Consider the following 57,671-nt stretch of genomic DNA (forward strand, 5'->3'; position numbering starts at 1 on the left):
AAGCACAATATCAGCTTGGTCGCTCAGCGCATTTCGCCACTCTTGCAACTGGCTTTCATATTGCGGCAAATTATCCGAATTCAACGTCGCAGAACCTAGCTGCAAGCTGCCAGAATTGCCGTGAGAAAAAATGTGAACCGAGTCTATCGCCCCCTTAATAGAGGCGTATTTTTCCATCTCGGAGGTGATTTGTTCGATGCCGTTTTTGGTGCTATCGAGTATTACTACCTGCTGTCCGGGCAGCACTCCCGCTATAATTGACTCGTAATCTTCCACGCCGGAGTCAATGAAGACTAAGGAGCGCAGTGGCCGTTTTTCCAAAGAAGATTGTGAGTTAACTTGAGCGAACGTAGAACTCATATTGGAGACTCCATTTAGGGCATTATTAGTAGATACACCCCGGAGCTATCTCATCAAACTTATTTGATAACTATGCGATATTGGCAATTGACTTTTGTATGGATCGAGGTAATCTTAACTGAAGATAACAGAGCCTAATTGCAGTGGGTTCGAGCGGCCGTCAGAAGTTGTGCGAACTTTGTCAATCTCTCTAAGAATAGAGGCATATTTTTGAAGTGCCGAGGTAATTTTATCGATGCAGTCAGATTCCCCAGCCAAAATTCTGGAAACACAATATCCACCTTCATTGATGCTGGAGTCCTTGAATATAAAGCTTTTGGATGGGGAATTTGCGTATTCCGAGGCGCGAGTCGTTTCCCTTAAAGAAGCCAACATATTGCGTCCTCCAAAAGTGAGTTGAGCGGTAGATACAGCCTTGGATTTAGAGCTTCTGAAACTGCCAGCGACCTTCTTTATTTCGCTCATTCTTATTTAACCTATCTATCAGTTTCCCCTATTTCTGCAGCACTGCCATCCGCAATCGCACGGAATTTATAATCTGCGTGTTTTCCCTTACTTCCGGCAAACGCGCAATTACCGATAGATCCGATATCCTACTGGTGATACCACTTTCAAAAAAGAATCCAAATCTAAATCCGTGCTTCAAACCTCGATAGCCATTAGTCATTCGGGTAGTGATGCACAGTAATGGTTTAATATTAAATCAACATAAATTTCAGAGGTAAAAGTATGGAATGTCCTAATTGTCAAAGCGATTTTTTTATTAAAAATGGAAAGACTTATTACGGGAAACAGCGATTTAAATGTAAAAATTGTAGTCGTCAGTCAGATTAAAAATTCTCAATATAAGCAGATTTCACTCCTATACTAAATCCTTAATTGAGCGGCTGATTTTAGAAAAAATTTCTAGAGCCGGAATTGCTAGAGCTACGGGGATATCCATTCGATGGCTCCAGAGTTATGTACATGACTTACGCAGCCCTAGCCGCCGCCCTTCAATCCGGTCAAGAGTTGTTGCCTGCTGCTGTGCCGATGTTGAGTGAAAGTGCGATCGATGGTGTCGAAGATGTGGAGGTCGAATGGGCGCTCTGGCAAACTGATTCTGGTGACAAAGGGAAAGCGGCAGCAATGGCGACAATACGGGCAACTCTAAGTCGATTCAACCAGCCTGGCAGGCAAGCGGAAATTTGGAGTTTAAATAAAACTGTCAAAATGGAGAAAATGAGAATGAGTAACACAGAAAGAGAAGAAGTCTTCAAAGACATAACAAGACAGGCTTCTCCCGAACAAACGATAGTGGCAAACGAACGTTCAGGTTACAGGATGCCACCCGAATATATAACACGAAAAACCTTAGTCCAGATTGACCTTGCCTGTACAGTTATTTGCTCAGAAGCACAAGAAGACCCACGCTCTTTCCTTAATCGCTTTCAAGGTGATTCGATTAATCTAGCCATGAATTTAACGTTTGCCACAGGTTTTAGTTTGTGGCTAAAGAGTAGCAGTCTCTTGTATTGCGTGACTAAAGAATTAGCAAAAGCGCTAATTGAGACGGATATCTTGGATAAAAAGAATATTCTCACAGATTTAATCTGGCCATTTCCACAGATTGTAGTTGCTATCCCAAGGTTTTTACTCTGCCCTCCCGGAACTACTGATGTTTATGTAGATTTCTTGCTAGTAAGTAGTTTTAAAAAGCCTGGAAAAGAAACTCAATGGATTAGCATTTGTTTTGTAGACACAATTGGCAATATCTAGGTAGCAGACACGCAGATAGATGCCGCAGGAGATGTAATCATCGATCATGGCAAACTAGACGAAAAAGACCGAGAATTCTGTGATAAAATTCGCTCTTTTGCTATCAATATTTTGCTACTTTTGGAAACTTCAGGAGGTTCTCTTTTTAGCGACGTAGTACCCTCGGAAACGGTAGACGACATTAAAAAGCCAAAAGGGTTCGGCAAAAAATCTTTAACGCCACCACCCAAATATCCAAGATAGATCGGGAAAAACTACCAGATAAAATCTGAGCAGTCGCCAGTGTCAGAGAGTCGAGGCACTCACGCTTCACCTCGCATTCACTGGCGGCGCGGGCATTGGCGGTGCATTGAACCGGGCGAGGGGAAAAAGTGGAAGGAGAGCAAAAGACTCTGGATCGAACCTGTCCCGATCAACGCTGGCATTGAGTAACTTGCGCTCCATCTTATTTTTATTGATCGCCCGAAGCCGGCTCGCGGAGTAGCCTTTTGGGCTACCCCTTTGGTTTCGTGGGGTAAAGCCGAACTACTCAATCGCCCAAGTCCTGCGCCGATCGCCTCTACACCGCCTCGATCGCTCAAAACATCCCATCAAGCATTTCGGTAACGTCTTGTTGGTCGCGCCCCCGGTTGTCACATAAATCATGAGAGTGTCAAGCTTTCTGTGCCTGCTGAGTTTCTGAACCTTCCGCACATTCCCATCCGTCGCATCCAGGGCTGCCGTGATAGCTGTCTGTGTATTCTACGGCCGCCATCCTGAACTGGACTACCACGTTAAGAAATCCCCCCGACCGATGCAGCAATGCAGTAAGTGCGGCAAACTTTCTGGTATCGGGTCGGTATACACCAAGCATGAAAATAGAGGGACACGGGCAGGCCAAGATATTCACGCAAGAGGAAATCGAACTCTTGTTCAACGAAGGTTTGCAGAGCGACCGCGATCGCGCTCTCTTTGGAATTTGCCTCTACACCGCCTGCCGCATTGCCGAAGCGTGCAGCTTGAAAGTCATCGATGTTTTCACCCCAGCGGGTGTCATCCGCTCCGAAATGATCATCCGTAAAGGCAACACCAAAGGCAAGCTCGGCACCCGCACTATCCCGATCATTCAAGAGTTGAGGCTGCTGTTAGAAACCTACAAACATCCCTCACACCCCTACCTGTTCCCCAGCCGCCACCTCAATCACCGCTGGAAACACACGAACCCGGAAGCCGCCTCTCACCTGTTCCAAGAAGCCTGCGAAAAAGTCGGCATCATCGGCGCTTCCACCCACAGCCTCAGAAGGTCGGCACTTACTCAAATGAGCAACGCGGGTATTCCATTGCGGATTATTCAAGAAATCAGCGGCCACCGCAACGCCAGAACAGTTGCAGCGCTACGAAAGAGGTAGGCAGAACAAGGCAGAGGAGCGATCTCTTCACTTTCCATGCTTTCTAACACTGGAAAACGCTCGTTACCCCGTTGGCAGCGGTCTGCTAGTTTATGACGATCGCCCCCAACCGCTGCAATCGCTCCATCTGCGCCTACCAGTGCAGTAATGCAGCAAGTTTGACCGACTCCACTGTCGGGTCAGATATACACCACATGGATCACCCCAACGGTCACATGAAGTATAGGTGGGTTGTGAGCTCGGTTTGCTTTCTCAAGCGATCGAGAAAGAGTTTGTGATTGAGAAAATTGGCGTTAATTGAGATCGAACCGATCGGTATTTGTGATATGACTGAAATAAAAGAAGTTTGCAAGCTAACTCCACGATGAGGTTATGAAGCAATGAATGTTAACAGCGCCGCTCAACTTCTGCAAACAGGCTTTCGCACAGCACTAGGAGCAAGCAGCGCGATCGCGGAACTGCTTCATAACCCGCAAAAATTAGTAGACATCCTCGCAAAACCGCCGCGATCGCCAGAACAACTACTCCTAGACCTTGCTGCCAGAGGCGAAAGCATAGAACAAGAAGCACATAAATTTGGTGAGACATTGTTATCGGGCGGCAGTAACCATTCAAAACCTCCACAATATATTGAACGAGCTAACGAGCAATGTTTTCTACAACCCTACGATATCAAAGGCACAAACCTTTATGGATTTGTGTTAGAAGGTTCTTTGCCTCAACTCCAGAATTTGTGCGACAAATACCTCAATAATTTAACCAGCGGACAAATCGAGTACCGCCCTGCCACACACTATATCCTACTAACCTTTGGAAGTATAGATTCCCTGGCTTCTAGAGAAAAGCCCGATCGCGACAGAGGTTACATCGACGAGCAGGAAGTTGTGATTTGGGTCTTGACTGCGGTCGGTCAACAACGTGGCTCCATCTTTCAAATAAACCGCTTTGCTTGGTTCGTACCCTACATATTCGTCAGCAATTCACCAGCTTTAGCTTCAGGTCGAGAGGTTTACGGCATCCCGAAAGAGATTGCAAGCTTCAACATTCCCTCAATCGATCGGTTACAAGACCCCTTCAGTTTGCACACTTATACGTGGAAAACTTTAACTGCTCAAACAGAAGCAAAATGGGAACAGCTAATTAAAGTATCGCAGAAAAATGGAGGCAGCGAAAGCCAGCCACCTAAAATATGGACTAGCTATTCAGAAGCAGTTGCAGAAATCGCCCAACTATTTTTCGGTAGCGACAGCATCATGAAAATTCCGGGCTTAAGCCTGCCACTTAACCTGCTTGAATACCTACTGCAATATCGGCTAAATGCAGAAATTCCTGTAGTCATGCTCAAGCAGTTTCGCGATGAAAAAGACGGCAAACAAGCTTGCTATCAAGCGATCGTAGAAATTCCAATGAAAGTGTCCAAATATCATGCAGGGCGACTCCTAAGTTTCGGTTCTACTCGTGGTTCTCAATATGAGGTCACAATCTACAATTTTGCCAGCCACCCCATTGTCACAGAATTGGGCTTGCAAAAAGGCAAGCCAGAGCCAGAACAACCAGTAAACATACAGCCGAATCTGGCTTTCTGGCTCAACTTTGATTTCACAGTCGAAAATGGTACTGCGGTTTGGAAAGCGCATTCTTAGATTAGGCTTTTTCTTTCTGAGTCAATTTGTATAGGGGCAGAAATTTTGATTCCTTTTTGTAATCTTAACTACTTGCCATCTCTCTTGTTGTAGGATACATTATTTACCAGGATTTACGACGGACTGAGGTCTCTGGGAGGCAAAGGCGCTTCAGGACTTAATATCTTAATACAATCAGGGACACGACGAAGCATGATAACGTTTTATCTTTTGCACGAACAGAAGAAATACCTTGAAGAGTTCATGAATAAAGTTTCTCGGTCTTTTGCATTGGTAACTCCTTGTTTTGAAGAACCGTTAGATGATTTTATGGCTACGGCCTATCTGATTTTTCGCGTTGCTGACAACATTGAAGATTGCCAACAGTCCTTGAGCTGGCAGCAGGCTCGTTTTGATGAATTTCAGCAACTGCTAAAGGAACCAGCTTTTGCCTCCAATATTTTATCTAGCTGGTCCTCCGAAAATTGGCCGGGACTCGGTGCCGACCAAAAGCAATTAATGAATCTGGAAAATGGACTAATGTTATGGCAAATTTATGCACTAATACCAAACGATGCTAAAGCAATTATTCATTGCTGGGCTTCTGCAATGGTTGAGGGAATGAAACAAGTGCTAGATCGCCAACAGGCTCCTATTATGCTAACGCGCAATGGGATCAGTCTCCCAGCCCAAGAAGACGATTACAATCGTTATTGCTATTTTGTAGCTGGCATAGTTGGTCATATGGGGACAGAGTTAGCTATCAACCATTACCAATTCAACTTAGATGTTGCAGCTTGCCTTCTAGCAGGTTGTGAAACCTGCGGCGAAGCATTGCAAAAAACAAACATTATCAAGGATTTTCCTGAAGATTTGGCTAATGGTATATGCTATTTACCTGATGTATGGATACAAGAAGTCGATGATTCACCACTCTTGCTGAAGGGAGCTCCCAAGAATTGGACGCAAAAAGTTCTTACAAATGTTATGGTTGAGCTAAATAAGTCTGTCGGTTATATAATGAATATTCCCTATGAAGCTGTGGGCTATCGCTTGGCTAGCTTAATGTGCCTACTTCCTGCTTACCAGACGCTATTGTTTGCAGCACAGCAACATGATAAATTATTCACTGCAGATCATTCCGTGAAAATCTCTCGTAGTTGCTTCTCGCAGTGTATTGAAGATGCTAAGTCGATGGTGCGTGATAATGATGCACTAATAAAATACAGTCAGGAATTGCAAAAATCTGTAGAATATGCGTTCAAATGAAAGACGACAGGATTTGAACAGATTTTGGATGCAGCTAAATTAAAATATTGATACACTACTTTTGCATGGAAAAATAAATTATGGCTGAAACTATGAAAAAAAAGAAAATCGCAATTTTAGGAGGGGGTATGGCTTCTCTTACAGCAGCTTTTGAACTGACAAGTCAACCTGATTGGAAGGAAAAATATGAGATTATACTCTATCAAATGGGGTGGCGTCTGGGTGGCAAAGGTGCGAGCGGACGCAATATGAATGCCCAAGCTCGAATTGAGGAACATGGCCTACATATCTTGATGGGAGTTTACGAAAATACCTTTCGAGTTATGCGTCAGTGCTATCAAGAATTAGGACGGAGTGAAGACATCCCACTTGCTACCTGGCAGAACGCTTTCAAGCCACACAATTTCATTGCATTTCCTGAATATATCAACAAACAGTGGGTACTTTGGCCCTACGACTTCCCAACAAATAATTTACTGCCCGGAGAAAGTGATAAATTGCCCTCTGTTTGGGAGTCTGTTTGCTTGCTAATCGAGTTTATGGTCGATCAATTTAAGAGTTCATCCTACTTATTTAGCACTCTGTCTGACGGCGAAAAATTATTGGATTTTACAGGGATTCCCGAGTCGATCAAATCTCTACTGAAAGAGATGAATATTCACTTAGAAATTTCTAATGTCCCTTATGAAATTGGTTTATTATATATTGCTCAAAAATTAGTTCAGGAATTGCCACAAGATCCTAAAACGCACCGAGCTATACAACACCATGCTCTGCTTTGGTGTCTGGGTCAATTCAGAAATTGGCTTTTCCGAATTGTTGAGGAAATAATAGAAGCGCACCACAAGTTTCGTCGCCTGTGGATACTTGTAGATTTAGCATACACCATCATCCAGGGTGTAATTGTGGACGGTATTATTTTTGATGGCTTTAATGCTATTGATGACTATGATGTCCGGGAGTGGTTGAGTAAACATGGGGCTTCTGAACTTAGCGTCAATTCGGCACCAGTGCAGGGTCTTTACGACCTTGTCTTTAGTTACGAGAACGGTAATGTCAATCAACCAAATTTAGCGGCTGGAGCTGCGCTTCGTTGCTTTCTACGCATGACTCTTACCTATAAGGGTGCGTTTTTTTGGAAAATGCAATCTGGTATGGGAGATACAATCTTCGCACCACTTTACGAGGTACTCAAGCAACGGGGTGTTAAGTTTAAGTTTTTCCATCGTGTCAAAAATCTGAAGCTTTCTGAGGACAAAAAGACTATTAAAACGATCCAAATTAGTCGCCAAGTTACGCTTAAAAACAATGTTTACGAACCGCTTGTTGATGTTAACAAACTGCCCTGTTGGCCGAGTTCTCCTCTCTACGATCAGCTTGTTGAAGGGGAAGAACTTAAATTTAGGAAAATTAATCTAGAATCGGCCTGGATGTCGTGGGACGATGTGGAGGATATCGAGCTCAATGTAGGAGAAAATTTTGATTCTGTGGTTCTGGGAATTTCTCTAGGAGCGCTAAAATATATCTGCCAAGAGCTAATCGAAGCTCGCAAAGAATGGCAGCAGATGGTAGAGAAGGTCAAGACTGTTCAAACCCAGGCACTTCAGCTCTGGCTAAAACCTAGCTTACCAGAATTGGGCTGGATGATGCCTAATCCTGTTATAGATGCTTATGCACATCCCTTTAACACTTGGGCTGATATGAGCCATCTCAATGTCTCTGAGGGTTGGTCTTCAGAACATTATCCAGGTAGTATTGCTTATTTTTGTGGCCCTTTGGAAGAGATCGAGGAAATTCCAGCCTTTGTAGATCGTTCGTTTCCTGACCAAGAAATGAATCGGGTCAAAGAAACGGCTCTTAAGTGGTTTCAGCAAAATATTGCGATTTTATGGCCTAAAATAACTCTACCCAAAAGTTCAGATCTTCTGAATTGGAACTTACTTGTTGACTCAAAAAATGGTAATGGTTTAGAACGATTTAATTCTCAGTTTTGGCGGGCAAATATTGAGCCTTCTGAGCGTTATGTAATGTCTCTCAAAGGAACTACAAAATATCGCCTCAAACCTGACGCATCCGGCTTTAATAATCTTTACTTAGCTGGTGACTGGACACTTAATGGGATTAATATTAGCAGTCTTGAAGCAACTGTTACTTCAGGTATGCAGGCATCTAGGGCAATTTCTGGATTTCCTCAAAAAATTGTGGGTGAATCAGATTTTTAAATTTTGAATGGTAAAATGAAGAATCAGAATTAGATATAGGTAATACCTTGCGGTAGAGTCATAATATTTTACTTTCCAAAAAATATGCTAAAACTTCCGGGATACACAAATTTTAAAAAAATTAATGAAGGCGTTAAAACAGTTGTTTATCGGGGGCTGAAGCTTCAGAACCAACAGCCTGTTATTGTTAAGCTACTAAGCTCTAAGTATCCACATCCTATTGATGTTGCTAATTTAAAGTATCAATATGAAATCGCGAAAAACTTGAACATCCCAGGAGTTGTTAAGTGCTTGGGGCTGGAAAGATACCAGAACAGCTTCGCCTTAATTATGGAAGATTTTGGCGCTCAATCTTTAAATTACATCCTTGCTTCTCTCAAGAACGATTTTATCGGTTTTCTCCGAATAGCAGTTCAGTTAGCGGAAACTTTAGGGCAACTCCACAAACAGCAAATCATTCATAAAGATATTAAGCCAAAAAATATTATTATCAATCCCGCAACTTGGTTGGTTAAAATTATAGATTTTAGTATTTCTTCTCGCCTGGGTAGAGAAAACCAAACGTAAGGATTCAGGTCAAAAAAAACTTCAGTGGCGGCATCTGGTAAAATAAACAAATGAAAAAGCCCGCAGCCACCAGACAGAAAGAAAAAGCCCAAATAGAGCAGTTGAGCCAAGCTGAACTGGTAGAAATGGTACTGGGGCTGCAAAAAATCATCATCAGAATTGCAAGAAAAACTAGCGATTGCTAGGGGCAAAAATCAAACCACCAGCCAGACTTCATCAAAGCCCCCATCAACGGATCTGATCCAGAAATCAGAGAAACCAACAGTCAAACCAGAAGCAGACCAAAAAAAGAAACCAGGTGGACAACCAGGTCCTGACGGGAAAAACCCGAAAAGGGTTTGGACGAGTAGACAGAACCGAAATTAGCTCACCCAACATCTGTCAAAATTGTGGTAGTCAAGAATTAAGTGAAGTAATTAACATCCACAGACAGCAAGTAGCAAGTCTTGTCGCAAAACCAATTGAAGTCGTCGAATATCAGACACAATCGTGTAAATGCCTAGAATGTGGTGCAGTAGTCACAGGAGAACCACCCCGCTTGAATAATTCCAGGACAAGACTTGAGCGTTAATCTCCAAGCACCCGGCGTTTGGCTGGGAAATTATGGGCATCTTTCCGACGGCAAGCTGACGCTCGTTGTTGTGGGAACTCGGCAGGAGAGAAGTGGGAGTAGGAACACTCCAAAAAACCAATCAACGAGTAGCAGCAGCAGTAAAGCCAGCGATTAATGCACTGTGGGAATGGGCACCTCTTCAATCAAATGTTCATGTAGATGAAACACCCTGGTGTGTCATGGGGGTTAAAGAATGGTTATGGACGGCGAGTATCGAAGGATTCTGTTTATTTCATGCCGCAGATACCAGGGGGCGGGTGGAATTAGAAACCATGCTGGGCAAAGAATTTGCGGGAGTCTTAAGCTCAGATGATTTCAGTGTTTATAATGGCGGGAACATCACAGCCCAACAGAAATGTCTAGCCCATTTACGACGGCATTTCAAGAAAGTGCTGGGACTTCCGGGCAACAATAATGCAGCAGTCGCTCAAATATTTCTGTCATTAATTGATGAAGCTTTTATCGCCCATGAGTCCTGGCGAAAGACGAAGGAGCAACTTACCTACGACTCCTGGGCTGAGGATTTCAAAATACGATTGAATAAAGCTCTTGCCACTTGGTTGAACCAAGTTGGTTATGCGGCAGGTTTGTTGCTCAAATCCTTACGAGATAAAGCAAAACAGTGGTGGTATTTTCTGGATGACCCCTCGGTGCCTCCTGATAATAATTTAGCAGAACGTTCTCTACGGCTAGCTGTAACTAAACGGAAAGTTTCTGGCGGCTCTCGTTCGATGAAGCGATTTGAGGAAACGGCTAATCTATTGAGTGTGATTCAAACCTGTCGTTTTCAAGCTCGTTCAGTAATGGCTTTTTTCCGTGAGGCTATTTCTGCCCATTCTTGTGACTTGGCTCGGCCTGAACTCATTCCCCTTTTTCAGACCTGAATCCTTACAACCAAACAATTAACAATCCTAATTATCTGGAAGGCACGCTAGCCTATATATCCCCAGAGCAAACGGGCCGGATGAATCGGTCGATTGACTATCGTACCGACTTTTACTCCTTGGGTGCAACCTTTTATGAAATGCTGACAGGTTCTCTACCTTTTGCAGTCACTGACCCAATGGAATTGGTTCACTGCCATTTAGCAAAGCAACCTGTTCCGCCGATTCAGTTAAATCCAGAAATTCCCCAAACGGTTTCTGACATCACGCTCAAATTATTAGCCAAAACTGCAGAAGAGCGATATCAAACTGCTGAGGGACTAAAAGCAGATCTAGAAAATTGCCTAACTCAGCTACAGGAATTCGGCACAATTTCACCATTCATTGTAGGGTCTAAAAATTTATCCGGTCAACTGCTGATCTCGCAGAAGCTCTACGGCAGGGAAAAAGAGGTAGCTGTATTAATGGAAGCGTTTGAACGAACCAGCCTCGGCACAGCCGAAATGATGCTGGTCAGCGGTTATTCGGGAATTGGCAAATCTTGCTTAGTGAATGAAGTTCACAAACCTGTTGCAGCCAAGCAGGGGTATTTTATTGCTGGTAAATTTGACCAGTTTAAGCGCAATATTCCTTACGCTTCGCTGATTCAAGCTTTCCAGTCACTCTTGCGGCAGCTATTAACAGAAGATTCTGAAAAAATAGCTGTTTGGAAAGAGAAGATTTTAACGGCAGTGAGTCAAAATGGTTCTCTAATTATTAATGTTATCCCCGAACTTGAACTGATTGTCGGTCATCAGCCAGAAGTACCACAACTGAGTTCCCATGAATCCCAAAACCGCTTTAATCGCGTTTTTCAACAGTTCTTCAAAGTCTTTTGTCAACCCGAACACCCCCTCGTTCTTTTCCTAGACGACTTGCAGTGGGCTGATTCAGCATCCCTCAAATTAATCCAACTGCTGATGAGAGATCGCGACAGCCAATATCTGTTAATGATAGGAGCTTATCGAGATAACGAAGTCAATCCAGCTCATCCCTTGATTCAGACACTAGAAAAGATTCGAGAAAGTAGGGCTGCCATCAATAATATTACTGTTAAACCTTTACAGCTAAACCATGTCAGGCAGCTAATTGCAGACACGCTCAACGAATCTCCCGAAGCTAGCCGTATAAAATATTTCTCAGAACTGCTTTTCAATAAAACCCAAGGCAATCCATTCTTCTTGACTCAACTGCTAAAAGTGCTGGATTCCGAACAACTGCTAACTTACGACACTTTTATCGGTATTTGGCAGTGGGATATCGAACTTATTCAAACCATTGGTATTGCGGATTGCAATATCGTTGAACTGATAGCAAAGAATATTCTAAAGCTACCAGCATCAACGCAAAAAGTCTTAAAATTGGCGGCTTGCATCGGCAGCACTTTTAATTTAAGCGTTTTGGCAATTGTGAATGAAGAGTCAGAATCAGTTACTGCTTCTGGTCTGTGGCCGGCACTTCAGTCTGGTTTAATTTTGCCTCTAAGTGGAAACTACAAAATCCCGCTAGTTTTTCAACAGGAGGAACTAGGGGAACTTATTCTCAACGATTCCAGGGTAGACTATAAGTTTTTGCACGATCGCGTGCAGCAAGCCACTTATTCTTTGATTCCCGAATCCGATCGAAAATCGACTCACCTGAGCATTGGCAAACTTTTGCTGCAAAATACCAGCCCTGAAGACAGAAAAGAAAATATCTTTGCTCTGGTCAATCAACTTAATTTTAGCACTGACTTAATAGTTGGGCAAGTAGAAAAAGATGAACTAGCTTTCCTAAATCTAATTGCCGGTCAGAAAGCAAAGGCAGCGACAGCTTACGAAGCTGCTGCCAGGTATCTAAATATTGGTTTGGAACTCCTTGCTGCTAATAGCTGGCAGAGTCAGTATGAATTGACTCTCAACCTCCATGTAGAAGCAGTAGAGACAGAATTTTTAAACACCAATTTTAAGCGCTCTGAACTACTAGCTGAAACTGTTCTACAAGAGGCCGAAACCCTACTTGATAAGGTGAAAGTATACGAGCTAAAAATTCAATCTTATGTTGCTCAAAACCAGCTCATAAAAGCTATTGATACGGGTTGGGAAATATTGTCCATGCTGGGGGTTTCTCCCAAATTGCTAGAAGATGGGAATACCTCAGTAAAATTGCCTGCGCTGACAGATTTGGAAAATGTTCCCGAAATGAACGCTCCTGATAAGCTGGCGGCGATGCGGCTACTGGTGACTATCTCAGCTCCCGCTTCTATTGCCAAGCCTGAGATGGTTTTGCAGATCGTATTGACTCAAATTAATCTCTGCATTGAAAACGGTCATTCAGCGCTAGCAGCTTACGCTTACAGCATTTATGGCTTGCTGCTATGTGCAGCACTTGGAGATTTAGAGGCAGGATATTATTCTGGTCAGATAGCTTTAAAGCTATTAGAGCAATTTAATGCTAAAGAACTCACAGCTAAAGTATACACTCTGTTTAACGTTACTATCAGACATTGGAAAGAACACGCTAGGGAAACAATAGATGCTTTGCAAGAAGGGGTGCAAAGCGGTCTGGATACTGGAGATGTAGAATATGCTGGCTATTGTGCTTTGAACTCTTGCGCTCATATATTTTTAATTGGCAACTACCTAGAATCTGTAGAGTCGCGCCAAGCTCATTATCTCGATTTACTGCTGAAACTCAAACAAGAATTTGGACTCTACTACATTAAGATATGGAGGCAGCTAGTTTTAAATCTTTCCCAACCTACTGCTGACAAATGTTGCTTAATTGGCGAGAGCTTTGATGAAGTAGAAATGCTGCCTATCTTAGAAACAGCAAATAACCAGATATCCCTTTTTGCTGCCTATCTTGCTAAAGCAATTCTATCCTACTTATTTAAAGAGTTTGCTGCTGCCATTGAAAATGCTTCAATCGCTGAAAAATATAAAGCATCAGCACCCGGACACATGACAGTTGCTGTTCACAATTTCTACTATTCGCTAGCTCTTCTGGCTCAGTATCCCGATGTACGAGCTCAGGCTGAATCTGGGAGGGAAAGCGAGCAACAAGAAGCTCTGGCTATTGTGGAGTTGAATCAAGAAAAAATGAAGGGCTGGGCTTACCATGCTCCGGCTAATTATCAGCATAAATACGATCTGGTTGAGGCAGAAATAGCACGGGTCAAAGGGCAAAATTGGGAAGCGATGGAGTATTACGATCTCGCCATCGCGGGAGCTAAAAAACAGGGGTACGTTCAGGAGGAAGCTTTAGCTTACGAACTGGCGGCTGAATTTTATTTAGGGGCTTCAAGAGAGGAGATCGGTCAGACTTACATGGCATCAGCATACTACGGCTACGCTCGGTGGGGAGCGAAGACTAAGGTTGCAGATTTGGAGTCAAGATATCCTCCGCTTCTTTCTCTGATATCTGCTGCTAAGAACGCCAGCTTTGAGAGAACTACCTCTACAGAAACTACAACATTTACTAATAATACAACAGGTAATTCTTTCCTTGATTTAGCAACAGTAATGAAGGCTTCGCAAGTTTTAGCGAGCGAAGTTGTTTTGAGTAAATTGCTAGAAAAATTGCTAAAAATTCTGATGGAGAACGCTGGCGCCCAAAGCGGTTTTTTAATTTTAGCAAAAAATGGCGACTTGTTAATAGAAGCGTCTGGTTCTGTTGAACGAGATCGGATCGTAGTACAGCAGTCGCTTCCAATCGCTTTCAGTCAGGATTTGCCATTGTCTCTAATAAATTATGTAGTCCGAACGAAAAGAGATGTTGTTTTAGATGATGCCGGGAGGGATGAACTATTCAAAAATGATGTTTACATTGTCAAAAACAATACTAAGTCTGTTTTATGTACGCCTATTATTAATCAAGGTACTTTAATTGCTGTGCTTTATTTAGAAAATAATCTGGCAGAGGGTGTTTTCACAGCAGAAAGGCAGGAAGTTTTAAAGCTTCTTTCTACTCAAGCTGCGATTTCTTTAGAAAACGCTTTTCTCTATAAAAAATTGTCGGCAGCTAATGAAAAATTGCAGGAGTACAGCCAGACTTTAGAGGCGAAAGTGCAAGATAGAACGCGGGAAGTTACAGAAAAAAACGCGCTCCTACAGCAAGAAATTAGCGAGCGAATCTCTACTGAATCAGCTTTGAGGCAGTCAGAAGTGCAGTTAAAAGAACAAGCAGTTCAGCTAGAAATTGCTCTGATAGAATTGCAGCAGACTCAGGCTCAAATGATTCAAAATGAAAAAATGTCAAGTTTGGGACAGCTAGTTGCTGGAATTGCTCATGAAATTAATAATCCGATTAATTTCATTTATGGCAATCTTACTCACGCAACTGAATATATGCAATATTTGCTGCAAATAATCAATATTTACCAGCGGACATACCCGATTCTTACTCCTGAATTGGCAGCAGTAACAGAGGAAATTGAACTTGATTTCCTCCAACAAGACTTGCTGCAAATTCTGAAGTCGATGAATGTTGGAGCCGAGCGCATCCGCAATATTGTGATAGGTTTGCGGAATTTTTCGCGCCTTGCAGAGAGCGAGATGAAGCGGGTTGACATTCACGAAGGGATTGAGAGCACGCTGCTGATTTTGCAGCACCGCCTGAACTCAGCGGTAAAGCTGGGGGATGGAGATGATAGCGGCGAGCCGGTCGGCATTGCGAGCAGAGAAATCCAAGTTGTTAAAGAATACGGGAACCTGCCTTTAGTCGAGTGTTCTGCTGGAGAACTCAATCAGGTGTTTATGAATATTCTAGGCAATGCGATCGATGCACTGGTACAGTTGGATAACCAGCAGTGTCCAACGCCTGCGATTCGGATTCGCACAGAGGTAAAAGGCACTAGCGCGATCGTCTCAATTGCAGACAACGGACTTGGAATGAGTGAATCAGTCCGCGTTAGGGTATTCGATCCCTTTTTTACAACTAAGCCTGTAGGTTCGGGCACTGGTCTGGGCTTGTCTGTTTCGCACTCAATTATCGTACAAAAACACGGCGGGAAGCTAACGTGCATTTCAGCACCGAGGCGGGGATCTGAATTTGTTTTGGAGATTCCGCTATCACAGGGTATATAGACGTTATGCTAGTACATAATTTAGTTGAGTTTTGAGTCCAATTTGGATATAGAACAGTAACAGCAGGTTGTCAACCAATTTTAGAAGTGCATCAACCCATTTAGTATCATTAATCCTACTACTTTTGTTAAGCTAATTGCTCCGATAAATGTGAATGAGTGCACCTTTACTGCGTTAGCTGCACTTCAGCTAATTTATGACGCTCGCCCTCAGCCGCCTCGTTAAGAAATACCCCAGAACGGTGCAGTAATGCAGCAAGTATGCAAGACTCTCAGGTATCGGGTCGAGTATACACCAAGCATGAAGATAGAACGGCACGGGCAAGCCAAGATACTCACGCAACAGGAAATCGAACTCTTGTTCAACGAAGGTTTGCAAACCTCACGAGATCGCACGCTCTTCGGAGTTTGTCTCTACACAGCTTGTCGGATTGCCGAAGCTTGTTCCCTGATGGTCAAGGATATCTACACAAACTCTGGCACCGTCCGTTCTACAATTAACTTCCGCAAAGCCAACACCAAAGGAAAACTTCAAACCAGGACGATTCCGGTCATTGAAGATTTGCGAAGTCTCCTAACATCTTGGCGTTCCCACGCCGGCGAGACTTATTTATTCCCCGGCCGCCACCCTTCCCACCACTGGAAGCATTTGCACACCAACTCAGCGGATCGGATTTTGAGAGAAGCGTTCGAGCGGGCCGGCATTGAGGGAGCCTCCACCCACAGCTTCCGTCGCACCGCCCTGACTCAGATGAGCAACGCCGGAATTCCACTGCGGATTATTCAACAAATCAGCGGTCACAGTAACCTCGAACAGTTACAGCGCTACTTAGAGGTGAAGCCGGATCAAGTCAAAGGAGCGATCGCCTCTCTTTCCATGCTTTCCTACACGGGGAAAGGCGCATTTCCCCCTGTAGAGGATGAATTGTCGGCTAGGCCGTTATCAAGAGAGCAACTGTCACAACTGTCACAACCCGAAGCAGACTCTTGGTCTGAAGAAATTCCTGATTGGTGACGATCGCTTGAACCTGCGCCTGAAGCTCTCAATCCTGAGCTGGTTACAATTGTTCGTCATTCAGACGATCTCGCGTAAAATAAGAGCTTGTACGAGGCGGTGCTGTTTGTTGCCGAAGACTAGAGAATCAATCAAGGACGTGGGAATTTAACGCGAAGATGCAAGCCTTCTACACCGAACTCGAAAAACGCCTTTGGGAAGCAGCCGATGAACGAGCGGGCAAATTCTAAACTCAAGCCTTCGGAATATTCTGTACCCGTTTTGGGGTTGGTTTTTCTGCTGTACGCTGACTATAAGTTTGGCTTGGTTTCACAGGAAATTGCAGCAGGAAGCAGCAGGCGGCGCACAGTGGGTAAGACGGATTACCAAGCACTCTTGCGCGCTTTATTTGCCGGAAACGGCCCGCGCATGATTATTTGATCGATCGCCCGGAAGCAGAGGATATTGGCGGGGCGATTAATGCGGCGATGAAGGCGATCGCAGATGAGAATGAGGAACTCGGCGGCGCTTTGCCTAGAAATTACAACAGCTTGGAAAAACCGATTTTGCGGGAGTTGTTGAAAATCTTAGTCATGCGTTTTAAGGGCAACTGCTTTAGATTCACTGCTAGCTTTATTTTCTGTGTCATACGGTTCAACGCTTCTGTCAAGCTGCTGACGAGGTTGTCACCCCGTCAGGAACGGGGGTCATCAGACTTAGCTGGAACATCCGTTACATCTGGTACAATTAATTTTCTAACAACCTCACCCTCCAAATCAGGCTTTTCTGATGCGATCGCGTCTCGATCTGTCACACCGGGAGACCTAGGGTCATCAGAATTGGCTGGAGGGTCTGTTACATCTGGTATAATTAATTTTCTAACGACATCAACTTCCTGATCGGGCTGTTTAGGTGCGATCGCATCTCTATCGGTCACGCCAGGAGACCGAGGGTCGTCAGGCTTCTTAGATTCAAAGTTCTCTATACTCATAAAAAAAGTATGGGTAGACAAGAGTTTGTCCGAATAGACATCTCCAGAAATTAAACTTCACTCCAACCGCTACAAAGCTTTCAGATTAATTTTCTTGAATGTCTAAGGAGTAACTCTGCCAGAAGCATAGCACCGAACTAATCGATTTCCACAGCTCCCAGCGCTTTTAAAGTTGCCTTCCGTGCTGGCGTTAAACCAATCGCACCCCTAATATTCATACCCTCATAAGGTCGATCGGTCAAGAGCGTTCTCAAACACTCACCCGTGTCAACACTCCAGAACTTGATTGTCTCATCTCCACTCCCACTAGCTAAGGTTTGTCCATTTGGACTAAAGACAACTGACCATACTCCTTTAAGATGTCCCTGCAACGTCCGTCTGTTTTTTCCTGTCCTGACATCCCAAAGCTGAACCGTTTCGTCATCGCTAGCACTGGCTAAAGTCTGACCATCTGGACTAAATGCCACCGACCTAACGCGGTGAGTGTGTCCTTCAAACGTTTGCAAACATTCCCCCGTGCAAACATCCCACAGCTTGATAGTCTCACCGCTACCACTGGCAATCCTACTACCACAGGGACTAAAAGCAACCGATAGAACCCAATCCCGATGACCTTGAAAGGTGTGAACACAAATCCCTGTATTCATCTCCCACAGCTTGACCGTCTGGTCATCACTGCCACTCACCAAAGCTGTTCCATCCGGACTAAACACCACGGACTTAACCCGATGAATATGTCCCTCAAGCGTTTGCAAACATTCGCCCGTTTGCCAATCCCACAGCTTCACCGTACAATCCCGACTGCCACTAGCTAGTAGCTGTCCATCTGGACTAAAGCTGAGGGATTGAACCCAACTGCTGTGTCCCCAAATTGTCCTCAAACATTCTCCCGTGTCACAATCCCAAATCTTGATGGTGCGATCGTCACTTCCACTCGCCAAGATTTGATTCTCATCGAGTTTCGGTGCAAACGTGACGGATGAGACGATGTTAGTATGTCCCTGCGCTGTTCTAATGCACTTTCCGGCCGCCACATCCCACAATCTTACCTGTTGGTCTCGACCGCTACTGGCTAATAATTGCCCATCAGAACTCAATGCAACAGATAAAACCGAATTGCTGTAACCCTCTAGCGTTCTCAAACACTTCCCCGTGCGGACATCCCAGAGTTTCACCGTCTGGTTCTCACTGGCACTCAACAAGGTGCTGCCATCTCGACTGAACAGAACCAACCAAACGCGATCGCCATGACCCTGTAATGTCTGAAGACATTCTCCCGTCAAAGCATCCCAAATCTTAACTGTCGTATCCTCACTGCCCGTTGCGAGAATTTGACGGTCAAAATAATTGACATCACTTCCAAGATGTGCATAGTCGATTGCCCACACATAACTGTTGTAGTCCGGTAATGTTCTAATGCATTCCCCAGTGGTGATATCCCAAAACTTCACCGTTTTACCATCGCTTCCCGTTGCCAACGTCTGCCCATCAGGGCTGAGTGCAACTGAAAGTACCCAGTTAATGTGAATCTCCAGGACTCGCAGACATTCACCCGTATGGACTCGCCATAGCCTCACGGAGGAGTCTTCACCGCTACTAATCAACGTTTGTCCGTCTGGCGTGAAGACGACGGACAGTAAATGATTAGTATGTCCTGTCAACACGTTAAAGCATTGTCCAGTTTTGACGTCCCAAAGCCTAACGGAGGAGTCATTACTGCCACTTGCTAGAAATTGTCCATCTGGACTAAAAGCAATTGATTGCACACAACCCGTGTGACCTCGTAGTGTCTTGAGGCACTGTCCAGTGTTAACATCCCAAAGTCTCACAGAGGAGTCATTGCTGCCACTTGCTAGGATTTGTCCGTCTGGGCTGAATGCTACCGAATGCACCCAACTGATATGTCCCTTGAAGGACAAGAATTGTCGGCTATCTGCAACGTGCCATAGCCAAATATCGTTATCGATTCCTGTCGCCAAAAGCTTCCCGTCTGAACTAAAAGTCGCTGATAAAATACCTCCCAACGTTTGTGTAAAAACCGATTTAGTCAAATCCGAATTCACAAAATTGACGCGATGCAAATTCACGCCCTGAAGGTAAGCTTGCCAAACAGTTAGACCAGAGAAATCTAAATCGCTGGAGTCTATCTGAAGCTGCCAAAAGAGATTGAGAACATTTCCTCCGGCATATCCGGGTTTTGGTGATGAGGGTAATGCTTCTGTGGAACCGGGCGTTGGCGCAGCAATTCCCGAGGGTATTCGCAACTTCGACAAAATCTGAATCAGGCAATTTTTAATACTTTCATTGTTGCCAAAAATCGCCAGTAATCTATCTACAATGGGTTGAATAATGAGACGAATTTGAGCCTCTCGCAGGTAATCTTTTGTCTGAGCCTTCATTAGGGCGTAGCGGTCAAAGAACACAATTTCCACCGTACTAATCTCCTGGCACACCTGCTCAATCAATCGTTCAGTGACATACTCCATAACCACTGGCTGTTGTGTGAAGCTGACTGAGTGCCTCTGTGTCAACGCGGGTGTAGCCTTTTCAATGAGAGAGCGCAATTGCAGAGACTCTAACGCTTCTAATAGCGCTCGATGCGAAACAGTAGGAATGATATCATCACGCAATTCTGTAATCGAAACCCACTCTCGATTGATGGCGACGCAAAACATCGTCTGCTTTTCTAATGCTGACAATCGACTAAACTGTTGGTCTAGCAAATTAGAAATATCACCGAAAACGACAGTGCCTTGTTCTAAAAATTGAGCAATATCGCTATCGAATAATTCTTGAATTGTCGTGGCTACCATCTTCAGCGCCAGCGGATTACCTGCATACTGCTCCACTAACCCTTGTCCTTCGTCTGCGGATACTGTAAAGCCCTTCTCCTTGAAGATTTCCTGAACGTTTTCTTGCGCTAAACCACTCAACCGCAAGGAGTGGATGGGAAAATGTTCACCTTCTTGATAGCTAATTCCTCTCGGTTTTTCTCGCGTCGTTAATATTAAACAGCTTTGATGACGGGTTTCTCCTATACAGCTAAAAAGTTGCCCATATCCCTCATATCCCTCTCGATAGGTTCCCGCACGCCCATCACTGCTTAAGATGGATTCTGCGTTATCAAGTATGAGCAAACAGCGTGAGGCTCGCAGGCGCTCCACCAATCGAGAGATTTTGCCGTCAATTGTTTCTGGCAAGTCGGTTTCCTGCTGGTTAGAGAGGAAACGAATCACATCTGCCAAAAGTTCTTGAAGCACAGGAGCATTGCGGAGACTGCGCCAAACTATGTATTCAAACTCATCTTGAATTTGTTCTGCTAGCTTCACCACTAAGGTGGTTTTACCAATCCCACCCATGCCGATGACGCTAATCAAGCGGCAACGCTCACGCACAACCCATTGCTCTAACGTAGCAAGTTCCTCAGTCCGTCCATAAAACGCAGTAACATCGGGGGCTTCTCCCCAATCTTGACGACAGTGGGCGCTCGCGCTTGGCGCGGTGGCGAAGTCAATCGCTTCTACGTTGCCACCCGGCGGAAAGTCTTTTGGGTTACGAGTATCGGTGGCGCGATCTGATTTCACGGATACGGGTTGGGATGGAACGACATTCCCTAAGTCGGCGATTTCTTGCCATTCCAGCCCCAATAGCCCACAGATTTCCACAAAAGTCGCATAATCAACAGTTTTTCCGATGAGGAACCTGCTGACAGTTGATAAAGCAAGCCCTAAATCTTCAGCCAAGGCTCTTTGGCTGTGAAAGCCATTGTGCTGGAGGGCTAATTTAGCTTGCTTAATGCAGTCGCTGCGAACTTTGAGCGAGCGTGACATAGCCTATTCCCCAAAAGTTATGCCGATTTTAACAAAGTTAGTCAGTCGAAAGTCGGTAACAAGTCAGTACGTTCTCAGTCTCGATCTCGGTCAGGTACAAGTTTTGATGAATTTGTAGAGATGAGAAGTCCGATACGGACTCTCAATCCAAGTAAGAAGTCAAGTTGTCAATGACACCTAGCCGAGCAAGTTAAGGATTAGCAACTCGGCGAAGCGGCTTCCTACCAAGCAGTAAAACTATCACCTCAGAAATAACTGAGGAAAGGAAGAAAAAGTCATGCCTCAAATTCAGAATGCAAAACTCGCCATCAACCATATAAAAGAAAAGTCATTGTCAGAGTGTGCTGTGACTTGCCGAATACACTTTTTCCCAGATGAGCTAGCGGTCATCAAATTAATTCCCCAGATGAAATTTAACTTGAAGTGCGAACTCTGGGGAGCGGATGATGGTTTTAAAGGAGCCGATGACAAGCTTTGGGTATTTGATAGCGTCTTATCTTTCCCCGATTCGACGCCGACCGAAGATGAAAACGCTCGATTCTTCGTGGTGTTAGGTGACGAGAAGTTAAATGAAGACACTGGTTTTTCTCCACAGGACGAGATTTATGGGAAGCTCATTCTTACTCATAAGCTGTTCCCAAAAGTTGAGCGGAAAACTAACGTTGTTACAGACTACTTTTGATGAGTAGCCTTTATCAGGCAAGCTATCAGTAGTTTGCCTGAGAGGTCATCTGACTGTAAAGATGCCGCAGATGACCTCTTTACCAAGCTCTTCATAGGCATCGCCTACCACGAAACGGCTTCTCTTAGGAGTTGGTGGGCAGCACTGGGTAGCGCTCGCTTTTACTCCAAACATCAAATCCTGTCTTTTAGCAGTACAGAAAATTTTTCATTATCTGCATAATCTTCTCCTTTCTCTGTGAAGAGTTAATAGTAGAGACAGGTTTAATTGGAAAAACGACAAATATTGCTGGTTTTCACCCCAATCCACCCGCTTCTACAAGTGGACTAAATCCCCGTAGCGAGCGCTCTTTTTTTCCTTTCCAAAAAGCTAAGCAGATTGTCTCAAAGTTAGTCAGTTGAAGGTCGGTAAGAAGTCAGTACGTTCTCAGTCTCGATCTCGGTCAGGTGCAAGTTTTGATTGATTTGTAGAGATGAGAAGTCCGATACGGACTCTCAATCCAAATAAGAAGTCAAGTTGGTCAACAACGCCTAGCTAACACGTAGGAAGCCGCGATCACTTTTGACCCTTGCTTTAAGTCTAATAACAAAGGAGAAAAACATACCATGGCAACAACAATCGAAGTAAAATATGCAGAATTGGGTGGAGCAAAGAGCTTTTTGGGCAACCCGATTGGCAACGAAAAAGATACCGCTGATGGCAACGGTCGTTACCGCGATTACGAAGGCGGGTCTATCTACTGGTCTAAGGATACAGGCGCACAAGAGATTCATGGCAACATCCGTAAGAAGTTTCTGGAATTAGGCTGGGATAAGAATGTGAGTTCTTTGCCTAACACCGACGAAAGCATTGCTGCTGATCGTATTGGACGCTATAACACGTTTGGCGAAGGTCACGAGCGCGGTATTTACTGGACTCCTCAGACAGGCGCACATGAAATCTTTGGGGATATCTATAAAAAATGGTTGGCACTGGGCGGTGTCAAGAGTTCATTGGGCTATCCAATCACTGGCGAAAAACCGACCTCTGCCCCTAGCCAAGGACGTTACAGTGAGTTTCAGAATGGTGCAATCTATTGGTCAAAATCAACTGGCGCACATGAAGTCCGTAAGGAAATTTTAGACCAGTGGAAGAAGCAAGGCGGTGAAAATGGTCTACTTGGCTTTCCGACCTCAGACGAATTGCCAGACGTGGCTGAGTCTGAGCGCTACAACACCTTTAAGAAGGAGAAATTGACCCGCGAATGGAAATCTCCTGGCATTAATCCCCCAAAGGATCACAACCCGCAGTATCCCATTGCGGCGATGCATGACCGGAACTTGAGCAATCACACGAAAGAAGGTGACGCGCTAGTTAAGAAAGGCTTTCGGATGATCTCGCTGAGTGTTTATGGCGAACCCAAAAATCCACTGTATGCGTCGGTCTGGATTCAAAATCCAGAAGCTGCGAAGCAAACAGCAATCTATAAAGCTAGCGGCACAGAGTACCAGCAGTTTTATAACGACCAGGTGAAAAAAGGCTTCTACCCCATTATTGTCAGTGTACTCGGGTCTGGGTCAAATACGGTGTTTGCAGCGGTCTTTGAGGAGACATCTGGGCCAAAGCCTTTTGCCCGTCACGGTCTGGTCAGTGGTCCAGTAGATGGACCAGACAAAAAAATTCACGATACCTCGACGTTTACATACTGGAATCGCTGGGCGAAAAGCAATAACTATATCTTGCGCTGGGCAACTGTCTACGGATCAGCCGATGAGCCGTATTATGCTGCGATCTGGGGCCCCAATGAGGATAACGTCTCGTGGGATGTCGTTTTCCACTGTGCTGATAAAAAACTAGCACTCAATTTCAGTGGAACAGATTCCTCCTTATTAGAACCTGGCGACTTCCAGGCAGTCTTTGATGCCCAAGTAGCGCAGTGGATGCGTCCTGCTTTCATCACGCACGCGCCACACGGTCGCTATATCGAGGTCTACCGCGACGATCAGTTAGGTAAGTTTGTTTCAAAGATCGGGTTGACCAGCAGTGAGTATCAAGCCGAAGCCGATAAGCTGGTCAAAAACGGCAACTTTTACCCACTCTGCGTGCAGGGTGCAGTGGTGAACGGGAAAACACAATTCGCAGCGATTTTTACCCAACGCCACGAAGCACGTCCGCGCCAGTTGACGGTTACAGGGCAGTCGATTCCGTCGCTGTACGCTTTTGATGAGGCGATGCAGGAATTTATGCAGAATGACAACGTGCGAGCCGGGTCACTGGCAATTGCAAAAGACGATAAACTGGTTTACGCCCGCGCCTTCACTTGGGCAGAGCAAGGTTACCCAGTTACACGACCGGAGAATATCTTCCGTGTTGGCAGTAACTCAAAACAGTTTGTGAAGCTTCTGGTCTTGCAGTTAGCAGAGAAGGGTGTTCTGAGCTTAGACGACAAGTATATTGATCGCGTCCAACTGACAAAGCCAGTATCGGAGATGGGGAATAAGATACCCCAAATGACTATTCGTCAGATGCTCGAACACAAAGCTGGGTTACCTCCCAGTAGTGGTGATTGGGACTCCCTTCTCAAGAAGATCAACGAGAAGTTGCCAGCGAACCAAAAGAAACAATACCCATTATCGTTAGCTGATGTGGTCAATGTTCAGGTGATGATTGACCTAGATGACAACCTAATTGGAAAAGACTCTTACTCCAATACCGGCTTCACGATGCTGACGCTGCTTGTCGAACAACAGTACCAGATGGTCTTCGAGCAAACGGTGCAGAAATACATCAGCAAGCCAATCGGCGTCAAGCGTGCAGTTGTCACGGGTAGCCTATTGTCTGAAATGAACCCATTAGAAGTGCGCTATCATTCCACAAATCCTGGGGTGAAAAGAAGTGCTAAGACTCCCGATCAGCCTATGGTACCTTTCCCATACAGTGGTAACTTCCAAACGTTACCTGGCACAGGTGGTCTGTCGATGGCTCCAGCAGATTACGTCAAGATGTTAAGCGTTCTGTTTTCTGGAAAAGATAACGTCTTGCTGAAGAACAGCACTGTACAGGCGCATAAGGACAATCTGGATGAACACTATGGTGGAATGACCGGTGCGGTTGCCTATATGGTACGTCGCAACGATGGAATCGCGATGGCAGTCTCGCTCAACAAAGATTTTGAAGCGCCATACGACATTAAATTGAATTACCTAGCGCATCGCTTGAACCAGATTGCCGATGCCGTTGCAGGAAAGTGGCCTAATCACGATTTGTTCCCGTTGGTGGGGATTAACTAGCTAGCATCGCTTTGACCAGGGAAAGTCTTGTTCGACTGGGAAGCTGTAGTTGCCTTCGTCCACAATCCCGAATTACCGCCAACCAATATCGTTTTTCCCTGGTCAACTTCAACTGTTGCACGACTCACTCCCCCAGTGGAGTGAGAAACCCAATCTTTTATTTTTACAGAATGTTGCTCGCACAACTTCCACAAAACACAGTAAAGGAGAATTGAAAAAGGTACAAATCATTGGCGACCAAGAAAACAATATCCTCGAAGAGACAACAGAAAACGACACCATCCTAGGCCTAGCTGGTAACGATACCCTCAACGGCAGCAAAGGAAACGATCTCCTTCAAGGCAGTAGTTCAACAACAGCAGGGTAGATTGATATGCTGACAGGGGGAAGTGGGTCAGATACCTTTGTTTTAGATACTCCTGCTTGGGACGCTATAGCAATCCTTGGTTTTCAACCGTCACTTTTGTGAAGCGGGATTAATTTTTAAGTTCGATTTGCTTAGGAAAATGCGGAATTAAGGCTTCTGTTTTTGTTTTGAACAGTATTGCTAGTGGGAGAGTGCATCATAGTGAAAACTGCACAATACGACCTCTTTATTTCCTATGCTGATGCTGACAGTGACTGGGTAGAAGGCTACTTAATCGACTGTTTGAAGCAGGCTGGCGTGCGTTACCACTCAGAAGCAGCATTTGCTCTAGGTACGGTTCGGCTTCTAGAATTTGAGCGTGCCATTGAGCAAAGCGATCGTATGTTGCTGGTGCTTTCCCCAGCCTATCTGGCAGACGGCTTTAACCAATTCATTGACCTCTTGGCTCAGTTTTACGGCTTTGACTCAGCAACGTGGCCAGTTATCCCCCTCGTCTTACAGCCGGTCAAACTGCCACTTCGCTTAACTCCTCTCATTAAACTCAATGCCACTAATCCGACTGAGTGGGAAGAGGCTACTCGCCACCTCTGCGCCGACTTAAAGCGGCCCGTACCAACTTCCTCTCTTAAGCCGCCCTGTCCATACCCAGGGATGGTATCTTTCAGAGAGGATAACAGCGATTGCTTCTTCGGGCGTGACGCGGAAGTAAAGGAACTCGTAGAGCGTCTACGCCTGCACCCCTTCATCTCTGTGATTGGCCCTTCAGGAAATGGAAAATCCTCTTTAGTGTTTGCGGGACTCATTCCTGCCCTGCGCCGAAGTGGACTCTTCGGTTATGGCGAGTGGCTAGTTCGCACTATCCGCCCTGGCGAGACACCTCTAGCTGAGCTAAAAACTGCATTGGGGAATGACCTTGCTAATCCTAAACTGGCAGTAACAGAGGCTCTAGCTAGCCAGCCGAATGCTCAACGATTGCTATTAGTCATAGACCAGTTTGAGGAGGTGTTTACACTTACCGGAGAGGAGGCAGCCCCCTTCCAGAAAGCATTGCTGCACCTAATCGATACTCCCAACTGCTATTTAATTTTGACTGTTCGAGCTGACTTTTATGCTGAGCTGATGAAGTCACCGCTCTGGCGAAACATTCAATCTTACCGAATGGAGCTAGTCCCTCCAGATGCGGTAGGTTTGCGTCAGGCAATCATCAGACCGGCTGAGAATGCCGATGTGTTCATAGAAGCGGCATTAATAGAACGCTTGGTGGCAGATGCTGTTGGGGAGCCAGGAGTTTTACCTCTACTTCAAGAGACACTGGTGTTGTTATGGGAGAAAGTGGAGCGGCGATTCTTGCCCCTTAGAGCTTATGAAACTCTAGTCCTTACTAGCCCAGCCTACAGCAACTTTGATGCTAGCAACCGCACAGGATTGCAAGCGGCGATCGCCAATCGTGCTGATTATGCTCTAGTTGCCCTGAGCGAGGAAGAGCAGCGGGTCGCTCGCCGGATCTTCCTCCGGCTGATTCAGTTTGGCGAGGGACGTGCCGATACCCGCCGACAGCAATCGGTTGAACAGTTACGGGTGTCCGGTGACAATGCAGACCTATTTGACTGGACGCTACTCTATTTAGCAAGTCGTCGCCTGTTAACGCTTAGCGGTGGAGAGGAGAACTCTAGCAGAAAAGTAGATATTGCCCATGAAGCCCTGATTAGTGGCTGGTTTACTCTACAGTTGTGGGTCAGGGAACGTCGGGAAGCGGAACAGATTCGCAGGCGACTGATGCGTCAAGTAGAGGAGTGGGTACGCTTAGGTAAAGGTAGTGGGGGTCTGCTGGATGAGGTTGAATTGGCTGAAACAGAGCGTTGGCTGGAGAGCCCTGATGCTGCCGAACTAGGCTATGATGAAACACTGCTTACACTGGCAGAAGCCAGCAAGAGGGCTATTCAGGAAGCAAAAGAGCGAGAAGAAGCAGCTAGACAACGAGAGTTAGACCTGATCCGAGAAAGGCTGGAGCAGGAAGAGAAAGCAGCAGAGCAGGAAAGAAAAGCGCGTAAAGCAGCTCAGACGCAGACGAAAGTTGCCATTACCGCTGCGGGGCTAGTGAGCATAGCAGCAGTGGTCGCTTTGTGGCAGTGGAACCAAGCCGTGCAGCGCGAAATCGAGACTTTAACAGCATTGTCCCAATCTCAGCTTTCTCAAAATAACCAGCTTGAAGGACTGATAGAGAGTGTCAGGGCAGGAAAAAAACTCAAGCAGCCAAATTTGTGGCTACCAAACCAAGTTCGCCTGGAGACTGTGGCAACTCTTGCAAAGGCTGTTTACGAAGTACAAGAACGCAGTCGTCTAGAAGGGCATAGCCTTGAAGTCCGGAGCGTGAGTTTCAGCCCCGACGGTAAGATAATTGCCTCGGCGGGAGAAGATGCCACTGTCAAATTCTGGAGTCCCGATGGGGGAGAACTCCTACCTCCACTAAAGCTTAAGGATAGTGTTACCAGTGTGAGTTTCAGCCCAAACAGCAAAATGATTGTCTCAGGTAGTAAGGACGGTAAGTTGACACTCTGGAACCGTGACGGCAAGGAACCTTCATCTTTCGATCATCACAATCAAATACCAATAAATAGCGTAAGTTTTAGTCCCGACGGTGAAAACATTGCATCGGCTGATGCTAAGGGCATCATCAAACTCTGGAACCCCAAAGATAAGTCGCTCAAAACCTTAAATGGACACACAGATCAAGTCTATAGGGTACGTTTTAGCCCAAACGGCGAGATGATTGCTTCTGCTAGTGCGGACAGAACCGTTCGGCTCTGGAATCTCAAGGGTAAGCTGCTCAGAACCTTTGAGGGTCACACCGCTCCTGTTAAAAGTGTAAGTTTCAGCCCTGATGGTCAATCCCTTGTCTCCGCCAGTGAGGACGGCACTGTCCGGCTCTGGAACGTCAACGTTAAAGGACCTATACCCCCCCCAGATGATCTTTATACCGATCGTCATAATGGTCCAGTGAACGATGTAAGTTTCAGCCCCGATGGCGAAACCTTTGCCACAGCGGGTGAGGACAACATTGTCAAACTCTGGGACAAGAAGGGCGAGCTGCTTGAAACTCTAAAGGGCCACACCCGTCCAGTGAAAAGCCTAAGTTTCAGCCCAAAAGACAACGAAACCCTTGTCTCAGTCGGGGACGATAACACTGTTAGAATCTGGAAAGCCAACAACACTTCTTCTCTCCAAGTTCTAACAAGTCATTCAGCTCCAGCTAATAGCGTGAGTTTCAGTCCTAAAGGTCAAATTCTTGCTTCGGTCAATAACGACGTAGTGGAACTCTGGAGCCTCCCTAGTGGTGAGGAACCTTCCCAAAAACATACCCTAAAAGGCTATATTTTAGCTTTCAGTCCAGACGGAAAAACGATTGCGACTGCTTCAAGGAGTAAGGACAATCCTAAGAACAACACTGTTAAACTTTGGAATCTCAACGGTCAAGAACTTAAAACCTCGGAAGATCATAAGGGGGTAGTTACCAGCTTAACTTTTAGTTCAGATGGTCAAATGATTGCCTTCGCCAGCGAGGACAACACTGTTAAACTTTGGAATCTCAACGGCGAAAAGGTTGAAACTTTGGGCGAGGCCGTTAGTAACATAAGTTTCAGTCCAAACCGCCCAATACTTGCTTTAGGCGGTCAGGACGGTACTTTAAAACACGGTACTTTAAAACTCTGGAACTTTAATAAGAAAGAACTCAAAAACTTTGGGAAGCACAAACTAAGAGTCACCAGCGTGAGTTTTAGCCCTGATGGACAAATGATTGCCTCTGCCAGCGAGGACAACACTGTTAAACTCTGGAACCTTGATGGTAAAGAGGTTCAAACTCTGATAGGTTACAGCGTGAGTTTCAGCCCTGATGGACAAATGATTGCCTCTGCCAGCGAGGACAACACTGTTAAGCTCTGGAACCTTGATGGTAAAGACTCTAAAACTCTCAGAGGTCACGACGCCTTGGTTACTAGCCTGAGTTTTAGTCCTGATAGTCAATTAATTGCTTCCGCCAGTGACGATAAAACTGTTAAGCTCTGGAGTCGCGATGGCAAAGAACTCGCAACCTTGAAAGGGCTTGGGACTCCTATCCAGAGTGTCAGTTTTAGTCAGAATGGCACAATGATTGTAGCAGCTAGTGAAGATAAGCCAGTAATTCTGTGGAACTTGGGGTTAGACCATTTGTTAGATCGTGGTTGCAAGTGGCTGAGGGAGAGTAATTACCTGAAGACTAAAAAAGAATATCAAGAAGTTTGTAAATAATGCTTAAAATATTGATAGATTGTACCCAATGTTCACCCCGATTGAGAGATAATTTAAATTATAGCCTGACCCACCTGTGAGTCGATTATACGAGTCTCCCACTAAGTAAGATACTGAGCCATTGATAAATGTATTCCGATTAAGATAGTAGACTGTCATAGCAGTTATCTGCTGTTGCGTATTAAGGCGGTCTTGGCGTGTGAAGTCATCAAAGACAACCTGATAGTCCAGCCTCCCTTGCAGCCGAGGAGTCAGGTCATAGCGCAAGCCCACCGTTAAGGTGTTCCTGACTAGACTTGCCTCGTATGGTGAGGCGAAGCTCGCTCGAAGTTCATAGCCTGAGTCTAAACGTAGCTTGGATGAGAGTCGATCCAGTCGCCCTACTGCAAGCCGTAATGAATTGTCTACTAAGTCATCAGACGAACCATTCTTGGAGAGACGCTCTTGTACCCATGCCAGTTCAGCGGCAGTGTTGTTTGCCAATTGCTGTCGAACTCCAAAACTAAAGTTCAATGCGTTGTAGCCATGTTCCGATGTAAATAGCACGGAGCTACCTCCAGCGTCGGCTACTAGGCTTGTCTCAGATCCCAGGTCGAGTTTTCCCCGAAGAAGAGCACTGTTAACGAACGCTGTCTCTCGGTTAATTGCTGGAGAATTTATACTAGAATAGGTTTGCGCTGAAGAGCGCAGCAGCAGTTCTAAATTCGGCTGACGGCGAGAAGATTCCTGCAGCGAACGGCGAATAATATCAGGCTTCCTAAGATCGTTGTCAGACTCATCGGGAGTGTAAGGCTCGTCAGGGGGCGGAGGTGGAACTTCTGGAAAATCGGGGTTTTTTTCAGGTACAGGACTCTGGGCTTGAAGACGTTCAAGAGGTAACAGGTCGGCAGGAGTTCTAGAAACGGGAGTTAGGTCGGTAAGCTTAAGCACAGGCATTTTTACCTCTCCACGATCGACCTGTGTCTCAAGGACTCTAGTGGCTTCAACATTAGGTACTCTTGTTACTTCAGAATAGATTCCGGCTTCTGGTTTTCCTTCAGGTACAGGGCTCTGAGCTTGAAGGTGTTCAACAGGTAACAGTTCGGCAGCAGTTCCAGAAACGGGAGTTAGGTCGGTAAGCTTAAGCACGGGCATTTTTACCTCTCCACGATCGACCTGTGTCTCAAGGGTCCTAGTCTCTTCAACATTAGGCACTCTTGTCACTTCAGAATAGACTTCGGCTTCTGGCAGCTCAATCGCTCTAGAGTTGGCTGAGGTGTTCTGATTCTGGAGGATTTCTGGGCTAGGACTGGCGATTGCTGGGTAGTTAAAGACCCAAGCACCAAAAGTCGATGAAGAGAAAAACACTACAGCCATAATACGCATGGGCTAGCTCCAATATGAGTAATTTGGTTGCCACTAACTCGCTCGGAGAAATCGAAAATTCTGCTTGTAAAACTTACCTAAACTTATCTAAAGCCATCTTTAGATAATCCGAGTTTACTTCCCACTCTGTTGGCCCCAACGTAGTGGAGAAAGGCGGCTATCCCAAGATCAGTAGGCTATCCCGCGACCGCCGAGGGTTCCCAGTTTAAAATATTCATACTGGCGTTGAGATCGCGATCGAGAGATCTACCACAAGCAGCACAATCATAAGTCCGAAGACGAACGTGGCATATCTTTTTTATGCCCACAATTAGAGCAAGTTTTAGAGCTAGGCAACCATTGATCTACCAGCACTAAATTTGCTCCATACATTTGGCATTTGTAATCGAGTTGACGCTTGAACTCATAAAAGCCCAGGTCGGATATCGCCCCCGCCAGCTTGTGATTTGCCATCATGCCCAAGACATTCAAGTCTTCAATCTTGATTCGCTTAAAAGTTTTGGTTAAGTAAGGTGTTAACTTGTGTATAAAATCTTTACGAATACCAGCTATTTGCGCGTGAATTCGGCTAATTTTATTGTAGGTTTTGCGCTGGTTATTGGAGCCTTTTACCTGTCTTGAAGTTTGACGTTGTAAAATAGCCAGCTTTGTTTTCGCTTGCTTCAACGGTTTTGGTGCATCAAAAACTTGCTGGTTTGACAGCATGGCAAAAGATTTAATACCTACACCGATTCCTACAGAGCCTTTGGGCTGTTGAACTGGGAGACGTTCCGCATCAACACAAAATGAAATAAACCAGCGACTACCTCCTTTTGAGAACGTGAAAGTTTGAGACACGTAACCACATTCTAGGGGCTCATCAAGCCGAAACATTCCCAATGTAGGAATCTTAATAGTTTTGCCAGCTCTTAGCAGAACTTTCCCATTGGATGAATCGACTGTAAAAGATTGACCATTGCGACGGCTAGCGAATTTTAGATGACCTGCTTTCCCGGAACGATATCGACTAAACGCATTTTTCAAGTCAATAAAAGCGTTTTGGTAGACTCGACTAGACAACTGGTTCATCCAAGCGAATTCAGGCTGTTTCTTGACGTGGTTGGTGAGAACTTTTTTAACTTTGTCGATCGCCTTCGAGTCCGAAAGCTTGCCGTCACTATACATTTGAGTCCGCAAGCTCAACCCGAAATTGAATACGGCCCGCCGAAATCCTGCGTGTTTTGCCATCAAGGTCGCTTCGTTGTTATTCAATTTTAGCGCTCTTTTGATGCCAAACATAATTAAGCTTACCTAGAGTTTCTTGTTTGGTCAATTATAGACAAGTTTAGCAAACTATTTGGCGATTTAGTCTAACTCTAAGTTGCGTTCTTATCGCCAGGTTTTTATCGATCATTGAGGAACTAATGGACCCTCTGGTAGAGGATCTGGTGGAGGAGGTGGTGGTTGAGGAATTGGTGGAGAAATTGGTGGTTGAGGAATTGGTGGTTGAGGAATTGGTGGTTGAGGAATTGGTGGTTGAGGAATTGGTGGTTGAGGAATTGGTGGTGGAGGATTTGGTAGTGGAGGAATTGGTGGTGGAGAATTTGGTGGTGGAGGATTTGGTGGTGGAGGAATTGGTGGTGGAGGATTTGGTGGTACGTGAGGGGCACGTAAAGGAAATTCCAGATTGGGAGGAGTCAGAAGTTCATTATCAAGTAACCTCTCCTTCTCTTGCTCCAGTAAAGCCCCCACAGTTTCCTCCCGAACCTCAAGGATTACTTCCTGGAGGTCATCAGGTTGTTGGTTGACGAAATCTTCATGCTCCGATCCAAGCCCTAAACCCAAAGCCAGTGGATTGTTCCGATAGAAGCCTCGCAGGCTGAATTCCCCGAGCCGCCTCACATCTCCATCAATAGACACAGATGCAAGCTCACCAGCTCTCAGTTCAACAGTCTTTCCACTTCTTAGACCAGTGACTGTAACAGGTCCTTCTGGACTATTAGTCAGAACCCCAACCGTTGTCTCTCGATCGTCTTCTATAACGAATAGTGCTGTACCAGGAGCCCGTATGCTTGCCTTTTTAGTTCTGGTTTCACACGCTGGGACAACAGACCTCCTATTATGGAGGTATACGATTTTGCCTTGAGCCAGTAGAAATAGGCATTCCGCTGTCGGCGCAAATTGAGAAGTCGTATAACTTCCCTGCAGGTAAGCAGTCCCTCGAGGACTTAAATATAAGTCTGCTCTGCTGCTACTTCGCGTTTGGAGCCACTGCTTAGGCAATAGGGGTGGAGGATCAGTGGATTGAATTCTAGACCAGACTCCTTCTTCCCTGGAGTCGTGGAATTGAACATTTCCCTTAACATTACGTATGTCTATTCTCTGTTGAGCTGATGTAGGAGCTATCCAGGAGAATGCTAGTAGACTACTCGTAGCTATCAGCTCCAAGCTTAAAAACCAAATCTGTTTTTTCATTAAAATATTATCTATGTCAAGTTGTTTCTAATAATTCGCTCTTGAGGAGTACCTTGCTCGGTACTATCAAATATCTCTGCCTCTAAATATCCTGTTTTTACGCACTGTTTGATTCACTCTCTGCCGGGGACTTTCCCGATTGCTTTGAGGATATACTTGTGGCTAATGTTATCGAATGCTCCCTTGATGGCGGGAGCAAGTACCCATTTGCCTTTGCCATGTCCATTGAAAAGATACCACAATTATTCTATGGCATTGTGGCAACTTCGTCCTGCGGCGCGAAATCGACAACTGTTTGACTCAAAACAGTTGTCCCAGCTTGGCTGTAGAGCATTCTTAACTACTGCGTGTATTACCCGATATTTGATTGTGGAAATCTCGGTCTTTGTTTCCCGTTTGCTTTAGAAAGGTGAATCCTCTTAGTTGGGCGAACTTTACACGGGGTATTCTTTTCCTGTGTTTCATTTGTTTGTTGCAAATCTTTACTGCCCCCCGCATGGACAGTCCATTCATCCCGACCCCTGTTGGCGTAGCCTGCGCGTAGCATAGGGGTGGGATGAATGGAGCTGATCTGTAAAAGAGAATACTTCAAATGTTACTTTTTTTCACGCATATAAAATGGTTTTTGCAATCCTTGCACTAAGCGATCAAATTCGTGCTGGGAGCGACGGGGATGAGCTAGATCTATTGGCTTCAGAAGACCACAAAGTCGTAGAGGTAAGAGATTTGAGTCAATTGGCGTGAATTTGATGGGTACTATACGGGCGCCACCTTCCTGAATCCCCATTGTTTGCACTAGACTATTCTCGAATTCTGCCATGTTATCTGCCAGGTAGGTTTCTGACAGCACGATTATAGTCCGTTTAGACTGAGTAATTCCATTCTCAATGTTGATTAAGCGGGCTACGCCAGGTATGTCAACATCACCGGAAACTGCAATACGTAAACCAGCCTGCTCCAGTCGTGGCAGTAGCGTATCCCACACCCAGGTAGAATCAGGATCTTCGTCTACGTAACTGATATAGACATCATAACGAAAGTCATTGTCATCTATACCAGGGGGTTTCGGAGGTAGGGGCAAGTTTGATGGGCTGGGTTGACTATTCTTACTTTTGAGGACGGGTGTTAGAGACTCCGGAATTCCCTCTAAGTCAATTGCACTACACCCAAACTCATAAGCATCTGCATAAGATCTTCCGGCTCCCAGGGCATCATAAAATCCCACAGCAAATTCAATTGCTGCCCGATCGCCAATTGCCTTATTCATGCCAACTACATAGTCAACGTGTTGGTGAATTGCCTCAGCTTGAGCCTCTGAATAGCAGGCATTCAGCACAACACACTCAATCGTGTCCTTAAACAACTTAAATAGCCTTACGAGTGACTCCGTACTGACTAACTGCATTTGTCCCGAACTATTTTCCAAAGCTAAGCCATGCTCTCCGGCCCCATGCCCAGAAAAATGGATAATTTGTGGTTCGTTATCTAATAAAGCGCGACGCAAGTCATCAACACGTAATGCCCATCGAGTAACAATTTCAAACCGATCTCTTTTTTGGGCTCGTTCTAAGCCTGCCTGAATTTCTCGGACTTCTTCATCCAAGCGCAGCTTGTCTGTATTCTTTGGATTGGCGGTGAGAATCAGGATCTTTTTCACGGCTACATCAACTCTAGGGGGGGACTGAGCGCTAGATGCACATAACTACCGCTTGGCTATGGGTAATTATCTTCACAGGTTTCGACTTTGAGTCTGTATGAATCGGTAATTAAGATAATATTTATTAACCCTGCCCCCGGACGATGACAGCAACTGGAACGCCAATGCCGAAGGAAAAATAATCATTTTAATTTCTTATTTTTGACAATTTTGCTAGAGAACCAACCTTAATGATAATTGAAAGCGTTACTGATGCCAATCTTGCTTCTATAAATCTACCATTTCAGTGGGAGTCGATCTGCACAGCGCACCTCTGGCATCCCCTCCAAACACCCAAAATCACGCACAGTCAGCACCACGGCTCTAGGAGTTACAGGATTTCGAGGGCGATCGCCTCCAAGCGCACTATCGCAACGCAGCAATCCGTTATATCGCTCTTGTTGTATAATCCGGCTCATTCTGCAACCGCACAGGCTCAAGCTGATGAAGTTGTGCGGTATCCTTGGCCAAGTGTGGGGAGATTAGGGTACCAAGATGTTGTGCATTTAAACTGTGCTACAAGCCTGGGAGGGTGACAAAGATGTCTAGGAACTAGACTGAATCAGGGTTGCAGCCCGTATACCCTGTTGATAAAAGCTACGTTTATTTCCTGGGGGGTGACAGAGAAGGCTACGAAATAGACCAAATCAGGGTTCCAGCCCGTACACCCTGCTGATAAAAACGACGTTTATTAGGAGTTAATTTCATTAACTCTTGAACGAGTTCGGAATGTTGAGCGAGATAATTTACCCACTGTTCCCCATCTTGACCAATGCCAAATGTACTCCGTCTTCGGTATTTTTTTCTGGGTTTTTTAGAATTAGATATATATTTTTGTACCTACTTTTTCTGAATTTCAGTAGCCTGAAATATTGCCGAACTGTAGGCGATAGCCATTAACCAAATTATTTTAATAAGCCACTCTTTTTTTAAACCAGTTCCTTCTATATTGTAGCCTCCTGTCTTATAATTTCGGAACATTTCTTCTATTCCCATCCGCTTTTTGTAAGCTGCAATCGCGACAGGCAATGAGCCTAAATCTTTCAGACTAAACCAAGCATTTTTGACTTTTACTCCCTGATAGTTACGTTTCCATTTACAGGCGATATCAAATCCGGCTAGAGGCCCGTGTTTTTCTGACTCTTCCTCCTTGAAAGTATAACGAAGTTCCTGGTATTATTCCTAATTGGTCTAAACGTTGCCAGATTAAATTTTCTGTTTCCAGGCAATGATTTTTTTTCAGTCTCAAGCAAAAAGATACACCCATTGTCCCCGGTTTGTTTTCCAAGTCTACCGAGCCAAATTCACGGTCTCCTAAAACGATGACTTTATATTCTTTAAGTAAGGGTAAGACTTGTTGTAGAGCGAGGGTTTGTTCTTTTAAGTTACTGTTTCCTAATTTGGGTAATAAACACCAGTATAATGGGATAGCCCTATAACAGCCAAATCAATGCGAGCGTGAACAGATTGATACACCCCCCTGACTGCGGTCGATCGCAATCGATAACCTTTGTCCGATAGGGCAATAAGTTGTTAACCAATAAGTGATTAATGGGAACCAGATTAGTGCGATCCTTAATTGAGGTAAATCGAGAAATCTTTGTAATTTGCTTGGCAAGACTTTCGGTAGTAATTGGGTAAGGAAATACTCGCACCAGTCTCTCTAACCTCACTTGTTTCTCGGATTGTATCAGGTTCAACAAGATTGTGAGTAAAATAAACTGGGCTGGCGTCAGTTGTTTTTGTAAGTGAGTCTGGTAAAATGTTGGTAACATATTTTTTGGGATAGGCAAGCTTGTAACAATTCTACTGCCTATCTTTTTTTACCACAACACAGCTCAATCTTTACCCCGTCTGGGTTTTGGGCGGGTTGTCACCCCCAGAAATTGGGAGACAAATATAAGACATAACATCTAACATTCTTTCATTTCTCTCTTAATTCGGAGGTCTTCCTATGGCGATCGAACTTTCAAGTATAACGACGTTTACTGACCAGGCTAATATTGTCCCGTCTGGAGTGGAGGAAATACGTAATGATGGCATCGTTAATACTCTTGCTGGTGACGATACAATCACTGGCATTACCACTAGCCTTGGCACTGTGGGGTTCGGTATCAGTGGCATCTATAACCTCGGCACGCTTAATACTTCAGAGGGTAACGATATAATTACTGGCATGGGTCAGGCAAGTAATTATAGTAGCGGAATCTTCAACTCCCGCGCCATAAATACTGGCGATGGTAACGACACAATTACGGGTAGTGGCTTTTTCGGTATTATAAACTATTTCACGATCGCTACCGGTAATGGTAACGACTTAATAACTGGCAATGGCGACGGAGGTGGCATCGGCATCTACAGTCTAGGAAACATAAATAGTGGCGGTGGCGATGACACAATCACTGGCACTAATACTAGCGGAGGTGGGTACGGAATTTTCAATGGTCTTGGCAACCCAAGGGACAGCACTACCATTAGTACCATTGATACCGGTGATGGTAACGACACAATCACTGGCATTAGCACTAGCCTTGACACTGTGGGGTTCGGTATCAGTGGCATCTATAACCTCGGCACGCTTAATACTTCAGAGGGTAACGATCTAATCACTGGCATTGCTCAGGAAAGCGATTCTGGTAGCGGAATCTTCAACTCCACCGGCACCATAGATACTAGCGACGGTAACGACACAATTACGGGTAGTGGCTTTTCCGGTCTTATAAACTATTTCACGATCGCTACCGGTAACGGTAACGACTTAATAAGTGGCAATGGCGACGGAGGTGGCACCGGCATCTACAGTCTAGGAAACATAAATAGTGGCGGTGGCGATGACACAATCACTGGCACTAATACTAGCGGCGGTGGGTACGGAATTTTCAATAGTCTTGGCAACAAAGAGGGCAGCACTACCATTACTACCATTGATACCGGTGATGGTGATGACATAATTAGTGGCATTGCCGCCTTCGGGATTTTCAACACCGGAATCATTAATACTGGTAGTGGTGCAGACTCCATCATTTGCGATGCAAGCCTTAATGACGGCACCGGATATGGTTTCTACAACACCAATACCATTAATACCGGTGATGGTAATGACACAATCACTGAGATTAGCGGTCGCAGCATCTTCAATCTCGGTATCATTAATACTGGTAACAACGCAGACTCCATCATTGCCGAGGGAGGCTTTGAGGGCATTGGCAGCATATTTTTAGGAAATGGTAAAGACTATCTCAAGGGTTTCGGTAGGGGTAATTTCAATGGCGAAAACGGTAAAGACACACTGGAATTAACGTCAGGAAGTTATACCGTTGGAAGATCGGGGACAGCGGTGAATTTCATCAAGAATAGCATTATTATGAATACTTCTGAATTTGAAAAACTCATAGCTGGTAGCACAATCTATGACTTCAGCAGTTTAAGGGACGGTCAGATAATTAGTGTTGCCTAGCAGTTTACTTGAGAAGTAGAGGACAGCTAGTTAAGAGAAAAGCTTTACTGTCCTAAAACACCGTTTATTATTTACTGATAACGCTTGTTTCCAATCTCCTGAAAGAATGGGAGCTTTGGTTTGGGGATCGGATTGTGCTTGTTGGTTTATGCTTTGGGGCCAAAGACACCTCCGTTCCCCTTTACCAAAATCCATCTCCAATTTGAAAAATTAGTTAAGTTAATCCACTCTGCATCCGACCTGACGTTGAAGCTTTCAATGCTTTCAGAAAGCCCCAGCCTAAAACCGGGGCACGATCGACAATTACTTTCAATCCGCCCCGGGACGAGAGAACGCCCGCCCCGAACCCGCGAAGCCTTTGGGCGTCGGCTGGATGCACGGTCTGAGTTGCCGCCACGGGAGACGGAGTAGGAGGCAGTTTAGCATCGCCCTACTATTATGGTGGCTATGAACGAGAATCATGGTGGCTATGAACGAATATGCCGTGGTGATCGGCGGAGGCGGTCCCAATACGGTTCAGTTAAGAGCTATGCAGTGCTTAAAACAATAAATACAGGAGTATTCATTATGATTCCAGTACCTCTGTGTTTAACTTGTTTAGACCGAAATTTTGATCCAGGCTTTTTCACGACTCTTGGGTTGTTTCTCGCTCACTCTTTCCGGTATATTTTGATCGAGAATCTCCCAAGTCAACCAACTCAAAAAAAGGGAAGTTCTTGTGGTTGTAACCCTTGAAATTTTGGGAGCGCGCGACGAACAACTCGTAAGGTTCCAGTAAAAGAAAGACGCAAGGGTGAAATGCTTGCGTTGCTGGCCGCTTGAAAAATCAATGACCTTACAGTCCAATGTCCTAGTAGTAAACCATAAATTTCTTGCACAACTTCTTTTGGTCTTTGAGAACGAATATGAGTTTTTCGTCCTAATAAATGTACTTTGAGTTCATCAATCGTATTCTCGACTTCCCAACGTTGATGATATTCACAGGCAAGTAACTGGGCAGTAAACTTTTCAGCGTCCAACAAGCCGGTAATTAAACGATATCTAATTTGTGCTTCTGGGCGGTCGTAATTCTCAATTGTGTACTCAATTACTCTTACCTGTATGGCCTTAAATCCTTTTTTCCTTAATTTGCCGGATGGGTAAATCTTTCCTCACATACGAACCATCATCTAATTGTATTTCGTTTAAGAATTTAACGTTGCATGAAATTCGCCCCAAATACTCACAACCTTTACTGAATGTGGCTTCTACCATCGCGTAAGAATGTAACTACAAATGTAACCAGTTGTCACTAACTGTCTGAGCAGTTAGGCTAACCGTCCCATAAGCCTTTCAACTTATTTTAAGTTAAACGAGTCGCACCTCCACCCTCAAATTAAAACCCTAAGTGCTGCACAGCCCGTCGCTTCGTTTCTTCGCCCCGGCGATCGTACTTAGCTGTCGTTACCGGCGACGCGTGCCCTGCCAACTTCTGCACTGTCACGATATCGACTCCAGCATCGAGGAGGTCTGAGCAAAACGTGCGACGGAAATCGTGAGGCGAGAAAGAATCCACTCCAGCGAGGAAAGCCCGTCGCTGCAAAATCTTCAAAACACCATCGTCCGTCATCCGCCGAAATTGAATTTCTCCTCCCTTACGGATGGGAAAAAGCAACGGGCCCGGTTCCTCTCCTCTCAAATTGAGCCACTTTTCTACCAAAGCGATCGCCGGCCCTGGGAGATAAACTGTTCGGTATTTCTTGCCCTTACCCTCTCTAATTTCCAACCCTCCCGTAGATAGGTTGAAATCTGCCAAATCTAGGTTGACTGCTTCAGCCCGACGGATGCCACCCCCACGCAAAATAGCAATAAGCGCTGTATCCCTGACATCAACGGAACTATTACCTGAACAGCTTTTCATCAGTGCTGCAATTTCATGCGGTGACACGGATCGCCCCCTGGGCTTTCCCGATTGTTTGATACTCTTGACATCCACAGCTTTACTGTAATCTTGAGAGTCTATTAAATCTAACCGCAGAGCCTCCTTCAACACTCGCCTCAAGGCGCACAGCATTTGATTAACCGATGCCGGCGCGTACTTTTTCTCCAGTGCCGAGCGCAGCGCTGCCGTGTGCCTGTAGCGCAATGCTGCCCAATTCAAAGTCATCGCGCCGCACTCCCCATTAGTGAGCAGCTTCGCCATAATGTCGAGCCCTGCCACCATCGTTGCCTTCGAGCGATCGCTTCCCAAACTGTCGAGGTACACCGCTGCTGGGTGCTTCGCCAGTGGCACCGGTGACAGTAACTTCAAGGTTTCCGGCTGTTGCTCTTCAATTCTGTTGAGCATTTACTCTTTATAACTTTACTTATAAATACTAAATTTTACGCCTTTAACGGTTCACGCGATCGATCGATTTGGTTCTTCCCTCGTGAACCCTCACCGTCCGGGGACGAGCCCGTGTGTTCGCTCCTGTTCTACGAAGAAGAACACCTTTATGCAGCTTTAGCCTGTTTTTTTGGGCTACTTGCTGTGGAATCGCCTGATATTGCTTTATCGCTGGTGGGTGGGAGAGTTATGCTCCGTGGGGGGAATTTTTGGGGAGTGCGATCGCGAATGGCTGTAATGATATGATGGCGGAATGGCAATCAATACTGCTCGGTTAAGCATTTTCGTGGCTATGATATGTCAGCTAAAGATATTTTTCACAATGCTGTTCGTTCAGCTTTAGAAAAAGAGGGATGGATCATCACTCACGATCCTCTTTTTATCAAGGTAGAGGAACTTGATTTTTTTATCGACTTAGCAGGGGAGAAAATTTTAGCAGCAGAGAAAGATGGCTTCAAAATAGCTGTAGAGATTAAATCTTTTATCGGTGCATCTGATTTAGCCAGCTTTTATATAGCTTTGGGTCAATTTCTCAGCTATCGTTCTGCCCTGAGAAAAAAGCAACCAAACAGAAGTTTGTATTTAGCAATAAACCAAGATGTGTATAATGATTTTTTTTGCAATCGTTTTATTCAAGAATTAATCGCTGAGCATCAGCTCAAATTACTCATTTTTGATGCTATTCAAGAGGGGATACTTTTATGGAAAGAGTAAACTACAGAGAATTAATCCAAACAATACTGTCTCAACACTCAAGGAATGACTTGGATACTGAAACAGAAGTTCAATTACTTTTTGATACCGAACGGGAACATTATCATGTGGTTCATTTGGGCTGGGACGAGCAAAAACGGGTTTACGGCTGTGTGATTCACGTTGATATAAAAGATGGTAAATTTTGGATTCAGAGGGATAGAACGGAAGCAGGAATAGCGAATGAGTTAGTAGCCGCCGGAGTTCCCAAGGAAGATATTGTTTTAGCTTTTAAAGCCCCTTACGTGCGTCAATTTACTGAGTTTGCAGTGGGGTAATTGGATACGGAGGATTTACATTTTCATCAAAAATAAAGTATTTAGTTTGGTCACGCGCTCGGAACTTACGCTCATAAACCGGGTTGAGCTGAAAATTCTGTGTTTGGAGATGTCGAGGAATAGCACTGGGGAAGAAATTCATAATCCGGGTTAGCTACCTCCTTTATCATCGGCAGAAAGATACTCACTTTCTGCTCGCGCAGAAGAATCTACGCGATTGTTATTTTTCCCTCAGCAGGATTGTCAGTTTCCCGCTATCTTGGCAACAAGCCAAGACTTCCAGCTCATAAAATATGCAAAAAAATCATAATTTCAGTTAAGAGAGTGAAAATAACGATCGCATGGTTACGGGCGAGATTGAAGGACGGGAAAATGCCCCTACATTATTCGGATGCCGGAAAGAGCGATCGCTCTTTCTGGAGCTTCCCCGGCAAACCTGCGGACTAGAGCCCAGCGAAAGCTCTGTGCGAAGCCGAGGGTTGCTTCATGTTAGCGTGAGGATACAGCACTTTGCGTAACAATTAGGTACAATAGGAGAGGTAGTAAAAAAGAGAAAAATGAAACCCTACTCCCTAGATATGCGTCAAAAGATCGTTGACACTTACGAAGCAGGTAACACATCTATTCGGAAAGTAGCAGAAAGATTTCAAGGAGCGTAAAAGTACGGTACAAGCACTACTAAAGCGAAAAAAAGAGACAGGAAAATTACTCCCTAGTCAGGCAAAGGGTGGTAAACCGAGCCTACTGTTTGGTCACGAACAACAGATTGAAGAGATGGTAGCTCAGTATCCAGATTACACACGCTTCAGAATACTGTGAGTATTGGCACGAAAAAACAGGAGTATGGTTGAGCGAGAGTGCCATGTGCCGATTCCTCAAAAAGCAGGAACTCACTTTAAAAAAAACACTACGGAGCAGTCAAGCCCACAAATAAATTAATCAAAAGAAGCGCATAGAATATTGGGAAAAAATTCGAGATGTCGAACCAGAAAATCTGATTTTTTTGGACGAAATGAGCGTATTGCTTGGGATAATGAGGCCCAGAGCTCGAAGTAAAAAGGGAGAAAGAAGCTACGATATTAAGCCATTTTATAGAGGAAGTAGGGTGACAGTAGTTGGTGCAATAAGCAATAAGAAGGTAATCGCCATGAAGACAATGGAAAAATCTATGAATGGAGAGGAGTTCAAGAAATTTGTGCAAGAACAACTGGTTCCCAAATTATGGAAAGGAGCGGTATTAGTCATGGATAATTTGAAGGTACATAAGGTAGAGGGGGTAGAAGAAATGATCGAAGCAGTAGGAGCAAGTGTGGTGTATTTATCACCGTACTCACCGGAATTTAACCCGATCGAACATTTATGGTGGGAATTAAAGGCATGGCTCAGAAAATTTGTACCTCGAAGTGTACAGATTGTGGAAAAACTCTTGGAATTGGGAGTGAAGTTATGTTCAAGTAAGCAAATCGAAAATTATTTTGCTCACTGCTGTTACTGTACCTCTTAGTCACGCAAAGTGCTGTATTAATTGAAAGGTTCTTGCTATGAAGCAATACAAAAACTTTTCCCATCACTGGACACGACGGCAACTGCTCGAATTTGGGCGTTGCATTTCAGGGGGCGACAAGCGCCCCTGAAGGGTGTCCCTTTGGCGCAGTGAATAAACGGCCGCTTCCATCAAAACCGAGAGTTCTGGGTCTGCCATCGTTTCCACGGATGCCAACAGCGAAGGATACAAAGAAGCGCTCGTCACCCCTGGCGTTGCAGCAGCAGCGGACACCTCAACCGTTAGCGGTATCGGTATTTGTGTCATGATTGAAAAACCTCATTAATGTGAGTGCCACACCCCGCCCCAGAAGATTTCCAGTCAGAGGGAGCGGGGTTTGATTTTGGTGTTAAACTATGCCTGTGTATGCACAAATATGCTTATGTATGCACAGGCATGGCACTTTTATTTGGGTATTGTCAAGCCCTATGATGAAAATTGTTGTGCATACACAGACAAATGACCAGAAAACCCGCAGAACGCAGCGCTTGGGGCGAAAACAAAGAGCGCTACAGCATTTTTGTAACTCCCACCGCGATGAAGGCGATCGACACCAGGGCCCAGGTGCTTGACATCTCGCGCTCTGAATTCTTGGAACAGTTCGCCCGTCAGATGGTGGGGATGACCGATACTGAAATAGCAAAGGAGGATAGGGAGGAATTGACCAAAAGTGTTGGAGCAAAGTATCGCATTAGCCCGCGAAGAACTTGCTGGCAGGGGTTTGTTTCTCAAGCGCAAGGCTAAGGGCGATCGAATCCAATTGCTAAAAAATCAAATTATGGAATGGGAAACACTACTTGAAAAACTAGGCTGAACTGCGGGTATACACCAAAATTTTTTTATCTCGCGTTTGGTGTATACCCAAAACAGCAACGCCAAGTGTGCTGGATTGAAAGTTCAAAATGTCTCAGATTTTTTGCCAAAAGCTTTTGTGGACTGCATTTAGGTAGAACCAGAGCTAAGAACGGCATTTCAATTTTTTTGAGTTCCACGACCCCCCAAACCCTTACTATAAAAAGCTGGAGGCGTTTTAAAATACATCCATTTAAAGGAGTGACTGCAATGATTAGATGGCCGTTTAGCAAAAGTGAGGATGACGATTCGGAGCAGGAAAACAGACATTCGGCGTCATCTGAAGAAGATTGCAAGGAGATGGAAAAAAAGTATGGGTGGGAACTCAAAAGAGTCGAACAAAACGAGGGCGATTCAGACCTATCGGTCGATTGCGTGTTTAAGGGCAAGCAGACCAGCTTCTGGGATATGTGGGGCGACCATCAAGACGACCCGGACTAGATGAAGCATAACTATAAAAGCATTTGATGTGATGACACAAACTGAAGAACTCGAACTTTACGACCCATTGGCAAGCAAGTCTACGCTGAGCCTTTACCTAGTCAAAGAGCAAGAAAAATGGATTCCTATCGAGAGCAAAGAGCTTGTGATTGGGAAACAGTTGACTCGACTGTTACAGCTTTCTCACGATTCGCGTCCTCTACTGAAGCGCAAGGTCAAAGTTGGAGAACGGCTAACTTACCACGTTAAAAAAGAGGGTAGCCCTTGGAAAGCTTACCTTGTCACTCCCTCGGACTGGGTAGTGGTCAGAGTGTTTCGGTACGAAGCTGACCTATCAGAGGTTGAAGGGGATATGCCAGAGTTTCGGGACGTACAGATTGCTTACTGCGAGCGCCAGCCTTTGATGCCAGAAGAAGCTGAGGCAATGACTTATGAGATTGTCAACAAGGTTTCCGTTGATTCATGCGGTGGCGACAGGGAAGCTTATCAGAAATTCCTTGCCAGCGAGCAATCTAAGCCATACGTTCGAGTTTAAAATTGGAGGATCTATCAACTCATGGAATTACAGAGGCCCTTGGCAACAACCGAAGAGCCTCGCAGCCCAAGACCAGACCAAAAAAAAGAGTCCGCTATCTATAGAAGAGACGGCGAACAACTAAATAAAAAACTTTAGATTCATCATAGTTCATTTCTGCCATTACCGCATCATTTGCACCTTTGCACATTAACGGTAGTTAAAGCAGAGCCGTCTCTTCTACATTTAGCGGGTTTTTGTAAAAAAAACCAGTTAGCACCGCTATGAGTAGCGAGAGAGGCATCTATGAACGTTGTTGCAAATCAATTTTTATCAACTACCACTTATCTTTGCCCCAAACACAAGAGCCACATTGAGAGCCGGGGGCTGTTGAATAATTGGAGTTACGCCAACTGCCGAACCGTATCTGCGGATGAGGCATCAGTTTACTTGGGCTACGCGGCGAAGTCTGGCGGTATCCTGTTTGTGGGAAAAACCACACAATTTCAATTCAGACCGGACAAGCCTTGGAAATCAGAAAGCTGCAAGAAAGCGCCCAAATATCGCACACCAGTGGGAGAGTACGACGCATTCTTGCCCCAGCATCCCACCGACAAAAACTACTGGGAACCAGAAAATCTCAAGCAGCACTGCTACCGCATCAACGACCATCCGTGCATTGTCCTCACTGAAGGCCCGTTCAAAGGAATCGCCGGGTGCGCTAACGACATCCCAACTATTGCACTGCTGGGCGTTTCAATGGGTCTAACCTCTAAAAAAGGAGACATTCAAGGCAAGCGCTACTTGGTCGAAACTTTAGAAAAGTACGCCCGTGCCGGCTTCGGTTTTATCTTTGGCTTCGATGCCGATGCCGCCACCAACCCAAACGTCACCTGGGAACAGCGGAAACTCGGTCTTGTGTTGCTCAAGTTCGACGTTCCGGTCTACAGTGCAACTGGAGGTTGGGATGCGGGCACCGAAGGCGAAACCAAAGGCATGGACGATTTGATTCAACGAAAGAGCATTGAAGCTTTTAGAAAAGTGCTGGCCACGTCCGTTACTTTTAAGGACTGGGAATCAAAAACCTTTGGAGGCGACGGCGGCAGTGGTGGAACTAGAGACAGATACTTAGTCCCCAAGTCCACAACGTTTGAGGCACACTGCCTCAAGAATTTATTCGGAGATGATTGGATAGTTGTCAATGATGCTTTCTACCAATGGAACGGGCGCTATTGGCAGTTCCAAGATGAAGCGGACGTGAACAAACTCATCGGCGACTTTACGGAGAATTGCTACGAAACAGCAGAAGTCGGCAAAAAGTTTAAGTTCGGCACTAACAAATTCTTAGATTCGGCTTTTAAATATTGCCGGAAGGTGCTGCACCAGAAGGTTGACACTTCTCGCAACCACCTCAAATCATTCTCCAACGGCACTGTGGATTTGAGAACTGGCGAACTGTTCCCACACGACAAGGAACATTACCTGCTTTCTTGTTCGCCCTGCGATTATGTGCCGGGGTCAGAATGTCCAGCCGAATTTAAGCAATTCATACTTTCTGCCTACGGTGTCGAACAGATAGAAGTCATCAGGGCCGTAACTTCGATGTACTTAGACCCAACCGCACCTTACGGGAAATTTGCTTACTTGATTGGGGATAGCGGTAGCGGGAAAGGCGTGATGCTGCGGACTTGGGCAAACTTACTTGGCGAAGAAAACAGCGTCAGTTCCAATAGCTTGACCGAACTGACAAAACCTGAAGGTCGGCATCAATTATTAACTGGTAAATCCTTATTTTACATCCCCGATGCTGGCGGCTTTCTTAGCGGGCTCAAAGCTTTTTACGAATTGGTGGACAATGGCGGCATTTCGGGACGCGCTCTATTTTCTGCATCGGCTTACCAAAAAAAATGGAACGTGCGATTTGCGATCGCCTCCGTCGAACACATCCAAACGGAGAACAGTGGCGATGGTTGGGACAGGCGCTGCATTCCGTTGCAAACCCGCGCCCGAACGGCAAGCATCGAAGATCCGGAGCTAGGCCGCAAACTATCGGCAGAGCTGGGTTCGATCGCTGGTTGGGCGCTATCAATGGACAAGACAGAACGCAATCGCATTTTGCTCGTACCGTCAACCAACCCGTCAATTGTCGCGTTGAAACAAGACGGCGCAATTCTAGGGGATAGCGTCCGTTCGTTTGTTGATCGCTGTTTGAGATCGGGTGGCGATAGTTACGTCGGTAGTGATCTGCACAGTTGGTATGTGGCGTACTGCAAAGCCCACAATCTCTCGCCAAGCGGTTACAACAAGTTCGTTCACCACTTGCAGCGAGTATTGTCAAATCACTGGCGAGCTTCCGAGGTTGTGCGAGAAGGCGACAAAATCAAGCGCATTCCGGCTCAGTGGCGGGGACTTCAGATTTTACCGTGCTTCGTTGATGTAGCAGTCGCGGAGGATGAAGATGGCAGCAACCGCCCGCACATCCCGAACTGGGCTTGCATCAAAACTGTTTGCTGTGATGGCGGACTGCAAGAATTAACTCAAACCCGCACGGTTACAGGCACTTCAAAGATTGCAGAAATTCCAGCACATTCTCAAATAGCTCAAAGCCTTGCGGTTACAGACGTTACAAGCAATTCTGAAATTGTTACAACATCTAAAAACCCTACAACCCGCATCGTTACAGACGTTACAGCGTTACAGGGTAAAAGTAGCCAGTATGAAAAGACCTCATCATACGAGATCACAGATGATCTTAATAACACGGCTGAAGGTGAATCCTTAACTGATGTAACTCCTGTAACCACAACTGTTACACCCACTTTTGAGTCCTCAGCACAATCCTGTAACAGCTCAAAAACTTGTAACAACCCTCAGCTATCCGAGCCAGGGACGATCGCCCCGGAGGAATCCAAACCAATAGAGCCAACCGAACCAACAGAGCCGCCGAGCGTCCCGATGGTGAATTGGAATGTCGGCGAGCGAGTAAAAGTTTCGACCCAGTATCCCGGAGCTCAAGAATATATAGACGAGCGGGCCACCGTAGTTAAGGTGTGGAGCGATGGGCTATGCCGGATTGAGCTTGACCGCGAGATTTCAGTCATTGGAGGTAAACCTACCAAACAATTCAACCTTAACGGGCGTTACTTAGTTTCAGAATTTGCGGCCGACTCAAATCTCAACGAAGAGGAACTAGAACTCGTTAACCTGATGCGGTTCGCGGTTACACAATCAGACCCCCTAGTTACCGATGCCGTGAAAAAAGGTCTCACGGAAACTTGCGACAAAGGTTTCGCTAACCGAAAAAAAGTTTGGGGAGCGTTGACGGCGAGTGAGCGAACTGTATTTAAAGCGCTACTAGCTGAGTTAGAAGCTCAGCCTCAGCCGAAACAGTTACCTCACACCCCCGCCCCTGGAGAGTCCGAGCCAAAAACTCTATCTGCCCCAATCGAACTCTCGAAGCGGGAGTGGGAACAGCCGACAACCCAAGGAGTGACCCAAGGAGTGACCCAAGGAGAGCCAATACTGAGGCCGGCGCTAGAACAGTCATCTGTGCCGATTGCCCCGTCGGAGTCAGAGCCAGAACAGGAGTTGCCAATCTTCACAGCAGATACTGAAGCGCATCAGCTTGATTTGCTGCCAGATTTCAAGCCGCTTTCAGACTCCGACAGGAGATTTTCGCCCGAATCTGAAGATTGGGCTTAATCCAAGAACACACTGGGAGCCTTGTCCAGTCTAGGCTTTCGTCTCTCTATATCGATCTTGGCTCTTAGTCAGCTTCACTCCAAGTAAGTGAGTTATTCCCATGAAAACATTTGTCGAATTCCAGCAGACTTATCTGTTCGCGACTCGCACCGTCGATCGAAGCCGCCATCAATCGCATCATGAACAACCGCGAACATCAAATATCGCAGGCGAAATTCGCAATCGCCACCGCAAACCGAAAACTTGAAAATTTAGAATCTTCGCGGATAGTGTTCCAAAGAAGAGCTGAGTACGAACAGGAACCGCCCGATGTGGGGGAGTTGCGGGAGGAATTGACCGCCTAAATCAGCGACTGGTGGCCGCCTATCAACTTCCTGAAATTACACCCTCTAAACGCGAGAAGCGGCTGCTGCGAGCGAGCAAGTCAAAGAATTCGTTGAAGGCGTGATTCTGAGTCTCAGTACCGAATCAATAATCAGGTGGAATCCACCTGGGGGGGTGTTGACGGGGTGACAAGCAGATTGAAAGCAAAGGTGCGTCAAGGTTTTGAGTTGAGTGACCAAGCGAAAAGATACGCTTGCTGTAATTCAATCCAGATGCAGCAACTTGACTATTAATTCAATCCAGATGCAGCAACTTGACTATTAATTCAATTTAGATGCAGCAACTTGACTATTAATTCAATTTAGATGCAGCAACTTGACTATTTAATCAATTCACTTGTTGTTAAAAAGGCTAAAAAATAGCTAATTGTTGTGGAGCGTTAAAATCAGGCATTTGCAGTATAAAATCAGGCGGAAAGCAGTATAAAATCAGTGAGATTACAGGCATTTGCAGGGACTACACTCTACCTGTATTTACCTGAAAATATCCTGCTTTCCGCCTGAATTTTTAGGTCAAATTACTGCCTTTTTGTGCTGTTCGTGCCATAACCTGTTGGGACTGGTTATGGCTGTTCTCGATCGGTAGCAAGCAATGTTTTTGCGATCACAAACCTGACTTTTACGTGCAAAAACAAAAACGATGCACCCTCATGAATGCGGTAATCCTAAGTGCAAGGCGATCGCGCTCTTGCTGGCTATCGGACGAACGATTCCCTCGCCATCATCGACATCAGCAGGCTGCTTCGCTTGCAAACAGGAGGGCAAGGCGCGATCGCGTCAGGCATCCGCCGCTAATGCCGAACTGCACCAACTGGCTTGCGTCGTGCCCTGCGACGCTCCATCGTAAAGGCGGCTGCCCTGTATACTCGCTCTTTGAGTCGATATTGAAGCCAAGAGCGAGCGTACAGCGGGCGTCAAAATCCAAACAGCGAGCGAGTCAAACTTTCTCTTCAAGGCTTCACAGAGTGAGCGTGAGCTAACTTCAATTTCTAACTGTTCTCATTGCAGTCTTGCAAAAACCCTAAATTGGTAAAAAGTGCTCAAATTCGACTTTTGTACGTCTATTTGACATGGCTTGCTATGCGACTAGCGTACTAATTCGGAGGATTCAAGAGGTGTCGGAGTACAAAAAATCAATTAAAAAGCAGCGAAACTTAATTTAACTTAATTAAATTTTGTGAAGTTTGGAGGAAATATTAGGAAATATTAGGGACAAGTAGGAGATATTAGGAAAAAAAAGGAAATAAGAGGAAATATAAGGGTTAAAATATAAAGATTTTTATTGCCTTCAGTAACAATTGTGGTGTTATTTTTTCTTACAAAAAGTTGCACTCTCTGTGTGGAGAATGCAAATCGCGCTTATTGCTGGCAGGCATTACTTCTTAGAAGAACCTGACCTTTGTAGTAGTCGTAACATCACTGGCATTAGTACCTGAATCAGCGAGGCAACAGAGCAGATGAAGATAGCGAACACTCTGCATGAGCATTCTGGCAGCCCGAAAAAAATACTCTTCCACTTCACTTCTCTTATACAAAAGTGCGTTAGCACTGCATTCAATCAAACTCGGCTCCCTGTACTGCAACTCTTGCTAAAAAAATGCTACCGCTATTGTTCCGATACATTAATATGCAATAGCTAAATGGCTATAACAAGGCGGCAATTTTTTAGGCAGCCTTAACAGCCTATTCAATTAGTTCGACTTGCTCAATTGTGAAAGTACAGCTTGCTATAAATGCTACCACTTTTGAGCCTCTGCTACATTTGCTTACAATATTTATTGTAGAGTTTGCTGTTAATTTGTTAAATAAATCTTAAGCGTACCGGGACAGGCAAACACCTCAAAATTAACTTTTTGGGGTCGCTCGATGATGAGTTTTTCTGAGTTATTGCTGTGGTTTTTGAGTTTTTATGAGTAAAATTGTGTAAGCTCAGCTTGAATTGTTAACCCAATTTTGGGCGGTATTAGCAACAAAAAACTCAAAATTATGCAAATTTATGCAAGCTGGGAAGAACTGGAAAAAAGCAGAGAAGGATGGTAGCAAGCAATGTTGGGAGATATATTTATATCGGTAAAGGAAAGTTGCGGCTAAGTTTTCTGAAACTTATAATGCTCACGCTCCTACCTACAACGGCTTCTCTTCGGCCGGGGCGAGCGCTGTATTCGCTACATAGCGATTGCCCTTCAACGAGCGCCGAGCAGTAAATTAAAGTCGCCACACCTTAATTATTCGCTATTCGCGAATGTAGAATAAAGGAAACAAGGAAACAATGCACGAGCTCATCCGCTATGCTAAAACCCCAAGATATCCTTGCAATACTCAAAGTCCACAGTTGGGATTCAACGAACTGGACGTACAGTTCTCTCGCTCAAAGCTTGGGCATGAGCGCATCAGAAGTTCATGCTGCCCTTGAGCGTTCTGAAGCTGCCGGTCTGTATTATGGCTCCGAGCGGAAAATTTTGAAGCAAGCGGTGTTGGAATTCCTGGTTCACGGGCTGCGCTATGTATTCTACGCCCAACCAGGCCCCCTCTCACGGGGATTGCCAACTGCACATTCTGCTGAGCCATTGAAAAGCAAGCTGGTTGCCTCACCATCTGAGGTTTACGTCTGGCCTGACCCTCAAGGTGCCGTGAGAGGGCAGGCAATCGCGCCTCTGTACCGCTCAGTCCCCCAAGCTGCCAGTAACGATCCAAAACTTTATGCCTTGCTCAGCTTGATTGACGCTATTCGAGTTGGTCGGGTGCGGGAGCAACGTTTAGCCGCTAGCGAACTTGAAAAGAGGATCGTCGCTCTATGAACCCGCAGATATTCATGCTGGAAACAGTCGCCCGGATACTCTCTCAAGTACGCACTACCATCGTCTTCACAGGAGGAGCAACGATATTCCTGTATCTGGACGAAGTGGCTGCTCCTGACATTCGACCTACCGATGATGTTGATTGTGTTGTCGAAATCATGTCCAGAGCTGAATATTACAACTTCTCGAACTTGTTGCGAACCCTTGGGCTTCAAGAGACTACAGAATCAGGCGCACCCCTATGTCGCTGGCAGTACGAGGGCATTTCAATTGATGTGATGCCATGCGACTCCTCTGTATTAGGGTTTTCCAATCGCTGGTACAGGCCGGGCATTGCTAACTCTATTCGCTACCAACTTCCAAGTGGTAGGCAAATCCTAATTTTTTCAACGCCTTACCTTCTAGCTTCCAAAATAGAAGCTTTCATTGGTAGAGGTGGGGGTAACTTTTATTTTAGTTCTGATATTGAAGACATCGTGGCATTGCTTGACGGGCGTTTTAGTTTGTTAGAGGAAGTGCAACAAGCTGACGAAGAAGTGAAAGCATTTTTATCAGGATGGTTTCGAGCCGAGCTGGAAAATCTGTGTTCCATCGCGCCTGCTTTCCTCTCGTCCGCTGCTAAAAATTCAGGTCGCACTCGCTTGCTCTTGCAAAGAATTGAAAGGCTGGCGATGGTAGTTTAGTAGTTGACTGCTAGCAATAGACGGCAGCGGACACTCGATCGAGGTAAGCCTTACACTCGCGAACAGCTCGGCGGGCGAGCGCAAAAACCAGATAGTCCAGCCTCAACTTTATGGCTGGCATAGTGGGTACTACGCTACAAAATCGCTTCTCAAATTTTAGCTACCTGCCAATTTCCTCACACTTGCTCAACTTGCTTCTTAATTCAATTCCGATGCCGCCCGTTGACTATTAAATCAATTCATATTTTGTTAAAAACGCTCTTAATCGCGCTTTGGTTGTGGAGCGTTAAAATCAGGCAAGTGCCGTATAAAGTCAGGCAAGTGCCGTATAAAGTCAGTGAGATTACAGGCATTTGCAGGGGCTGCACTCTACCTGTATTTACCCGAACATATCCTGCAAATGCCTGCAATTTTATGCCAAATTACTGCTTTTTTGTGTCGAGCGTACATTTGCCTGTTGAGGCAGGTTATGGCTGTTTAGTTTTGGTAGCAAGCAATGGTTTTGTCCGTACAAACCTGACTTTTACGCGCAGAAATTAAAACAATGCACCCTTATGAATGGGGAATCTTACTTATCAAGGCGCTTGATTTTTACCCGATATTCGACTGTGCCGATTGCTCACATTGCTCCTGTTGTTGTGGCGACTTTTGTGGAGGCGATCGACGCCGACAACTGTCACAACAGCCGATGTGGTGGCGGTTGTCGGCGCGGCAGAATTTGCCCGGTTCAAGCGGAGTGCCGATCGTTGCCCCGTTTTTTTATTTCTTCGTGCTGACACGGAATGAACCAGGCGATCGGCTTGATGCGGTAACTCGATCGCCCGCCAGCAGACTTATCTGTTCGCGACTCGCACCGTCGATCGAAGCCGTCACCAAAAAAAATTAGCTAATTTTTGTGTGTCCTAAAGCATTTGTGACAAGTTAAGAAAAAGTGCAAATTGTCAAGGGGGTAGACCCAAAAAGGTAAAATAGGATGAAACCTTTACCTGGCAAGCAGTTGAGCCATAATTGAACCAGTTATGGTAGTGCTTTTATGTAAAGGATGGATAAAATTCAGGCAGTCGAGCCTTCAGCATTGCTAATCTGATTTGGTGATTATAGTCATGAATGAAGTTCCAAATAGCACTCTTGTGATTCTCCAACTTCTTAGAAAACGATAACGTTTTCCTGACCAATCGCGAAACTCGCTGCCTGAGCGTATTATTCAATCGTTCAATGTAGCTGGTTAATCCACTTTCTTTGCCGACAGGCTTATGCCGTTTACGGGCGTAAAACCGCAGCATAGGCTTCCCAATGGTCAGTATAAATCTTGGCACATTGGCGATAGACACTCGGTAGGGAATCCCATAATGCTTGAGCCGACTTCAAGGAACGGTCTCCAATATGACATCCAATCACTTCCCGAGTCTTGGCGTCAATCGCTAACCAGACCCATTGTTTATTCCCTTTGTCGTCTACAAAAGACCAAAGTTCATCCATTTGGACGGTATGTTTTCCGACTTGTTTCGGGATGACTGTGGCCTTTTGTTCTACGGCAGCGTACAGGTGGTTCACATAATTTTGGAGCCAGCTCTCAGAAACATCCATGACTCGGGCAATACCAGCGAGGGAAATCCGCTCCAGAAGAAGCAATTCAATTTTTACGCCCGGTGTCCGTGTCCTTGGCTTGCCAAGTTCGGGTTTTCGACAAACTGGCGGCCACAGTCGCGACATTTGTGATTTTGTTTGCCCCGACGAGTCATGCCATTTTTCATCACATCGTCAGAACCACAAGTGGGACAAATCAAATAGGGTTTCATGATGAGACTCCTCAAAATACCGGACCTAGAGTTATTATCCTCCATCCTTTACATAAAAGCACTACCTCATATTTTAATTGGGTCAACAGGTAAAATATGAGTAAAATTACTCATTGACAATAGTGCTTTTAGCTTAACTTGTGAGTAATGGTCCTAAAGTCAGGCATTTGCAGTACAAAGTCAGGCATTTGCAGTACAAAATCAGTGAGATTACAAGCATTTACAGGGACTGCACTCTACCTGTATTTACCCGAAAATATCCTGCAAATGCCTGAATTTTTCGGTCAAATTGCTGCTTTTTTGTGTCGAGCGTACATTTGCCTGTTGAGGCTGGTTAGGGCTGTTTAGTTTTGGTAGCAAGCAATGTTTTTGTCCGTACAAACCGGACTTTTACGTGCAGATAAAAAATAATGCACCCTTATGAATGGGGCATTCTAGGTGTCAAGGGGCTTAATTTTTACCCGATATTCGACTGTGCCGGCTGCTCACATTGCTCTTGCTGTTGTGGCGGTTTTTGTGGCAGCACAGGCATCAATTGCCGCAACTTTCCCATCGCACTTGGGTAGCGAGCGAGCGACTTGAGGGACAGCTCGATCGCCCATGACGGAGCTCATAGAATCAAACTGGCTATCGGCTACCCATCTCGCCGTAGCTTCAGCTATTGAAGAGGATTTTGCGGAGGCAACCGACGCGGGTCTTTCTTGCATCCACCGATGTTTTGGCGATCGTCGGCGGATGGTGGAATTTGCCCAGTTCAAACAGCTTGTGAGTTCTCCGGCAACAACCGGAAAAGGCATAAAAGCTAACAATTTCTAACAAAAGCTAATAAAGCTGATCGCCCATAGCTTCTGTCAGTGGTTGCCTCTTCCGTTTCAGAATTGAAGAGATAACCAGGGGCGAACACATAATTTTGCATAAATTCGCATAAATCAGCATATTGCTGTTCGATTTTTCGGTCTAGTCACGGAGAAATTGGGGGCGATCAGCTTGTTGGGTAGCCGGATCGCTCCTGGTTGATTCCTCGGTAAATCGATAGTGAATAAGGAAGCCACTATTTCTATAAAGGGAGAGGCGGAGATACAAGCCATTGACCTCAAATTGGCTTGCTAACTGATTTAGCTTAAATCCTTGCTAAGCGGAGCTTTCAGCCCTGTTCGCAATTTCTGCACAATTGCTACTCAAACCTCTCTCACTGTTCAGCTTCAGGTTTAGGTTCCTTCGGTTTTTTCTCAAAGACTTGGATATTTGGCTCTGATAGCACAAAACCGTTAGAGGTTGACTCACCCATCTTGCCACCAATAGCAGCCACCCACATGGGATAGTTGGCAGCAGCATCCTCAAGCTTCTTCCATATTTTTGGCTTAACAGTAACGGACACTACCCGACCGTCGCAGTCAAGCTCAAAGGTTTTCCAGTTGTCTTTGTTAGTCTCTACGTTATTCGGGAGTTCGTTAATTTTGATGATGAGTTCAAGCTTGCCAATTGTCATAGGTAGTTTCGTTGGTTTAATGCGTTGCTTTTTTGGTACGAGAGTCAGCTTTGTATATTTTCCAGCCTAGGAATGGAAATCGCTACAGCTTCATCGGGCTAATGTTGATTTAGTAAGTTATAATAGCTCGTATGTCGCTAATTTTTTATAAATTCCAGTGCTTGCTGCTTGACAAACAGCATCCCACTATCCGAACTCAGCACTCATAACTTTCTTTAAAATTTCGACAATAACCTTGGCTGGCGAGCGTTGGCTTCTTCAACGCTTTACAGCCAATAACTGAACAAAATACCAATCCTGACAGGAGTTCCCGCGAACTCCTTTTTTTGTGTTTATTTTTACGTCGAATTCAATTGAAAGTTTGTTCACCTAATCAAAAAGGAGTTTTTGACATGGCTAAGCCAAAACACAAAAGTCTACGAAATGTCCCCGAAATGTACGACGAAATCAAAAAAAGTTATGGCCTAAGCCTCACACCAAGGGCTATCCACCTACTGGATGTTCATGCACAAAAAAATGGCCTTTCTCGCTCAGAAGTTGTTGAGCAATTTGCTAGAACACTGGAGCATTTACCAGCTCATTCACCAACCAAAACTAACCCTTAGTCTGAAACCCAAATTTTTTGAAAATCCAGCCCTTTTTTAGCCTCACTGATTGCACTATGATTTTTTTTATGACCAGAACCACACAACTGTATTTTGGCTATCAAGTACAAAAGCCAAAAGAGGCTACCTTACAAAGATCAGCTACTACACAAGAGCTAACTTTGGCTAGTTTTAGTCAGCCGATTGGTTGGAGTGTGGTGTCGAGCTTCTACCTTGCTAAGCATAGCAAGGTGTTAGCTTTTATGCCTTACCTAAGCTTTTTTGAGGTTATAAGTAACCAAAAAAAT

Annotated in this window: 46 protein-coding genes and 3 pseudogenes (1 of these 49 running past the window's edge); 34 read left to right on the forward strand and 15 right to left on the reverse strand. The window is 45.3% G+C overall.

The window, feature by feature from the left end:
* Both QUA78_RS15385 and QUA78_RS15390 read right to left on the reverse strand, forming a co-directional pair.
* A partial coding sequence (locus QUA78_RS15385; RefSeq protein WP_333300244.1) for a DUF4347 domain-containing protein occupies positions 1-360 on the reverse strand: 360 nt, incomplete at its 3' end.
* Positions 361-474: 114 nt separating this feature from the next.
* Positions 475-735 carry a hypothetical protein gene (locus QUA78_RS15390; RefSeq protein ID WP_333300245.1) on the reverse strand — a complete coding sequence of 87 codons (261 nt, stop codon included), beginning with the start codon at positions 733-735 and terminating at the stop codon, positions 475-477.
* Positions 736-1,089: 354 nt separating this feature from the next.
* Between QUA78_RS15390 and QUA78_RS32875 the strand changes: the two genes are divergently transcribed.
* The 13 genes and pseudogenes from QUA78_RS32875 (at position 1,090) to QUA78_RS15450 (ending at position 17,680) form a co-directional block, all read left to right on the forward strand.
* Positions 1,090-1,194, forward strand: coding sequence for a transposase (locus tag QUA78_RS32875; protein WP_445302331.1), 105 nt, complete (start codon positions 1,090-1,092; stop codon positions 1,192-1,194).
* 132 nt (positions 1,195-1,326) lie between these two features.
* Entirely contained in the window at positions 1,327-2,118 is a 792-nt protein-coding gene (locus tag QUA78_RS15395) for a hypothetical protein (RefSeq protein WP_333300247.1), read from the forward strand.
* A gap of 282 nt (positions 2,119-2,400) precedes the next feature.
* Positions 2,401-2,550, forward strand: coding sequence for a hypothetical protein (locus QUA78_RS15400; protein WP_333300249.1), 150 nt, complete (start codon positions 2,401-2,403; stop codon positions 2,548-2,550).
* A 419-nt stretch (positions 2,551-2,969) separates the two neighbouring features.
* On the forward strand, positions 2,970-3,506 hold the full coding sequence (locus QUA78_RS15405) for a tyrosine-type recombinase/integrase (protein ID WP_333300252.1): 537 nt from the start codon (positions 2,970-2,972) through the stop codon (positions 3,504-3,506).
* 380 nt (positions 3,507-3,886) lie between these two features.
* On the forward strand, positions 3,887-5,149 hold the full coding sequence (locus QUA78_RS15410; protein ID WP_333300255.1) for a hypothetical protein: 1,263 nt from the start codon (positions 3,887-3,889) through the stop codon (positions 5,147-5,149).
* A 243-nt stretch (positions 5,150-5,392) separates the two neighbouring features.
* Positions 5,393-6,397, forward strand: coding sequence for a squalene/phytoene synthase family protein (locus tag QUA78_RS15415; RefSeq protein WP_333300256.1), 1,005 nt, complete (start codon positions 5,393-5,395; stop codon positions 6,395-6,397).
* Between the two features lie 80 nt (positions 6,398-6,477).
* Positions 6,478-8,619 carry an NAD(P)-binding protein gene (locus QUA78_RS15420; RefSeq protein ID WP_333300258.1) on the forward strand — a complete coding sequence of 714 codons (2,142 nt, stop codon included), beginning with the start codon at positions 6,478-6,480 and terminating at the stop codon, positions 8,617-8,619.
* An 84-nt stretch (positions 8,620-8,703) separates the two neighbouring features.
* Positions 8,704-9,186: a protein kinase domain-containing protein gene (locus tag QUA78_RS15425; protein WP_333300260.1), complete on the forward strand. Its 483-nt coding sequence runs from the start codon at positions 8,704-8,706 to the stop codon at positions 9,184-9,186.
* Positions 9,187-9,236: 50 nt separating this feature from the next.
* A pseudogene (gene tnpC, locus QUA78_RS15430) lies at positions 9,237-10,683 on the forward strand (IS66 family transposase).
* A gap of 35 nt (positions 10,684-10,718) precedes the next feature.
* A complete protein-coding gene (locus QUA78_RS15435) occupies positions 10,719-15,788 on the forward strand; it encodes an AAA family ATPase (RefSeq protein ID WP_333300319.1) in 5,070 nt (1,689 codons plus the stop codon).
* 300 nt (positions 15,789-16,088) lie between these two features.
* Positions 16,089-16,802: a tyrosine-type recombinase/integrase gene (locus QUA78_RS15440; protein ID WP_333300262.1), complete on the forward strand. Its 714-nt coding sequence runs from the start codon at positions 16,089-16,091 to the stop codon at positions 16,800-16,802.
* 207 nt (positions 16,803-17,009) lie between these two features.
* On the forward strand, positions 17,010-17,222 hold the full coding sequence (locus tag QUA78_RS15445; protein ID WP_333300263.1) for a hypothetical protein: 213 nt from the start codon (positions 17,010-17,012) through the stop codon (positions 17,220-17,222).
* Positions 17,219-17,680 (forward strand): hypothetical protein, encoded by a 462-nt coding sequence (locus QUA78_RS15450; protein ID WP_333398889.1) that lies wholly within the window; start codon positions 17,219-17,221, stop codon positions 17,678-17,680. Before QUA78_RS15445 ends, QUA78_RS15450 begins: the two co-directional genes overlap by 4 nt.
* Before the next feature lie 229 nt (positions 17,681-17,909).
* Here QUA78_RS15450 and QUA78_RS15455 read toward each other — a convergent pair whose 3' ends face one another.
* Positions 17,910-21,602 (reverse strand): WD40 domain-containing protein, encoded by a 3,693-nt coding sequence (locus QUA78_RS15455; RefSeq protein ID WP_333300266.1) that lies wholly within the window; start codon positions 21,600-21,602, stop codon positions 17,910-17,912.
* A 277-nt stretch (positions 21,603-21,879) separates the two neighbouring features.
* On the opposite strand from QUA78_RS15455, the gene QUA78_RS15460 reads away from it, so the two are divergent.
* The 4 genes from QUA78_RS15460 to QUA78_RS15475 all read left to right on the forward strand — a co-directional run bounded on the left by QUA78_RS15460 (position 21,880) and on the right by QUA78_RS15475 (position 30,207).
* Complete coding sequence (locus tag QUA78_RS15460; RefSeq protein ID WP_333300268.1) at positions 21,880-22,284, forward strand: hypothetical protein; 405 nt, start codon at positions 21,880-21,882, stop codon at positions 22,282-22,284.
* A 605-nt stretch (positions 22,285-22,889) separates the two neighbouring features.
* Positions 22,890-25,553 carry a serine hydrolase gene (locus QUA78_RS15465; protein ID WP_333300271.1) on the forward strand — a complete coding sequence of 888 codons (2,664 nt, stop codon included), beginning with the start codon at positions 22,890-22,892 and terminating at the stop codon, positions 25,551-25,553.
* A 49-nt stretch (positions 25,554-25,602) separates the two neighbouring features.
* The gene (locus tag QUA78_RS15470) at positions 25,603-25,920 is read left to right on the forward strand and encodes a hypothetical protein (protein WP_333398890.1); all 318 of its coding nucleotides are present in this window, start codon (positions 25,603-25,605) and stop codon (positions 25,918-25,920) included.
* A 201-nt stretch (positions 25,921-26,121) separates the two neighbouring features.
* Positions 26,122-30,207 carry an nSTAND1 domain-containing NTPase gene (locus tag QUA78_RS15475; RefSeq protein WP_333300275.1) on the forward strand — a complete coding sequence of 1,362 codons (4,086 nt, stop codon included), beginning with the start codon at positions 26,122-26,124 and terminating at the stop codon, positions 30,205-30,207.
* Positions 30,208-30,210: 3 nt separating this feature from the next.
* Here QUA78_RS15475 and QUA78_RS15480 read toward each other — a convergent pair whose 3' ends face one another.
* The 3 genes from QUA78_RS15480 to QUA78_RS15485 form a co-directional block, all read right to left on the reverse strand.
* A complete protein-coding gene (locus tag QUA78_RS15480) occupies positions 30,211-31,572 on the reverse strand; it encodes an outer membrane beta-barrel protein (protein WP_333300277.1) in 1,362 nt (453 codons plus the stop codon).
* Between the two features lie 176 nt (positions 31,573-31,748).
* A complete protein-coding gene (locus QUA78_RS32880) occupies positions 31,749-31,880 on the reverse strand; it encodes a zinc ribbon domain-containing protein (RefSeq protein WP_445302332.1) in 132 nt (43 codons plus the stop codon).
* Positions 31,837-32,823: a transposase gene (locus tag QUA78_RS15485; protein WP_333300279.1), complete on the reverse strand. Its 987-nt coding sequence runs from the start codon at positions 32,821-32,823 to the stop codon at positions 31,837-31,839. Before QUA78_RS15485 ends, QUA78_RS32880 begins: the two co-directional genes overlap by 44 nt.
* Positions 32,824-32,975: 152 nt before the next feature.
* On the opposite strand from QUA78_RS15485, the gene QUA78_RS15490 reads away from it, so the two are divergent.
* On the forward strand, positions 32,976-33,359 hold the full coding sequence (locus QUA78_RS15490) for a hypothetical protein (protein WP_333300281.1): 384 nt from the start codon (positions 32,976-32,978) through the stop codon (positions 33,357-33,359).
* A 1,262-nt stretch (positions 33,360-34,621) separates the two neighbouring features.
* On the opposite strand, the gene QUA78_RS15495 is transcribed toward QUA78_RS15490, so the two are convergent.
* The 3 genes from QUA78_RS15495 to QUA78_RS15505 all read right to left on the reverse strand — a co-directional run bounded on the left by QUA78_RS15495 (position 34,622) and on the right by QUA78_RS15505 (position 36,718).
* Entirely contained in the window at positions 34,622-35,683 is a 1,062-nt protein-coding gene (locus QUA78_RS15495) for a TIR domain-containing protein (protein ID WP_333300282.1), read from the reverse strand.
* Positions 35,684-35,958: 275 nt separating this feature from the next.
* A complete protein-coding gene (locus QUA78_RS15500) occupies positions 35,959-36,141 on the reverse strand; it encodes a hypothetical protein (protein WP_333300284.1) in 183 nt (60 codons plus the stop codon).
* 421 nt (positions 36,142-36,562) lie between these two features.
* Positions 36,563-36,718: a hypothetical protein gene (locus QUA78_RS15505; RefSeq protein WP_333300286.1), complete on the reverse strand. Its 156-nt coding sequence runs from the start codon at positions 36,716-36,718 to the stop codon at positions 36,563-36,565.
* 958 nt (positions 36,719-37,676) lie between these two features.
* On the opposite strand from QUA78_RS15505, the gene QUA78_RS15510 reads away from it, so the two are divergent.
* Positions 37,677-39,179 carry a hypothetical protein gene (locus tag QUA78_RS15510; RefSeq protein ID WP_333398891.1) on the forward strand — a complete coding sequence of 501 codons (1,503 nt, stop codon included), beginning with the start codon at positions 37,677-37,679 and terminating at the stop codon, positions 39,177-39,179.
* A gap of 698 nt (positions 39,180-39,877) precedes the next feature.
* On the opposite strand, the pseudogene QUA78_RS15515 reads toward QUA78_RS15510, so the two are convergent.
* Both QUA78_RS15515 and QUA78_RS15520 read right to left on the reverse strand, forming a co-directional pair.
* Positions 39,878-40,448, reverse strand: a pseudogene (locus tag QUA78_RS15515) (transposase); the annotation flags it as partial.
* 106 nt (positions 40,449-40,554) lie between these two features.
* Positions 40,555-41,505, reverse strand: coding sequence for a tyrosine-type recombinase/integrase (locus QUA78_RS15520; RefSeq protein ID WP_333300289.1), 951 nt, complete (start codon positions 41,503-41,505; stop codon positions 40,555-40,557).
* Positions 41,506-41,616: 111 nt separating this feature from the next.
* Between QUA78_RS15520 and QUA78_RS15525 the strand changes: the two genes are divergently transcribed.
* The 4 genes from QUA78_RS15525 to QUA78_RS15540 all read left to right on the forward strand — a co-directional run bounded on the left by QUA78_RS15525 (position 41,617) and on the right by QUA78_RS15540 (position 44,079).
* Positions 41,617-41,790: a hypothetical protein gene (locus QUA78_RS15525; protein WP_333300291.1), complete on the forward strand. Its 174-nt coding sequence runs from the start codon at positions 41,617-41,619 to the stop codon at positions 41,788-41,790.
* Positions 41,791-41,841: 51 nt separating this feature from the next.
* Positions 41,842-42,258 carry a XisH family protein gene (locus QUA78_RS15530; protein WP_333300293.1) on the forward strand — a complete coding sequence of 139 codons (417 nt, stop codon included), beginning with the start codon at positions 41,842-41,844 and terminating at the stop codon, positions 42,256-42,258.
* The gene (locus QUA78_RS15535; RefSeq protein WP_106332496.1) at positions 42,246-42,575 is read left to right on the forward strand and encodes a XisI protein; all 330 of its coding nucleotides are present in this window, start codon (positions 42,246-42,248) and stop codon (positions 42,573-42,575) included. The genes QUA78_RS15530 and QUA78_RS15535 overlap by 13 nt, the downstream gene beginning before the upstream one ends.
* A gap of 1,012 nt (positions 42,576-43,587) precedes the next feature.
* On the forward strand, positions 43,588-44,079 hold the full coding sequence (locus QUA78_RS15540) for a transposase (protein WP_333300320.1): 492 nt from the start codon (positions 43,588-43,590) through the stop codon (positions 44,077-44,079).
* Between the two features lie 63 nt (positions 44,080-44,142).
* On the opposite strand, the gene QUA78_RS15545 is transcribed toward QUA78_RS15540, so the two are convergent.
* Complete coding sequence (locus tag QUA78_RS15545; protein WP_333300295.1) at positions 44,143-44,385, reverse strand: hypothetical protein; 243 nt, start codon at positions 44,383-44,385, stop codon at positions 44,143-44,145.
* Positions 44,386-44,577: 192 nt separating this feature from the next.
* Here QUA78_RS15545 and QUA78_RS15550 point away from each other — a divergent pair, with 192 nt between their 5' ends.
* The 9 genes from QUA78_RS15550 (at position 44,578) to QUA78_RS15590 (ending at position 54,377) form a co-directional block, all read left to right on the forward strand.
* Complete coding sequence (locus QUA78_RS15550; protein ID WP_333300297.1) at positions 44,578-44,862, forward strand: hypothetical protein; 285 nt, start codon at positions 44,578-44,580, stop codon at positions 44,860-44,862.
* Positions 44,863-45,180: 318 nt separating this feature from the next.
* Positions 45,181-45,411, forward strand: a complete 231-nt coding sequence (locus QUA78_RS15555) for a hypothetical protein (protein ID WP_333300299.1) — start codon at positions 45,181-45,183, stop codon at positions 45,409-45,411.
* A gap of 31 nt (positions 45,412-45,442) precedes the next feature.
* A complete protein-coding gene (locus QUA78_RS15560; RefSeq protein WP_333300300.1) occupies positions 45,443-45,946 on the forward strand; it encodes a hypothetical protein in 504 nt (167 codons plus the stop codon).
* A 285-nt stretch (positions 45,947-46,231) separates the two neighbouring features.
* Positions 46,232-49,627 (forward strand): DUF3854 domain-containing protein, encoded by a 3,396-nt coding sequence (locus tag QUA78_RS15565; protein WP_333398892.1) that lies wholly within the window; start codon positions 46,232-46,234, stop codon positions 49,625-49,627.
* Between the two features lie 110 nt (positions 49,628-49,737).
* Positions 49,738-49,971, forward strand: coding sequence for a hypothetical protein (locus QUA78_RS15570; protein WP_333300304.1), 234 nt, complete (start codon positions 49,738-49,740; stop codon positions 49,969-49,971).
* Between the two features lie 708 nt (positions 49,972-50,679).
* Complete coding sequence (locus QUA78_RS15575) at positions 50,680-50,805, forward strand: hypothetical protein (protein WP_333398893.1); 126 nt, start codon at positions 50,680-50,682, stop codon at positions 50,803-50,805.
* A 1,493-nt stretch (positions 50,806-52,298) separates the two neighbouring features.
* On the forward strand, positions 52,299-52,808 hold the full coding sequence (locus tag QUA78_RS15580; RefSeq protein WP_332950409.1) for a hypothetical protein: 510 nt from the start codon (positions 52,299-52,301) through the stop codon (positions 52,806-52,808).
* A complete protein-coding gene (locus QUA78_RS15585) occupies positions 52,805-53,491 on the forward strand; it encodes a hypothetical protein (protein ID WP_333300308.1) in 687 nt (228 codons plus the stop codon). Before QUA78_RS15580 ends, QUA78_RS15585 begins: the two co-directional genes overlap by 4 nt.
* Positions 53,492-54,035: 544 nt before the next feature.
* Entirely contained in the window at positions 54,036-54,377 is a 342-nt protein-coding gene (locus QUA78_RS15590; RefSeq protein WP_333300309.1) for a hypothetical protein, read from the forward strand.
* A gap of 145 nt (positions 54,378-54,522) precedes the next feature.
* Here the strand turns inward: QUA78_RS15590 and QUA78_RS15595 are convergent.
* From QUA78_RS15595 to QUA78_RS15605, 3 genes and pseudogenes are all read right to left on the reverse strand, one after another.
* Positions 54,523-55,290 (reverse strand): annotated as a pseudogene (locus QUA78_RS15595) (IS1 family transposase).
* Positions 55,291-55,775: 485 nt separating this feature from the next.
* Positions 55,776-56,087, reverse strand: a complete 312-nt coding sequence (locus QUA78_RS15600) for a hypothetical protein (protein ID WP_333300311.1) — start codon at positions 56,085-56,087, stop codon at positions 55,776-55,778.
* A gap of 392 nt (positions 56,088-56,479) precedes the next feature.
* On the reverse strand, positions 56,480-56,779 hold the full coding sequence (locus QUA78_RS15605) for a hypothetical protein (RefSeq protein ID WP_333300312.1): 300 nt from the start codon (positions 56,777-56,779) through the stop codon (positions 56,480-56,482).
* A 392-nt stretch (positions 56,780-57,171) separates the two neighbouring features.
* Here QUA78_RS15605 and QUA78_RS15610 point away from each other — a divergent pair, with 392 nt between their 5' ends.
* Together QUA78_RS15610 and QUA78_RS15615 are read left to right on the forward strand one after the other, a co-directional pair.
* Positions 57,172-57,384: a hypothetical protein gene (locus QUA78_RS15610; RefSeq protein WP_333300314.1), complete on the forward strand. Its 213-nt coding sequence runs from the start codon at positions 57,172-57,174 to the stop codon at positions 57,382-57,384.
* Between the two features lie 68 nt (positions 57,385-57,452).
* Positions 57,453-57,671 carry the 5' portion of a hypothetical protein gene (locus QUA78_RS15615; RefSeq protein ID WP_333398894.1) on the forward strand. It continues 12 nt past the right edge of the window, so 219 of the gene's 231 nt are visible here — the first part of the coding sequence; its start codon is at positions 57,453-57,455; the stop codon falls past the right edge of the window.

The sequence above is a fragment of the Microcoleus sp. K4-B3 genome (assembly GCF_036704615.1).
Lineage (GTDB): Bacteria > Cyanobacteriota > Cyanobacteriia > Cyanobacteriales > Microcoleaceae > Microcoleus.

What these genes read in the sequence shown, in the direction of transcription:
- QUA78_RS15390 (WP_333300245.1), bottom strand. Translation starts at nt 735, where the DNA reads ATGTTGGCTTCTTTAAGGGAAACGACTCGCGCCTCGGAATACGCAAAT.
- QUA78_RS32875 (WP_445302331.1), top strand. Translation starts at nt 1,090, where the DNA reads ATGGAATGTCCTAATTGTCAAAGCGATTTTTTTATTAAAAATGGAAAG.
- QUA78_RS15395 (WP_333300247.1), top strand. Translation starts at nt 1,327, where the DNA reads ATGACTTACGCAGCCCTAGCCGCCGCCCTTCAATCCGGTCAAGAGTTG.
- QUA78_RS15405 (WP_333300252.1), top strand. Translation starts at nt 2,970, where the DNA reads ATGAAAATAGAGGGACACGGGCAGGCCAAGATATTCACGCAAGAGGAA.
- QUA78_RS15410 (WP_333300255.1), top strand. Translation starts at nt 3,887, where the DNA reads ATGAATGTTAACAGCGCCGCTCAACTTCTGCAAACAGGCTTTCGCACA.
- QUA78_RS15415 (WP_333300256.1), top strand. Translation starts at nt 5,393, where the DNA reads ATGAATAAAGTTTCTCGGTCTTTTGCATTGGTAACTCCTTGTTTTGAA.
- QUA78_RS15420 (WP_333300258.1), top strand. Translation starts at nt 6,478, where the DNA reads ATGGCTGAAACTATGAAAAAAAAGAAAATCGCAATTTTAGGAGGGGGT.
- QUA78_RS15425 (WP_333300260.1), top strand. Translation starts at nt 8,704, where the DNA reads ATGCTAAAACTTCCGGGATACACAAATTTTAAAAAAATTAATGAAGGC.
- QUA78_RS15440 (WP_333300262.1), top strand. Translation starts at nt 16,089, where the DNA reads ATGAAGATAGAACGGCACGGGCAAGCCAAGATACTCACGCAACAGGAA.
- QUA78_RS15445 (WP_333300263.1), top strand. Translation starts at nt 17,010, where the DNA reads ATGAACGAGCGGGCAAATTCTAAACTCAAGCCTTCGGAATATTCTGTA.
- QUA78_RS15455 (WP_333300266.1), bottom strand. Translation starts at nt 21,602, where the DNA reads ATGTCACGCTCGCTCAAAGTTCGCAGCGACTGCATTAAGCAAGCTAAA.
- QUA78_RS15460 (WP_333300268.1), top strand. Translation starts at nt 21,880, where the DNA reads ATGCCTCAAATTCAGAATGCAAAACTCGCCATCAACCATATAAAAGAA.
- QUA78_RS15465 (WP_333300271.1), top strand. Translation starts at nt 22,890, where the DNA reads ATGGCAACAACAATCGAAGTAAAATATGCAGAATTGGGTGGAGCAAAG.
- QUA78_RS15480 (WP_333300277.1), bottom strand. Translation starts at nt 31,572, where the DNA reads ATGCGTATTATGGCTGTAGTGTTTTTCTCTTCATCGACTTTTGGTGCT.
- QUA78_RS15490 (WP_333300281.1), top strand. Translation starts at nt 32,976, where the DNA reads ATGGACCCTCTGGTAGAGGATCTGGTGGAGGAGGTGGTGGTTGAGGAA.
- QUA78_RS15500 (WP_333300284.1), bottom strand. Translation starts at nt 36,141, where the DNA reads ATGAGCCGGATTATACAACAAGAGCGATATAACGGATTGCTGCGTTGC.
- QUA78_RS15505 (WP_333300286.1), bottom strand. Translation starts at nt 36,718, where the DNA reads ATGGGAATAGAAGAAATGTTCCGAAATTATAAGACAGGAGGCTACAAT.
- QUA78_RS15510 (WP_333398891.1), top strand. Translation starts at nt 37,677, where the DNA reads ATGGCGATCGAACTTTCAAGTATAACGACGTTTACTGACCAGGCTAAT.
- QUA78_RS15520 (WP_333300289.1), bottom strand. Translation starts at nt 41,505, where the DNA reads ATGCTCAACAGAATTGAAGAGCAACAGCCGGAAACCTTGAAGTTACTG.
- QUA78_RS15530 (WP_333300293.1), top strand. Translation starts at nt 41,842, where the DNA reads ATGTCAGCTAAAGATATTTTTCACAATGCTGTTCGTTCAGCTTTAGAA.
- QUA78_RS15535 (WP_106332496.1), top strand. Translation starts at nt 42,246, where the DNA reads ATGGAAAGAGTAAACTACAGAGAATTAATCCAAACAATACTGTCTCAA.
- QUA78_RS15540 (WP_333300320.1), top strand. Translation starts at nt 43,588, where the DNA reads ATGAGCGTATTGCTTGGGATAATGAGGCCCAGAGCTCGAAGTAAAAAG.
- QUA78_RS15545 (WP_333300295.1), bottom strand. Translation starts at nt 44,385, where the DNA reads ATGACACAAATACCGATACCGCTAACGGTTGAGGTGTCCGCTGCTGCT.
- QUA78_RS15550 (WP_333300297.1), top strand. Translation starts at nt 44,578, where the DNA reads ATGACCAGAAAACCCGCAGAACGCAGCGCTTGGGGCGAAAACAAAGAG.
- QUA78_RS15555 (WP_333300299.1), top strand. Translation starts at nt 45,181, where the DNA reads ATGATTAGATGGCCGTTTAGCAAAAGTGAGGATGACGATTCGGAGCAG.
- QUA78_RS15560 (WP_333300300.1), top strand. Translation starts at nt 45,443, where the DNA reads ATGACACAAACTGAAGAACTCGAACTTTACGACCCATTGGCAAGCAAG.
- QUA78_RS15565 (WP_333398892.1), top strand. Translation starts at nt 46,232, where the DNA reads ATGAACGTTGTTGCAAATCAATTTTTATCAACTACCACTTATCTTTGC.
- QUA78_RS15580 (WP_332950409.1), top strand. Translation starts at nt 52,299, where the DNA reads ATGCTAAAACCCCAAGATATCCTTGCAATACTCAAAGTCCACAGTTGG.
- QUA78_RS15585 (WP_333300308.1), top strand. Translation starts at nt 52,805, where the DNA reads ATGAACCCGCAGATATTCATGCTGGAAACAGTCGCCCGGATACTCTCT.
- QUA78_RS15590 (WP_333300309.1), top strand. Translation starts at nt 54,036, where the DNA reads ATGCACCCTTATGAATGGGGAATCTTACTTATCAAGGCGCTTGATTTT.
- QUA78_RS15600 (WP_333300311.1), bottom strand. Translation starts at nt 56,087, where the DNA reads ATGCCTTTTCCGGTTGTTGCCGGAGAACTCACAAGCTGTTTGAACTGG.
- QUA78_RS15605 (WP_333300312.1), bottom strand. Translation starts at nt 56,779, where the DNA reads ATGACAATTGGCAAGCTTGAACTCATCATCAAAATTAACGAACTCCCG.
- QUA78_RS15610 (WP_333300314.1), top strand. Translation starts at nt 57,172, where the DNA reads ATGGCTAAGCCAAAACACAAAAGTCTACGAAATGTCCCCGAAATGTAC.